General features: G+C 53.7%; 56 protein-coding genes, 7 tRNA genes and 1 pseudogene. 17 read left to right on the top strand and 47 right to left on the bottom strand.

The window, feature by feature from the left end; all coding sequences use genetic code 11:
* The 5 genes from GTGU_RS16445 to GTGU_RS16465 form a co-directional block, all read left to right on the top strand.
* The coding region (locus GTGU_RS16445) for an isochorismatase (protein WP_038159417.1) at positions 1-715 on the top strand (715 nt) is incomplete at its 5' end.
* Positions 715-1470, top strand: coding sequence for a 2,3-dihydro-2,3-dihydroxybenzoate dehydrogenase EntA (gene entA / locus GTGU_RS16450; RefSeq protein ID WP_038159421.1), 756 nt, complete (start codon positions 715-717; stop codon positions 1468-1470). The genes GTGU_RS16445 and entA, both read left to right, overlap by 1 nt.
* Positions 1471-1884, top strand: a complete 414-nt coding sequence (gene entH / locus GTGU_RS16455; protein WP_038159424.1) for a proofreading thioesterase EntH — start codon at positions 1471-1473, stop codon at positions 1882-1884.
* A gap of 146 nt (positions 1885-2030) precedes the next feature.
* Positions 2031-4136, top strand: a complete 2106-nt coding sequence (gene cstA / locus GTGU_RS16460) for a pyruvate/proton symporter CstA (protein ID WP_038159425.1) — start codon at positions 2031-2033, stop codon at positions 4134-4136.
* A gap of 54 nt (positions 4137-4190) precedes the next feature.
* Complete coding sequence (locus GTGU_RS16465) at positions 4191-4388, top strand: YbdD/YjiX family protein (protein WP_038159427.1); 198 nt, start codon at positions 4191-4193, stop codon at positions 4386-4388.
* Between the two features lie 10 nt (positions 4389-4398).
* Here the strand turns inward: GTGU_RS16465 and GTGU_RS16470 are convergent, their stop codons facing one another.
* From GTGU_RS16470 to dsbG, 4 genes are all read right to left on the bottom strand, one after another.
* On the bottom strand, positions 4399-5025 hold the full coding sequence (locus tag GTGU_RS16470) for a ParB N-terminal domain-containing protein (RefSeq protein WP_038159429.1): 627 nt from the start codon (positions 5023-5025) through the stop codon (positions 4399-4401).
* Entirely contained in the window at positions 5010-6230 is a 1221-nt protein-coding gene (locus GTGU_RS16475; protein ID WP_038159432.1) for a phosphoadenosine phosphosulfate reductase, read from the bottom strand. Before GTGU_RS16475 ends, GTGU_RS16470 begins: the two co-directional genes overlap by 16 nt.
* Positions 6231-6381: 151 nt before the next feature.
* A complete protein-coding gene (gene citR, locus GTGU_RS16480) occupies positions 6382-7278 on the bottom strand; it encodes a DNA-binding transcriptional repressor CitR (protein ID WP_038159435.1) in 897 nt (298 codons plus the stop codon).
* Between the two features lie 195 nt (positions 7279-7473).
* Positions 7474-8223 carry a thiol:disulfide interchange protein DsbG gene (dsbG, locus tag GTGU_RS16485; protein WP_038159438.1) on the bottom strand — a complete coding sequence of 250 codons (750 nt, stop codon included), beginning with the start codon at positions 8221-8223 and terminating at the stop codon, positions 7474-7476.
* Between the two features lie 168 nt (positions 8224-8391).
* On the opposite strand from dsbG, the gene ahpC reads away from it, so the two are divergent.
* The 4 genes from ahpC (at position 8392) to GTGU_RS16505 (ending at position 12295) form a co-directional block, all read left to right on the top strand.
* Positions 8392-8955, top strand: coding sequence for an alkyl hydroperoxide reductase subunit C (gene ahpC, locus GTGU_RS16490; protein WP_038159440.1), 564 nt, complete (start codon positions 8392-8394; stop codon positions 8953-8955).
* A 151-nt stretch (positions 8956-9106) separates the two neighbouring features.
* Positions 9107-10672, top strand: a complete 1566-nt coding sequence (ahpF, locus tag GTGU_RS16495; RefSeq protein ID WP_038159444.1) for an alkyl hydroperoxide reductase subunit F — start codon at positions 9107-9109, stop codon at positions 10670-10672.
* 126 nt (positions 10673-10798) lie between these two features.
* Positions 10799-11587 carry an AraC family transcriptional regulator gene (locus GTGU_RS16500; RefSeq protein ID WP_038159629.1) on the top strand — a complete coding sequence of 263 codons (789 nt, stop codon included), beginning with the start codon at positions 10799-10801 and terminating at the stop codon, positions 11585-11587.
* A gap of 87 nt (positions 11588-11674) precedes the next feature.
* A complete protein-coding gene (locus tag GTGU_RS16505; RefSeq protein ID WP_156964198.1) occupies positions 11675-12295 on the top strand; it encodes a LysE family translocator in 621 nt (206 codons plus the stop codon).
* Between the two features lie 38 nt (positions 12296-12333).
* Here GTGU_RS16505 and uspG read toward each other — a convergent pair whose 3' ends face one another.
* Both uspG and rnk read right to left on the bottom strand, forming a co-directional pair.
* Positions 12334-12762, bottom strand: coding sequence for a universal stress protein UspG (gene uspG / locus GTGU_RS16510; RefSeq protein ID WP_038159447.1), 429 nt, complete (start codon positions 12760-12762; stop codon positions 12334-12336).
* Positions 12763-12933: 171 nt separating this feature from the next.
* Entirely contained in the window at positions 12934-13344 is a 411-nt protein-coding gene (gene rnk / locus GTGU_RS16515) for a nucleoside diphosphate kinase regulator (RefSeq protein WP_038159450.1), read from the bottom strand.
* A 245-nt stretch (positions 13345-13589) separates the two neighbouring features.
* On the opposite strand from rnk, the gene GTGU_RS16520 reads away from it, so the two are divergent.
* Entirely contained in the window at positions 13590-14420 is an 831-nt protein-coding gene (locus tag GTGU_RS16520; protein ID WP_038159453.1) for an alpha/beta fold hydrolase, read from the top strand.
* Between the two features lie 35 nt (positions 14421-14455).
* Here the strand turns inward: GTGU_RS16520 and rna are convergent, their stop codons facing one another.
* Both rna and dcuC read right to left on the bottom strand, forming a co-directional pair.
* Positions 14456-15265: a ribonuclease I gene (gene rna, locus GTGU_RS16525; RefSeq protein WP_038159455.1), complete on the bottom strand. Its 810-nt coding sequence runs from the start codon at positions 15263-15265 to the stop codon at positions 14456-14458.
* 92 nt (positions 15266-15357) lie between these two features.
* Complete coding sequence (gene dcuC / locus GTGU_RS16530; protein WP_425427481.1) at positions 15358-16728, bottom strand: anaerobic C4-dicarboxylate transporter DcuC; 1371 nt, start codon at positions 16726-16728, stop codon at positions 15358-15360.
* 342 nt (positions 16729-17070) lie between these two features.
* Here dcuC and pagP point away from each other — a divergent pair, with 342 nt between their 5' ends.
* Both pagP and cspE read left to right on the top strand, forming a co-directional pair.
* The gene (gene pagP, locus GTGU_RS16535) at positions 17071-17610 is read left to right on the top strand and encodes a lipid IV(A) palmitoyltransferase PagP (protein WP_038159461.1); all 540 of its coding nucleotides are present in this window, start codon (positions 17071-17073) and stop codon (positions 17608-17610) included.
* Positions 17611-17804: 194 nt separating this feature from the next.
* Positions 17805-18014, top strand: coding sequence for a transcription antiterminator/RNA stability regulator CspE (gene cspE / locus GTGU_RS16540; protein ID WP_000034826.1), 210 nt, complete (start codon positions 17805-17807; stop codon positions 18012-18014).
* Between the two features lie 57 nt (positions 18015-18071).
* On the opposite strand, the gene crcB is transcribed toward cspE, so the two are convergent.
* The gene (gene crcB, locus GTGU_RS16545) at positions 18072-18446 is read right to left on the bottom strand and encodes a fluoride efflux transporter CrcB (RefSeq protein WP_038159469.1); all 375 of its coding nucleotides are present in this window, start codon (positions 18444-18446) and stop codon (positions 18072-18074) included.
* Positions 18447-18535: 89 nt separating this feature from the next.
* On the opposite strand from crcB, the gene GTGU_RS16550 reads away from it, so the two are divergent.
* Entirely contained in the window at positions 18536-19324 is a 789-nt protein-coding gene (locus tag GTGU_RS16550; protein WP_038159472.1) for a deaminated glutathione amidase, read from the top strand.
* Positions 19325-19449: 125 nt separating this feature from the next.
* Positions 19450-19653 carry a twin-arginine translocase subunit TatE gene (gene tatE / locus GTGU_RS16555; RefSeq protein ID WP_038159475.1) on the top strand — a complete coding sequence of 68 codons (204 nt, stop codon included), beginning with the start codon at positions 19450-19452 and terminating at the stop codon, positions 19651-19653.
* A gap of 87 nt (positions 19654-19740) precedes the next feature.
* Here tatE and lipA read toward each other — a convergent pair whose 3' ends face one another.
* The 15 genes from lipA to leuS all read right to left on the bottom strand — a co-directional run bounded on the left by lipA (position 19741) and on the right by leuS (position 35330).
* Positions 19741-20706, bottom strand: a complete 966-nt coding sequence (lipA, locus tag GTGU_RS16560; protein ID WP_038159478.1) for a lipoyl synthase — start codon at positions 20704-20706, stop codon at positions 19741-19743.
* A gap of 210 nt (positions 20707-20916) precedes the next feature.
* Positions 20917-21873, bottom strand: coding sequence for a YbeF family transcriptional regulator (locus GTGU_RS16565; protein ID WP_038159481.1), 957 nt, complete (start codon positions 21871-21873; stop codon positions 20917-20919).
* Between the two features lie 295 nt (positions 21874-22168).
* Positions 22169-22810: a lipoyl(octanoyl) transferase LipB gene (gene lipB / locus GTGU_RS16570; RefSeq protein WP_038159484.1), complete on the bottom strand. Its 642-nt coding sequence runs from the start codon at positions 22808-22810 to the stop codon at positions 22169-22171.
* Positions 22811-22901: 91 nt separating this feature from the next.
* Positions 22902-23165 (bottom strand): DUF493 family protein YbeD, encoded by a 264-nt coding sequence (gene ybeD / locus GTGU_RS16575; protein ID WP_038159486.1) that lies wholly within the window; start codon positions 23163-23165, stop codon positions 22902-22904.
* A 120-nt stretch (positions 23166-23285) separates the two neighbouring features.
* Complete coding sequence (gene dacA, locus GTGU_RS16580; RefSeq protein ID WP_038159489.1) at positions 23286-24485, bottom strand: D-alanyl-D-alanine carboxypeptidase DacA; 1200 nt, start codon at positions 24483-24485, stop codon at positions 23286-23288.
* 143 nt (positions 24486-24628) lie between these two features.
* Positions 24629-25750, bottom strand: coding sequence for an endolytic peptidoglycan transglycosylase RlpA (gene rlpA / locus GTGU_RS16585; RefSeq protein ID WP_038159492.1), 1122 nt, complete (start codon positions 25748-25750; stop codon positions 24629-24631).
* Between the two features lie 10 nt (positions 25751-25760).
* Entirely contained in the window at positions 25761-26873 is a 1113-nt protein-coding gene (gene mrdB, locus GTGU_RS16590; protein WP_038159495.1) for a peptidoglycan glycosyltransferase MrdB, read from the bottom strand.
* A gap of 2 nt (positions 26874-26875) precedes the next feature.
* Positions 26876-28777, bottom strand: coding sequence for a peptidoglycan DD-transpeptidase MrdA (gene mrdA, locus GTGU_RS16595; protein ID WP_038159498.1), 1902 nt, complete (start codon positions 28775-28777; stop codon positions 26876-26878).
* A gap of 27 nt (positions 28778-28804) precedes the next feature.
* Positions 28805-29272 (bottom strand): 23S rRNA (pseudouridine(1915)-N(3))-methyltransferase RlmH, encoded by a 468-nt coding sequence (rlmH, locus tag GTGU_RS16600; protein WP_038159501.1) that lies wholly within the window; start codon positions 29270-29272, stop codon positions 28805-28807.
* Between the two features lie 3 nt (positions 29273-29275).
* Positions 29276-29593: a ribosome silencing factor gene (gene rsfS, locus GTGU_RS16605; protein ID WP_038159504.1), complete on the bottom strand. Its 318-nt coding sequence runs from the start codon at positions 29591-29593 to the stop codon at positions 29276-29278.
* A 255-nt stretch (positions 29594-29848) separates the two neighbouring features.
* The gene (locus tag GTGU_RS16610) at positions 29849-30463 is read right to left on the bottom strand and encodes an adenosylcobalamin/alpha-ribazole phosphatase (protein ID WP_038159506.1); all 615 of its coding nucleotides are present in this window, start codon (positions 30461-30463) and stop codon (positions 29849-29851) included.
* A 2-nt stretch (positions 30464-30465) separates the two neighbouring features.
* Complete coding sequence (nadD, locus tag GTGU_RS16615) at positions 30466-31122, bottom strand: nicotinate-nucleotide adenylyltransferase (RefSeq protein ID WP_038159508.1); 657 nt, start codon at positions 31120-31122, stop codon at positions 30466-30468.
* Complete coding sequence (gene holA, locus GTGU_RS16620; protein ID WP_038159510.1) at positions 31115-32146, bottom strand: DNA polymerase III subunit delta; 1032 nt, start codon at positions 32144-32146, stop codon at positions 31115-31117. Before holA ends, nadD begins: the two co-directional genes overlap by 8 nt.
* Positions 32146-32733: an LPS assembly lipoprotein LptE gene (lptE, locus tag GTGU_RS16625; protein WP_038159513.1), complete on the bottom strand. Its 588-nt coding sequence runs from the start codon at positions 32731-32733 to the stop codon at positions 32146-32148. The genes holA and lptE overlap by 1 nt, the downstream gene beginning before the upstream one ends.
* A gap of 14 nt (positions 32734-32747) precedes the next feature.
* Positions 32748-35330 carry a leucine--tRNA ligase gene (leuS, locus tag GTGU_RS16630; RefSeq protein WP_156964200.1) on the bottom strand — a complete coding sequence of 861 codons (2583 nt, stop codon included), beginning with the start codon at positions 35328-35330 and terminating at the stop codon, positions 32748-32750.
* A 214-nt stretch (positions 35331-35544) separates the two neighbouring features.
* Here leuS and GTGU_RS16635 point away from each other — a divergent pair, with 214 nt between their 5' ends.
* The gene (locus GTGU_RS16635) at positions 35545-36027 is read left to right on the top strand and encodes a zinc ribbon-containing protein (protein ID WP_038159519.1); all 483 of its coding nucleotides are present in this window, start codon (positions 35545-35547) and stop codon (positions 36025-36027) included.
* Here GTGU_RS16635 and rihA read toward each other — a convergent pair.
* From rihA to miaB, 10 genes and pseudogenes are all read right to left on the bottom strand, one after another.
* Positions 36024-36959, bottom strand: coding sequence for a pyrimidine-specific ribonucleoside hydrolase RihA (gene rihA / locus GTGU_RS16640; protein ID WP_038159522.1), 936 nt, complete (start codon positions 36957-36959; stop codon positions 36024-36026). The two genes, GTGU_RS16635 and rihA, sit on opposite strands and share 4 nt — an antisense overlap.
* Before the next feature lie 120 nt (positions 36960-37079).
* Positions 37080-37804, bottom strand: a pseudogene (locus tag GTGU_RS16645) (amino acid ABC transporter ATP-binding protein).
* Positions 37804-38478 carry a glutamate/aspartate ABC transporter permease GltK gene (gene gltK / locus GTGU_RS16650; protein WP_038159525.1) on the bottom strand — a complete coding sequence of 225 codons (675 nt, stop codon included), beginning with the start codon at positions 38476-38478 and terminating at the stop codon, positions 37804-37806. Before gltK ends, GTGU_RS16645 begins: the two are co-directional and overlap by 1 nt.
* Entirely contained in the window at positions 38478-39218 is a 741-nt protein-coding gene (locus GTGU_RS16655) for an amino acid ABC transporter permease (protein ID WP_038159528.1), read from the bottom strand. Before GTGU_RS16655 ends, gltK begins: the two co-directional genes overlap by 1 nt.
* A gap of 155 nt (positions 39219-39373) precedes the next feature.
* Complete coding sequence (locus GTGU_RS16660; protein WP_038159530.1) at positions 39374-40279, bottom strand: amino acid ABC transporter substrate-binding protein; 906 nt, start codon at positions 40277-40279, stop codon at positions 39374-39376.
* Between the two features lie 357 nt (positions 40280-40636).
* Positions 40637-42175 (bottom strand): apolipoprotein N-acyltransferase, encoded by a 1539-nt coding sequence (gene lnt, locus GTGU_RS16665; protein WP_038159532.1) that lies wholly within the window; start codon positions 42173-42175, stop codon positions 40637-40639.
* A 22-nt stretch (positions 42176-42197) separates the two neighbouring features.
* Positions 42198-43076 carry a CNNM family magnesium/cobalt transport protein CorC gene (gene corC, locus GTGU_RS16670; protein ID WP_038159534.1) on the bottom strand — a complete coding sequence of 293 codons (879 nt, stop codon included), beginning with the start codon at positions 43074-43076 and terminating at the stop codon, positions 42198-42200.
* A gap of 73 nt (positions 43077-43149) precedes the next feature.
* Positions 43150-43617 (bottom strand): rRNA maturation RNase YbeY, encoded by a 468-nt coding sequence (gene ybeY / locus GTGU_RS16675; protein WP_038159537.1) that lies wholly within the window; start codon positions 43615-43617, stop codon positions 43150-43152.
* Positions 43614-44663, bottom strand: a complete 1050-nt coding sequence (locus GTGU_RS16680; protein ID WP_038159540.1) for a PhoH family protein — start codon at positions 44661-44663, stop codon at positions 43614-43616. The genes ybeY and GTGU_RS16680 overlap by 4 nt, the downstream gene beginning before the upstream one ends.
* Positions 44664-44835: 172 nt before the next feature.
* Entirely contained in the window at positions 44836-46260 is a 1425-nt protein-coding gene (gene miaB, locus GTGU_RS16685; protein WP_038159543.1) for a tRNA (N6-isopentenyl adenosine(37)-C2)-methylthiotransferase MiaB, read from the bottom strand.
* A gap of 137 nt (positions 46261-46397) precedes the next feature.
* Here miaB and ubiF point away from each other — a divergent pair, with 137 nt between their 5' ends.
* Positions 46398-47573, top strand: coding sequence for a 3-demethoxyubiquinol 3-hydroxylase (gene ubiF / locus GTGU_RS16690; RefSeq protein ID WP_038159545.1), 1176 nt, complete (start codon positions 46398-46400; stop codon positions 47571-47573).
* A 10-nt stretch (positions 47574-47583) separates the two neighbouring features.
* Here the strand turns inward: ubiF and GTGU_RS16695 are convergent, their stop codons facing one another.
* The 13 genes from GTGU_RS16695 to nagB form a co-directional block, all read right to left on the bottom strand.
* Positions 47584-48171, bottom strand: coding sequence for a hypothetical protein (locus GTGU_RS16695; RefSeq protein ID WP_051857380.1), 588 nt, complete (start codon positions 48169-48171; stop codon positions 47584-47586).
* A 127-nt stretch (positions 48172-48298) separates the two neighbouring features.
* Positions 48299-48373, bottom strand: a tRNA-Gln gene (locus tag GTGU_RS16700).
* A 100-nt stretch (positions 48374-48473) separates the two neighbouring features.
* A tRNA-Gln gene (locus GTGU_RS16705) sits at positions 48474-48548 on the bottom strand.
* A 41-nt stretch (positions 48549-48589) separates the two neighbouring features.
* A tRNA-Met gene (locus tag GTGU_RS16710) sits at positions 48590-48666 on the bottom strand.
* A 20-nt stretch (positions 48667-48686) separates the two neighbouring features.
* A tRNA-Gln gene (locus GTGU_RS16715) sits at positions 48687-48761 on the bottom strand.
* Between the two features lie 31 nt (positions 48762-48792).
* Positions 48793-48867, bottom strand: a tRNA-Gln gene (locus GTGU_RS16720).
* A gap of 23 nt (positions 48868-48890) precedes the next feature.
* A tRNA-Leu gene (locus tag GTGU_RS16725) sits at positions 48891-48975 on the bottom strand.
* 7 nt (positions 48976-48982) lie between these two features.
* Positions 48983-49059, bottom strand: a tRNA-Met gene (locus GTGU_RS16730).
* 219 nt (positions 49060-49278) lie between these two features.
* Entirely contained in the window at positions 49279-50943 is a 1665-nt protein-coding gene (gene asnB, locus GTGU_RS16735; protein WP_038159547.1) for an asparagine synthase B, read from the bottom strand.
* A gap of 249 nt (positions 50944-51192) precedes the next feature.
* The gene (nagD, locus tag GTGU_RS16740; protein WP_038159550.1) at positions 51193-51945 is read right to left on the bottom strand and encodes a ribonucleotide monophosphatase NagD; all 753 of its coding nucleotides are present in this window, start codon (positions 51943-51945) and stop codon (positions 51193-51195) included.
* 48 nt (positions 51946-51993) lie between these two features.
* Positions 51994-53214, bottom strand: coding sequence for a DNA-binding transcriptional regulator NagC (nagC, locus tag GTGU_RS16745; protein ID WP_038159553.1), 1221 nt, complete (start codon positions 53212-53214; stop codon positions 51994-51996).
* An 8-nt stretch (positions 53215-53222) separates the two neighbouring features.
* Positions 53223-54371, bottom strand: coding sequence for an N-acetylglucosamine-6-phosphate deacetylase (gene nagA, locus GTGU_RS16750; protein ID WP_038159556.1), 1149 nt, complete (start codon positions 54369-54371; stop codon positions 53223-53225).
* A gap of 57 nt (positions 54372-54428) precedes the next feature.
* A complete protein-coding gene (nagB, locus tag GTGU_RS16755; RefSeq protein WP_038159559.1) occupies positions 54429-55229 on the bottom strand; it encodes a glucosamine-6-phosphate deaminase in 801 nt (266 codons plus the stop codon).
* A 325-nt stretch (positions 55230-55554) separates the two neighbouring features.
* On the opposite strand from nagB, the gene nagE reads away from it, so the two are divergent.
* A complete protein-coding gene (gene nagE, locus GTGU_RS16760) occupies positions 55555-57576 on the top strand; it encodes an N-acetylglucosamine-specific PTS transporter subunit IIBC (RefSeq protein WP_038159562.1) in 2022 nt (673 codons plus the stop codon).
* The last annotated feature ends 95 nt before the right edge of the window (positions 57577-57671 follow it).

Here is a 57671-nt window from a genome sequence, read left to right on the forward strand (position 1 = left end):
GGGCAAGAACAGCCCGATGATGGAAACCGTGGTCGCCAACATTGCCGCGCTGCGCCAGTACTGCAGGCAGCACCATATTCCGGTCTATTACACCGCGCAGCCGAAAGATCAGAGCGATGATGATCGCGCGCTGCTCAATGACATGTGGGGGCCGGGGCTGACCCGCTCGCCGGAACAGCAACAAATCATCGCCGCGCTGACGCCAGATGAAGCCGACACCGTGCTGGTGAAATGGCGCTATAGCGCATTTCATCGCTCCCCGCTGGAGCAGATGTTGAAAGAAACCGGACGTAACCAGCTGATCATCACCGGGGTTTATGCTCACATCGGTTGTATGACCACCGCAACGGATGCCTTCATGCGAGACATCAAACCGTTTTTTGTTGCAGACGCGCTGGCGGATTTCAGCCGCGAAGAACATCTGATGTCACTCAACTATGTCGCCGGGCGTTCCGGACGGGTGGTGATGACTGACATGCTGTTGCCGGCTCCGACATCAAAAGCCGCGCTACGGGCGCTGATCCTGCCGCTGCTGGACGAGTCCGACGAGCCGCTGGATGACGACAACCTGATCGACTACGGTCTGGACTCGGTACGCATGATGGCGCTGGCGGCGCGCTGGCGCAAAGCGTATGGCGATATCGATTTTGTCATGCTGGCGAAGAACCCGACTATTAATGCCTGGTGGGCGCTGCTCTCCCGCGAGGTGAAGTGATGTCCGGGTTTGATTTTCGCGATAAGACGGTCTGGGTGACCGGGGCAGGAAAAGGTATCGGCTATGTCGCCGCGCTGGCGTTCGCGGATGCGGGCGCGATGGTGACCGGATTTGATCTGGCATTCGATGGCGACCATTACCCATTTACCACGGAAGTGCTGGATGTGGCCGACGCACAGCAGGTGGCGCAGGTATGTCGCCGTCTGCTTGAACGTCAGTCGCGTCTGGATGTGCTGGTTAACGCAGCGGGCATTTTGCGTATGGGCGCGACGGATGCGCTGAGTGTGGCGGACTGGCAACAGACTTTTGCGGTAAACGTTGGCGGCGCGTTTAACCTGTTCCAGCAGACAATGGCGCAGTTTCGTCAGCAACAGGGCGGGGCGATCGTGACTGTCGCCTCGGATGCCGCCCACACGCCGCGCCTCGGGATGAGCGCTTATGGCGCCTCAAAAGCGGCACTGAAAAGCCTGGCGTTGACCGTCGGCCTGGAACTGGCCGCCAGTGGCGTGCGCTGTAACCTCGTCTCACCAGGTTCAACCGATACTGATATGCAGAGAACATTGTGGCTCAGCGATGACGCTAAACAGCAGCGTATTCGTGGCTTCGGTGAGCAGTTTAAACTCGGCATCCCGCTGGGGAAAATCGCCCGCCCGCAAGAGATTGCCAGCACGATTCTGTTTCTCGCCTCCGACCATGCCAGCCACATTACGCTGCAGGATATTGTGGTGGATGGCGGCTCAACGCTGGGGGCGTAGATGATCTGGAAACGTCATTTGTCTCTTGATGAGCTAAACGCCACCAGTCAGCACACCATGGTGGCGCACCTTGGCATTCATTACACCCGTCTTGGCGATGATCTGCTGGAAGCCGAAATGCCAGTGGATGCGCGCACGCATCAGCCATTCGGGCTGCTGCATGGTGGGGCGTCGGCAGCGCTGGCAGAAACGCTGGGGTCGATGGCCGCTTTCCTGATGACGCGTGACGGGGAGTGTGTGGTCGGGACTGAACTTAACGTTACCCATCATCGCCCGGTATCTCAGGGGAAAGTGCGCGGCGTTTGTCAGCCGCTGCACCTCGGACGACAAAGCCAGAGCTGGGAAATTGTGCTGTTTGATGAACAGGGGCGGCGCTGCTGTACATGCCGGTTGAGCACGCGGGTATTGGGGTGAAATGACCGAAAGTGATCGGCTTAACAATGTGATGTAAAAAATCGGTGATATGTCCGCTTTCTTGAGTTATTGGATTGTTAATTTCCATTCGAGTGTTATAGATACAAAATGTAACAACTTACTTCAGCGCTAATGGAACCTACACAATGAATAACGCAGGGAAATACCTCATATGGGCTGTGCTTGCCGTGTTGGGAGCCTTTGCCCTGGGCTATATCGCCCTCAACCGTGGTGAACAGATAAATGCGTTGTGGATCGTCGTGGCGTCGGTCTGTCTTTATCTTATTGCCTATCGTTTTTACGGTCGCTATATCGCGAATAATGTCCTCGCGGTTGACCCGACACGCATGACGCCAGCCGTCCGCCATAACGACGGGCTGGATTATGTGCCAACCGATAAGAAAGTATTGTTCGGGCACCATTTTGCGGCGATAGCCGGTGCAGGGCCGCTGGTCGGGCCGGTGCTGGCCGCGCAGATGGGCTATCTCCCGGGCATGATCTGGATCCTCGCGGGTGTGGTACTCGCCGGGGCGGTTCAGGACTTTATGGTGTTGTTTGTCTCCACCCGCCGTGATGGCCGTTCGCTGGGCGAGCTGGTGAAAGAAGAAATGGGGCCGACGGCGGGTGTTATCGCGCTGATCGCGACCTTTATGATCATGGTCATCATCCTTGCGGTGCTGGCGATGATCGTGGTGAAAGCCCTGACTCACAGCCCGTGGGGAACCTATACCGTCGCCTTTACCATTCCGCTGGCGCTGTTCATGGGGATCTATATTCGCTACCTGCGCCCGGGGCGGATAGGTGAAGTGTCGGTCATCGGTCTCGTGCTGCTGGTGTTCGCCATTATTTCTGGCGGTTGGGTGGCAGAGAGCGAAACCTGGGCGCCGTGGTTTGACTTTACCGGTGTGCAGCTGACCTGGATGCTGGTGGGGTACGGTTTCGTGGCGGCGGTATTGCCGGTGTGGCTGCTGCTGGCCCCGCGTGATTACCTCTCTACTTTCCTGAAAATCGGTACTATTGTCGGGCTGGCGATCGGTATTTTGATCATGCGTCCGACGCTGACCATGCCGTCGCTGACGAAGTTTGTTGATGGCACTGGCCCGGTATGGACGGGTGACCTGTTCCCGTTCCTGTTCATTACCATCGCCTGTGGCGCTGTCTCAGGCTTCCATGCGTTGATCTCATCCGGCACCACCCCGAAAATGCTGGCGAACGAAAATCAGGCTTGCCTGATTGGCTATGGCGGCATGCTGATGGAATCCTTCGTGGCGATCATGGCGCTGGTGGCGGCGTGCATCATCGACCCGGGCGTCTATTTTGCGATGAACAGCCCGATGGCGGTACTGGCACCCGCCGGGACAACCGACGTGGTGGCCTCTGCTGCGCAGGTGGTCAGTAGCTGGGGCTTCACCGTTACGCCGGATACGCTGAAGCAAATCGCCAGCGAAGTGGGCGAACAGTCGATTATCTCGCGTGCGGGTGGAGCGCCGACGCTGGCGGTAGGCATGGCCTACATTCTGCACGGTTCGCTGGGCGGCCTGATGGACGTCTCATTCTGGTACCACTTCGCCATTCTGTTTGAAGCATTGTTTATTCTGACCGCGGTGGATGCCGGTACCCGTGCGGCGCGCTTTATGCTGCAGGATTTGCTCGGTGTCATCAGCCCGAATCTCAAGCGTACTGATTCCCTACCGGCAAACCTGCTGGCCACCGCGCTTTGCGTACTGGCCTGGGGTTACTTCCTGCATCAGGGCGTGGTGGATCCGCTGGGTGGCATCAACACCCTGTGGCCACTGTTTGGTATCGCCAACCAGATGCTGGCAGGCATGGCCCTGATGCTCTGCGCCGTGGTGCTGTTTAAGATGAAGCGCCAGCGCTACGCATGGGTGGCGTTGCTGCCAACCGCATGGCTGCTGATTTGTACGCTCACCGCTGGCTGGCAGAAAGCCTTTAGCCCGGATGTGAAAGTGGGCTTCTTGGCTATCGCCAACCGCTTCCAGGGGATGATCGACAGCGGCAACATTCCGTCGCAGTACACCGAATCGCAACTGGCTCAACTGGTGTTCAACAACCGACTGGATGCCGGGTTGACCATCTTCTTTATGGTGGTGGTCGTGGTGCTGGCGTTGTATTCTGTGAAGACGGCGCTGGCAGCGTTGAAAGTCGATGAGCCGACGGATAAAGAGCTGCCTTATGAACCGATGCCTGAAAATCTCGACCAGATCGTGACGCAGGCAAAAGGCGCACATTAATCACAACAGGCCGGGTAACGAGCGTGTTACCCGGCAAACCTGAGTGGAGCAGTTATGTTCGACACGCTTTCGAAAGCCGGAAAATATCTGGGTCAGGCGGCGAAGATGATGGTCGGTGTGCCTGATTATGATAATTACGTCGAGCATATGCGCGTGAATCATCCCGACCAGACACCCATGACCTATGAAGCCTTTTTCCGCGACAGACAAGATGCGCGTTATGGCGGTAAGGGCGGTGCCCGCTGCTGTTAAATTCGCAGGCTTACTTGACGGTCCAGGCCCCGGAAAAATGACGGTCGGCAAATAACTCCAGCAGACCGCTCATTTGTTTTAGACGCAGTACTTCGTCGCTGTCCATACCCAGTTCTTTGCCAATTTTTTCCTCACTCCATCCTTGTTGGGCAAGCTCGCGGATAATGTCAGACATGGCGTTGATCTGGTGCCTTCCCCTGGCCCGATTATGACGGATGGTCGAGGCCATGCCAGAGGCCGAGGGTGGGCCATTATCCTGTAGACAGGTGACCGGGAGATATCCCTTAAGCTGCGCTTTTAGCACGTTTTTCGTTTTAACCAGCTCCTGACGATGAAAACCATCGATAATCTCGAAACGGTGTTTTCCACGCGATACCACGACAACAGGCTGGGTAAAACCATCTGCTTCCAGCGATTTTTGCAGCAGCCGCCGTTCGGGAGGTGCCACGTTATTGGGGTTGTAGTTATTAGGGACTACATTTTCCTGCTTCACCCATAACACACAATCCACCGGTTGATCCTGAAAGGGACTGTGACGATGAAGTGCCAGACGAAACTGATTAATGGCCTCGATACGTTCTTCTTCGCCCAGCGAATCCAGGTAGTGCTCGAGCTGGTGAGTTAGCTGTTGTTGCATAAGATGTTCCATTCCTTGCGTTTTTTTGCCATGTGGTTGCTGTAGCGTTGATAGTGCTCAGGTTTGGTTGGACTGAAAGAGAGCATCCGGCACCAGTAGTCATTGTTGAGCAGTACCTTGCAGATGCGTCGCCATGAAGGAATGTCTTTCGAGCCAGTATCACCGTGCTGGGTATCCGGGATCTCTTCGCCCCTTTTCTGATACCAGTGCAGGTAAATTGCAATTTTGTTTCGGTAATGTTCGGCTGTTTTCTGTGGCATGCTTTCCAGCAAAAACAGGGCATAGCTTTGCCAGCTATGGTTTGTGGGTTTGTCGAGTTTGCGATGACCGTAGAATTGATTATCCTGGCCGGCATAAAGCCCGCCGCTTTGCGTGCCGCTGACTCGCTGACACATGGCGGCCCAGCGCTCAGGCTCAATCACATGATACAGCCACAGCCCCTGACGCTGCTCGGGGCCGTACGGTTCGCAAATACGCATATAGCGCAAGGGGACGCCTGCCTGATACATCAGGTCATACAAGGGGTTGTAACTCAGTTGCGTTTTAGCAAACCAGGTCCAGATATCTGCTGTTTTCCAGTCATAGATCGGATAGACATACCAGGTATGCCCGCCCGGAGCAATAGTGGTCCAGGGCTTGTCATCGGCGAAGCGCTGTTTACGGGCTGAGGCGATGGTTAAAAACCGGTTGTAGGATTCGTCAGCACGGATCCCGACCAGCATAGCCGCAGGGCGATGGCCGGCGAACCAGTCGGCAAAGTGACGCACAAATGCTTCGAAAGTCATCCCCGGCTGGTAGAAGGGAAAATCATCGGGCCGGGTAATGGTATCCTGCGGCGGCTCGCGAACCCAGGCGGTGCCGGGTTGCCAGCATTGCCATTCTGGTTCGAACTGCGACAGAGAATTTTGGGTGGTTAATGGCAACGCAACCCACCAGAAATGTTCAATAACATCCTGATACTGTGTGCGCATGGCTTCAATGTGCGTAATCGTCGCCGAAAATTGCGCTTCCCAGTCGATAAATAACACGTAGATTTTTTTATTGAGCTTGCGAGCTTGCTGTGCTGCGATATGCAACATGACAGTGGAGTCTTTTCCCCCTGAAAAGGAGATGCATACTTTTGGTAAATTAGTGAGTGCCCATGAAATACGTTCGGTGGCAGCCTCCAGCACATTCTGGTTAAGTGGGTATTTGTAAATGGACATGGTCAGTTTCCGTACAAGTGTGAATCCAGAGTTCCTTATAATATAATGAGTTTTTATTATGACAAATATGCGTTGGAATTTTTTATTTAATATTATTTGTACGAATAAAAAGAAAGTAAAGCATTCAGAAACCGAATGCTTTATGGAATGGTTATTTTTTAATTTGATTAATGAATGTTGCAAATGAGTCGTTGGAGAGAGATATCCGGTTATACATGAGGTAGAGGTTAATTTCAGGTAGTGTCAATGATGTTTTTATTTCCCTCAACTGCAAAGCATCTTTATAATAATCAAAAGCGATTTTTGGGATTAACCCAAGAATATCGGTGTTTGCCACCATATTAATAATCGAAATCAGAGAATCGCTGCGAAAAGTACACTTTCGTTCCGGGAATTGCATATCAGTGAAATCACGCATCTGTTTTGCGCCAGGCTCATCGGTCAGGTAATAGGTAAACTCCTCTTTATGCAGGGCAGCAAGGTCTGCGTAGTCTCCCATTCGCGGGTGGTTTTTGCGGCAGGCGAGGATCACTGGCGTACTCATGTAGTGTTCAGAAATCACCGAGCGGTTAGTGGTCGGGAAAATAGAGATGATCAAATCTGCTTTACGCCAGGCGAGTAAATCTTCGGCTGATTCGGGAGTGACAAAAATATCATGATGCTCGATTTCATAATTGTTCTGCTTACGTAAAGTCGTAATAAGATCCAGCATTCCGCCTGCCAGTAAAAGCGAAGAGCAGTAGATCACAAACTGTTTTTTCAACACTGAACTATGCATTATATTGATAGTTTGCTCGATTTGATTGAGGTTATTCTCAAGGTATCGATGCAGATTTATGCCGACGGTAGTGGGCGTAATACCTTTACCAGAACGAATAAACAGAGGATCGTTAAACTGGTTGCGCAGTCGCTGCAGTGACTGGCTAACCGCAGAAGGGGTGATGAACAGCGTTTCCGCCGCTTTACTGATGCTAAGATGCTGGTAAATGCATTCAAAAATCACTAAAAGATTGAGGTCGAATTTTTTGAGATCGTAGAGATTAGCCATGTTTTATCCTTCAGCGGGCAATCGCATCAGCGGGACGACGATATATCACCGATCCTGGTGAGTTCTATTTAATCGTTACGTCAGCAATAATGATTAATAGATCATTATATTCGATAAGTAAAATTTTGCTAAGGAACATTTGTAGTAGTTTTCACAGACCGGGAATATTGCCTGTGAAAACTATCGCGTTGTTGGTTATGGTTTTTCACCCAGCATGGCTTTTAACTGGTTGTTGTCAGGCAGTCCGACAACCTGCTGAAGCTCATTTTCGCTATTCATATAATAAATAGCGGGGGTGGCGTTAGCGCCGAGATCATCCATCAGCTTCTGGTTCTCGTTCAATACTTTCATCTGCGCTGGCGGAATAGATTTCGGCACATCAAGCGTCAGCTTACCTGCCGACTGCTCGTAATCATGCCAGGTTTTGGCCGGATCACTGGCGCTGAGAATGGCGGCGGCTGTTGCGGGACTTTCCGGTTTAATCACGCCCACCATCAGCGTACGGAGCTGAATCTTTCCGGATTCTACCCAGGGCCGTGCCTGGTTCCAGAACTGCTTACAGTAAGGACAGAAGGGATCAGCAAAGACATAAATAACCTTCGGGGCCGTTTTCTTGCCATCGGGGATCCAGCTGGCGTTCTCCATGCGATGCCACATTTCGCGGCCAGCGGGTGCATAGATCTCTTTCTGGATGATCTGTTCGCTCAGGTTAGCCCCTTTATCGTCGTACATATAACCCGAGATAGCGTGTTTGCCATCCGGTGTGACGTAGATAGTCACGCCCATATCCTGATATTTACCGAGATAGCCTTTCATACCGCCTGGCACCTCAAACGGTTTGACGATGGTAATACCCTGTTTTTCGATGGTTTTTACCGCTTCCGGTAGTTCCTGGGCGGAGACAAAGCAGGGGATCATGGCGATAAGAAGGGGACGTTTAATCATGAAAATCCTTATGAATCAATGGGTAGTATGCTGTCAGCGTTGCGCAGGGTCAGTGAGACGGTGGCGCGTTGTTAGCTAACACTTATTGATTTGATAATGGAAACGCATTAGCCGAATGCGGAAAAGTTCGTTACCTTACCACTCAACGAAAACACGGAGGAAGTATAGATGTCCTTAATTAATACCAAAATCAAACCTTTCAAAAACCAGGCGTTCAAAAACGGTGAATTCATCGAAGTTACCGAGAAAGATACCGAAGGCCGCTGGAGCGTCTTCTTCTTCTACCCGGCTGACTTCACTTTCGTTTGCCCGACCGAACTGGGCGACGTTGCAGATCACTACGACGAACTGCAGAAACTGGGCGTAGACGTTTACTCTGTTTCTACCGATACCCACTTTACCCATAAAGCATGGCACAGCAGCTCTGAGACTATCGCTAAAATCAAATACGCGATGATCGGTGACCCGACTGGCGCCCTGACCCGTAACTTTGACAACATGCGTGAAGATGAAGGCCTGGCGGATCGTGCCACTTTCGTTGTTGACCCGCAGGGTATTATCCAGGCTATCGAAGTTACCGCTGAAGGTATCGGCCGCGACGCGTCTGACCTGCTGCGTAAAGTGAAAGCCGCGCAGTATGTTGCTTCTCACCCAGGCGAAGTTTGCCCGGCGAAATGGAAAGAAGGCGATGCTACTCTGGCTCCGTCCTTAGACCTCGTAGGTAAAATCTAAGTCTGACAGGACCTGCTGCAGGCCTCAGAAGATTGCTTTCATCATGGGCGCACCCGCGCCCATTTTATTCCAGCACCATGATGCAAGTTGTATTCAGGCAGCCTGTACGAGGCAGCTTGCATGATGATGTTTTTCAAGCAGGAGATTGGACATGCTCGACACTACGATGAAAACCCAGCTCAAGGCCTACCTTGAGAAACTGACAAAACCTGTTGAGCTGATTGCCACGCTGGATGACAGCGAAAAATCGGCCGAAATCAAGGAACTGCTGACCGAGATCGCTGAACTGTCGCCGCAGGTGACCTTTAAAGAAGACCACAGTCTGCCGGTGCGCAAACCCTCGTTTTTGATTACCAACCCGGGGTCAACGCAGGGGCCGCGTTTCGCTGGTTCGCCGCTGGGTCATGAATTTACTTCACTGGTGCTGGCACTGCTGTGGACCGGTGGTCACCCGTCGAAAGAAGCGCAGACGTTGCTGGAGCAGATCCGCGATATCGATGGCGATTTCGAATTTGAAACCTATTACTCGCTCTCCTGCCATAACTGCCCGGACGTGGTTCAGGCGCTGAACCTGATGGCGGTACTGAACCCGCGCATTAAGCACACAGCGATTGATGGCGGTACGTTCCAGAATGAAGTTACCGACCGCAACGTGATGGGCGTTCCGGCGGTGTTCGTGAATGGTAAAGAGTTTGGTCAGGGGCGCATGACGCTCGCTGAAATTGTCGCCAAAGTGGATACCGGTGCGGAAAAACGCGCGGCGGAAGAGCTGAACAAACGTGACGCCTACGATGTGCTGATTGTCGGCTCCGGCCCGGCGGGTGCCGCCGCGGCGGTCTATTCCGCACGTAAAGGGATCCGTACTGGCCTGATGGGGGAACGCTTCGGCGGCCAGGTGCTGGATACTGTCGATATCGAAAACTATATTTCTGTGCCGAAAACCGAAGGCCAGAAACTGGCAGGTGCGCTGAAAGCCCACGTGTCAGATTATGAGGTCGATGTGATCGACAGCCAGAGCGCCAGCAAGCTGGTACCGGCGGCGCAGGAAGGCGGTTTGCATCAGATTGAAACGGCGTCTGGCGCGACCCTGAAAGCGCGCAGCATCATCATCGCGACCGGCGCTAAATGGCGCAACATGAATGTGCCGGGTGAAGATCAGTATCGTACCAAAGGCGTGACCTACTGCCCGCACTGTGATGGTCCGCTGTTTAAAGGCAAGCGCGTGGCGGTCATCGGCGGCGGTAACTCCGGCGTGGAAGCGGCGATTGACCTTGCCGGTATCGTTGAACACGTCACGCTGCTCGAATTTGCGCCGGAAATGAAAGCAGACCAGGTATTGCAGGATAAAGTCCGCAGCCTGAACAATGTCGATATCATCCTTAATGCCCAGACCACCGAAGTGAAAGGCGATGGCAGTAAAGTGACGGGGCTTGAGTATCGCGACCGCGTCAGCGGCGACTCGCACCACGTCGCGCTGTCAGGGATTTTTGTCCAGATTGGTCTGCTGCCGAATACCACCTGGCTGGAAGGCGCTGTCGAACGCAACCGTATGGGCGAAATCATCATTGATGCGAAATGCGAAACCAGCGTGAAGGGCGTTTTTGCAGCGGGCGACTGCACCACAGTACCGTATAAGCAGATTATCATCGCGACCGGCGAAGGCGCTAAAGCCTCTCTGAGTTCGTTCGATTATCTGATTCGCACCAAAACAGCATAAAAAAAGTAAGACCACACCTGCAATACAACCCGGCCGCGAAAGCGCCGGGTTTTTTTGTTTTTGGTGACACCGGACGTGCGTTTTTGCTACACCTAAGGTTTCAGGTCAATGCGCGCGGGAATGTTGATGAAAGCAGCCATCCATCAGGTCAGGCAGTATCGCCAGTTAATGCCAGGTGTGGAAGCGGTTTCGCTGCTGACGGCGCATACTTTTCCGCGTCACTCGCATGATCAGTTCGGTATTGGCGTGTTTGTCGAAGGGGCGCAACGCTCGCAAAGTTGTATCGGTAGCGTGGAGGCGTCGGCGGGAAATATCATCATGGTGAATCCTGGAGAGATCCATGATGGCGTACCGCTGGCCGGGCCGCGTGGCTGGCATATGCTCTACATCGAACCTGATGTGGTGGCGCAAGAACTGCACGGGCAGGTTGATATGAAACCGATAGCCACTGATGCGGCACTTAGTAGGCACATGCAGCAGCTCTTTTTGATGCTGAATAGCCCGGTGCCTGACCACGCCGCCATTGAAGAAGCCGTCATGCTGAGCCTGATGCAGGTGAAAAAACAGCACTTGCTGTCGGCGATGCCGCGCAGCGTCTGTTCTCCCTCTATTGCGCTCGCCAGAGAGTATCTTGATGATTCACCTGCGGAACCCATTACCCTCGCGGCCCTTGCTGACGCCTGCGGCATGAGCCGTTTTCAGTTGATAAGAGGGTTTTCCCGCGAAACCGGAACCACTCCACATGCGTGGCTCCTTCAGTCTCGCGTGCGGCTGGCAAAACGGTTGTTGCAACAGGGAGCGCGGCCCATTGATGCTGCACTGCAGGCAGGCTTTGCTGATCAGAGCCACCTGACTCGCGCATTCCGGCGGCAATTTGGTGTAACACCGGGTCAGTACATCCTTTCGCTTTCGTGAAACGGTTTCTGCAATTTTGTTCAAGACAGGGTGGCGATGGGTCAGGAATAGTTTGCGTTATTCCTCACTTCAACGAGATGTTACGCCATGCAAATCAGCACCGAATTCCTGATAACCTCTTTTATTGTCGTTGTGTCGCCCGGCACCGGCACTCTGTATACCGTTGCCACCGGGTTATCGCAGGGCGTTAAAAAAAGCCTTATTGCCGCCTTTGGTTGCACGCTTGGGATCATTCCCCACATGATCGCTGCGATAACCGGTCTGGCGGCGATTTTCCATACCAGTCAACTGGCGTTTGAAGGCATTAAAATACTGGGTGTGATCTGGCTGTTGTATATGGCATGGAACACTCTTAAAGAGACGGGAACAATGCAGCTCAACCCGCAAGGGAAGGGCAAATCGCCGATCGAAATCATACTTCACGCGATACTGATTAACCTGCTGAACCCCAAGCTGCCGCTCTTTTTTCTCGCCTTTCTGCCGCAGTTTATTCGCACTAACGCCATGTCGCCAGTCACTGAACTGTTAATACTCAGTGGCATTTTCATGTTGATGACGCTGTGTATATTCTCGCTTTACGGCGTTTTTTCCGCTTTCGCGCGCGGACAGGTATTGTCAAAGCCGGGAATCCTCAAAGCGCTGCGTATCGGTTTTGCGACGGGGTTTGTCGGGTTAGGGATCAGGTTGCTACTCACCCGGCAGCAGTAGAACATGGAGAGGCTACCTGTCGGTAGCCTCCGGAAAAGTCAGCGGACCACCAGAACCGGGATATGGGCGTGACGAATCACGCTTGAGGCGTTCGAGCCGAGCAGATGGGTCGTGATGGAGGGGTTGCGGGAGCCGATAACCACCACGTCGGCATCCAGGTCTTCGGCAAGCTCGTTCACCACATCGCGAACGGTACCGATGCGAACATGCATTTTTATCCGGGATGGGGCGATGCTGAAATGCCCGATCATCGTCTGCAGGCGGGTTTCCGCTTCATGTTGCAGATGCTCCTCAAAGCGGCGTAAATCTGCGGCGAAGCGGCTCATCGTAAAGCTGGCGGAACCCGGCAGTACGTGAAGTAAATGAATAACGCCATCCTGTTGTGCCATAAACTCCGCATGGCGGATAGCCTTGTCACTTAGCTCCATTTCAAAGACATCAACCGGCATAATGATCGTTTTGTACATATGCGTAGCTCCTTGTCCTTATGAGATACATATATTGAAACATATTCGGCGACATTTTTGTGTCAATCAGGTCGCAAATTTGTCAATGAGCGGGGGAATATGGCGTAAAGTTTTGCTGGTGGGGGAAACGGAAAGAGGATGTTTCAACATCCTCCATGAAAAGCAGCAGAATCAGCGGTGAAAATCTCCCGCCGCTTCAGGCTGATACAGCAGTTCAATCACTTCGAGGTGCGTTGAGGTGCCGCCCGGCAATTGCCAGTGAATGGTATTGCCCACGCGTAAACCCAGCAGCGCCGCCCCGACGGGCGCCATGACAGAAAGCTGCGTATTGCTGTCGGTCACTTGTGCAGGGAAGACCAGGGTGCGCACACGTTCTTCACCGGTCGTTAAATCACGAAAGCGTACCTGGCTGTTCATGCTGACGACGTCATGAGGCATCTCTTCAGGCGCACACATCTTTGCACGATCCAGTTCGGCGTTTAGAGCTTCAGCCACCGGTAAGTTGGCAAAAGCGGGTTGTTCAAGCAGGCGGTCGATGCGTTCAGCATCGAACTCATTAATAATGATGGCGGGTCTGGTCATTATTTACTCCATGTCTTTCCAGGTACCTGTATCCAAAAGAAAACCCTCACCGTCAGCGGCAAGGGTTGTCCTCTCGCCATCATACTGAGAGTTGGCGCCAGTTTGAAGTGATAAAGAGCACAATAAAGAATGTTTATCCGGGTGCTCACAGGATTTTTATGCGAAACCCGTCACCTTTCTGGATTCTGGCTTATCCTTTTCAGGCGGTGTTGCGTGGGGCGACACCCTCCGCTTCAGGAGTAACTATGAGCAGCTTCGACAAACTTACACTCAACGATGGCAGCTACCTGTATTTTAAAGACTGGGGAAGCGGTCAACCGGTCGTGTTCAGCCATGGCTGGCCGCTGACAGCGGATGCGTTTGAAGATCAAATGTTGTTTCTGGCATCGAAGGGATATCGTGTGATTGCTCATGACCGTCGCGGTCATGGTCGCTCGGCGCAGCCCTGGGACGGGCATAATATGGATCAGTATGCGGATGACCTGGCGCAACTGACCGCGCATCTGAATCTGAAAGAGGCGGTGCACGTCGGTCACTCGACGGGCGGCGGCGAAGTGGCGCGCTACATTGGTCGCCACGGCACGGAGCGTGTGGCGAAAGCGGTGCTGATTGGGGCGGTGACGCCGATTATGATCAAGACCGATTTCAACCCGAACGGCGTACCGAAAGAGGTCTTCGACGGTATTCGCGAAGGCGTGATTAATGATCGCGGCGCCTTTTTCTATGAGCTGACGCAGGCGTTCTATGGGTATAACCGTGACGGTGCGAAGGCGTCCGAAGCCGTGCGCCAGGGGTTTGTCTCACAAGGATTGCAGGGCTCAATCAAAGCGCTTTATGACTGCATTAAAGCATTTTCGGAAACTGACCTGCGCGAAGATCTGCGCCGGATGACGATCCCGACGCTGGTGATCCACGGTGATGATGATCAGATTGTTCCCTTTGAAACCTGCGGCAAAGTGGCGGCGGAAATACTACCGGATGCAGAGCTGAAGGTTTACAAAGGGGGCTCTCATGGGATCTGTACCACCCATAAGCAGCAGATTAACGAGGACCTGCTGGCGTTTCTCCAGCGCTAATAACGTTGCCCGACACCTGTGGCGTCGGGCAATACTTAGTAACCCGCTTTATCGATGATAAACTGCTTGCCGCAGTTGCCTGGGTGCGGTTGTCGCAGCAACCCGTCGCGGCTCAGCGGGGCGTTGATGGCACTGGCTTTGATGGAGATTTGCACTTCCGTGAGCCAGGCGGGGTTGCCGTCACAGGTTAATTTAAACGCACTGACGCTCTCTTTACCCCAGCTTTTCGCTACCGCTGCGTTAAAATCGTTGCGACTGACCGTTTTGCCATAGTTGTCGGCAAGGAACTGACCCACCGCGCTCTGCCGGACTTCTCCGTTCAGCCGTACCATGGTGCCGAAGTAGGCATCCGGATCGAAGCCAAAACAGACGCCGTGTTTGGCATATTCATAACGTTCAAGGCAGGAATTTCCGCCCGCGCCTGGCATCACGTTGTTGAGTTGATTGGCCATCTCCAGCGACAGGCCGGTTTCCGCTGCCGCGCATTTTCGGCTGGCGCGGGCTTCCGGCATGTTGGGGATCGGGCGCGTCGCGCAACCAAAACGCATCCAGCGACGTTCGTCGACGCCACGCGAGGCAATGGATTTGGGCAGGCCAGGCCACAATCCGTGAACCGTGAGATGGCGGGTTTTATCTTTTTGTTCTCGTTGCGACTGGCATTCGGCGGGCGCATCACGATTCATGTTATGTTGGCTCTGACAAAAGCCGGTTTGCCAGGAGAGTGCCAGAACGTAGCGATCGAAATCAGCGTAACGGGTGGCAGTAAGCGGGGCGGCAGTCGCGCTGAGCGCACAGAGAACCGCAGCGACGGTCGCGGCGCAGGCAACAATATCCTTCCTGAACATTTGTATTCCTGATGATTTTGTGTTGATTGATTTCTGCAACTAATTAAAGCATAAAAAAGACGCCCACAGGCGCCTTTTCATCAATCCCCGCGTTACAGGACTCTGGCGGAAGGTACCAGAATTTCTGTTGCGATAATCACCACCATCAGACCAACCAGCACCGGCACCGAGGTGCGCTTGACCACTTCAAACGGCGAGATTTTCGCCATACCGGCGACCGCAACCACGACGCCCGAAACCGGGGAAATGGTGCGACCAAGATTTGACGCCTGCAGCATCGGAATGGACAGGTAAGCCGGGTTGATACCGGACGACTGCGCCAGTTTCGGGATCATCTCGACAAATGCATAGAAAGGCGCGTTACCCGAACCGGTGGTGACAGCGGCCAGCATGGTCAGAATGACCAGCACCAGCATCAGAATGATACTTGCCGAGCCAAAGGAGGTGGCGATGGCGATCAGACTGTCGATGAAGCCGATTGTGCTCAGACCCTGAGCAAAGACGCCCGCCGCGACCAGCAGCATCACTACGTTGGCGAAAGCATCTGCCATGCCGCGGTACGCCACGTCCAGACCAGCAAACACCTTCTGCGTGTCGAAACCGCGAACAAATTCCAGCACCGCCGCCAGCAGCATGCAGATGACCAGAATCGTGATGATGTGCAGTTCCGGACCCCATTTGCCGTCAAAAATCAGCACGCCGATGATGGGCGTAAACGGCAGAATGGCGTAAAACGCCGGGGCGGTGGTGGTGATTTCATTCACGTCCAGCATTTCATGTGCAGCGTTTTCTTTTTTATCCAGATAGCGCTGCCAGAAAAAGTGAGCGATCGCCATGCAGATAATCGCTGCAATGGAGATGGGCAGGGTGGTTTTGAAGGCAAAATCAATTAACGGCATTTCTGCCGCCTGTGCAGCCAGCACCACGTCGCCAGAGGTCGGGGCAAGAATAATCGCTGCCGGCGAGGCACAGATAGCCGCTGCCGCGCCGCGGCTGATACCCACATTGACCATCACCGGGAACAGCGTTGCCATTAACAACACACCGAGGCCGGTAGCGGAAGAGACCGCCAGCGACATCAGGCAGGCCACGAAGTACGCCGCAATCATCAGCAGGTAAGGTGAGTTGATATAGCGAAGGGGTTTTGAGGCCAGCTTAACGACGATGTCATTGGCGCCGATATGCGTCATATAGGCGGCAAAACCACACAGCATCATAATCATCATGCCGAGATCGCCGCCGCGGCTCATCAGCAGGATTTTAACGTATTCAACGATGTCCGTTGCTGAGTAACCGGTGCTGGTGTTACTTGACGGTAAAATCTTATGCCCCATTAAGGCACTGACGATCAGTAATAACAAACCGCCAACAAACAGGACCCCTGTGGCGGAATATCCTTTGATGATATAACGGGCCACACCCGCTACCACCAGAACCCCGATCAGGAGTTCAACCATTATCATTAACATTATTATCACCGTTCCCAAAGAATGTTCTGCAAGAGAAGTTGTTCAAGAAATGAAGAGATGCAATCTGCCGAAAATATGGGCAAAACGTGCTGACGAAAATCAAGAAAATGGAAGATTGGTTCGCTGGCGTGTGTATTAAAACTGAGGTGTCACACCTTTCTTAGGCGAGAACTTAAAATGTAATCAGCGATTTACCCGATTTTTCGGCGAAATTGGGATAAAATCTGATGTTGTTAAGGCGCTATTAATATTATCTTCGCTATCGTAACCAGCTCAGTAAATGGAAGTGGTAATAATAACGTGGTTAGTATTAAACGAGTTTTTTCATTCTTTCTGATGCTGTCGGGTGCTGTGCTGTTTTCATCGGTTGCGCATGCCTCGTTTACAGCAACGGTCCGCGATGGATATAACACCCTTAGCGATAACATTGCGCAAACGTGGAACGACCCGCAGCATTACGAACTTTATGTTCCCGCGATTACCTGGCATGCCCGCTTTGCGTACGATAAAGAAAAGACGGACAGGTATAACGAGCGTCCCTGGGGAGCGGGTTTTGGTCAGTCCCGCTGGGATGAGAAAGGTAACTGGCACGGCCTGTACCTGATGGCGTTCAAAGACTCCTACAACAAATGGGAACCGATTGGCGGCTACGGCTGGGAAAAAACCTGGCGACCGCTGAGTGATGATAATTTCCACCTCGGTCTGGGCTATACCATCGGCGTCACCGCACGCGATAACTGGCATTACATCCCGGTGCCCTTAGTTCTCCCGTTAGCTTCCGTGGGCTATGGCCCGGCGACATTCCAGATGACCTATATTCCTGGAACCTATAATAACGGCAACGTGTACTTTGCCTGGGTGCGCTTTCAGTTTTAAATTTTGCATACGGATATTCAGAAACGTCATAAGTCATTTCTGACGTTGCAAAACAAGGAGTAATGTCTGCTCAAGTGAAAAGTTAGAGACTTTTATCACTTTTTAGCAAACTTACGCTGGACAAAAGCCACCACAATTGTTGTACTGGTACCCGACACAGCATTTGTGTCTATTTTCATGTAAAGGTAATATTGATGTCTAAGATTAAAGGTAACGTTAAGTGGTTTAATGAGTCCAAAGGATTCGGTTTCATTACTCCTGAAGATGGTAGCAAAGACGTGTTCGTACACTTCTCTGCAATCCAGACCAACGGCTTCAAAACTCTGGCTGAAGGTCAGCGTGTAGAGTTCGAAATCACTAACGGTGCCAAAGGTCCTTCTGCTGCAAACGTAACTGCTCTGTAAGCATTACGATAGCTGAATTCCAAAACCCGCTCCCTGAGCGGGTTTTTTTATGTCTGCTCATCGGCTGGAGAAGAGCCAGAACGCCGCAGCGGTCATGGCGAACGAGCCCAACAGGTTTACGGCAACGTTAATCATCGCCCAGCCAAAGCGTCCCTCCTGCAGCAGGAAAACCACCTCCGCAGAAAAGGTGGAGAACGTCGTTAAGCCTCCACAAAAGCCAGTAGTGATCAATAATTTCCACATTGGATCAATTCCCGTCGCCCGGTTAAACCACGCGAGTCCGGCGCCAATGATAAATGCCCCCAACAGGTTTGCCGTCAGCGTTCCGACCGGAACCGCAGAGTGCAGGGGATTTAAACGCATTCCTAACAACCAGCGCATCACACTTCCCGTACCACCACCAATAAATACTGCGAAAAGGATTTGTAACACTGCGATTTCCTGCTATCAAAAGAGAAAGGGTTAAGTTTACCGTCAGAGTTCAGTCTCTGGCTACGGGATAACACAATGAGAGTCAGAACATGATAGTCGCTGCGGGACAATTCATCGTCACTCCTGACTGGGAGCGAAATGCCGAAAGCTGTGTGGCCTTGATGCAGGAAGCGGCGCAACATAACGCTGCCTTGCTGGTTTTGCCAGAGGCGCTGCTGGCCAGGGCGGATGACGATCCTGATTTATCGGTAAAATCCGCGCAAACCCTGGATGGGGGTTTTCTGTCGCTGCTTAGAGCGGAGAGCCGTCGTAACGCCATGACCACGGTTCTGACTCTTCATGTGCCGTCATCAGCAGGGCGCGCGGTTAATACGCTGGTGGCGCTGCGTGGTGGCGAGGTGATTGCTCACTATGAGAAGCTCCATCTCTACGATGCGTTTAATATTCAGGAGTCGCGTCTGGTCGATGCCGGCCATCAGCTCCCGCCACTGATTGAGGTGGAAGACCTGCGGGTCGGTCTGATGACCTGTTATGACTTACGTTTCCCGGAACTGGCGCTCGCGCTGGCCTTGCAGGGCGCTGAACTGCTGGCGCTGCCGGCTGCCTGGGTGCGGGGACCGCTAAAAGAACATCACTGGTCGACGCTGATTGCAGCCCGGGCGCTGGATACCACCTGCTTCATGGTGGCATCGGGCGAATGCGGAAGCCGTAATATTGGTCTGAGCCGGATCGTTGACCCTCTGGGAGTGACGCTTGCCGGGGCATCTGACCATCAACAGGTCATTTACGCTGAGGTCAACCACGAGCATTTGTTGCAGATACGGAGCAAATTGCCGGTGCTACAGAACCGCCGTTTTGCGCCACCGCAACTATTGTGATGTTATTTTAAACAACGCTTGATTCACCTTGTTACAGATTGCTATTGTGTGTATGCGTCAAATGACCGTTAATAGGTTATGGGTTAATGGCGCGTTATGCAGCCTGTTTATTGAAGAAGGTATCTATGGGTGAGATTAGTATTACCAAACTGCTGGTTGTGGCGGCACTGATTATCCTGGTGTTTGGTACTAAAAAATTACGTACGCTGGGCGGAGACCTTGGGTCTGCCATTAAAGGCTTCAAAAAAGCCATGAATGACGATGAAACCACGGCGAAACAGAGCACAGAGCAAGCGGCTCCGGCGGAAAAGATTGCTCATAAAGAGTAACCACAACCCATTGAGCGGCTCGCAGAGACAGAAAAACCGGCACATGTGCCGGTTTTTTTATAAGATCTGTAAACAGATGTAACGAGGTTACTTCACTTCTTCGCCTTTCGCCTGCAGGTCGGCGTGGTAGGACGAACGCACAAACGGGCCGCAGGCCGCATGGGTAAAGCCCATCGCCAGCGCTTCCGCTTTCATTTCATCGAACTCGTCCGGGCTGACGTAGCGTTGCACCGGCAGGTGGTGACGGCTCGGCTGCAGATACTGGCCCAGCGTCAGCATAGTGACGCCATGACGGCGCAGATCACGCATCACGTCAATGATCTCTTCATTGGTTTCACCCAGACCGACCATCAGACCGGATTTGGTCGGGATCTCCGGGTGCGCTTCTTTAAAGCGTTCCAGCAGCTTCAGCGACCAGGCGTAATCCGCTCCCGGACGAACCTGACGGTACAGGCGTGGCACGTTCTCCAGGTTGTGGTTGAAGACGTCTGGTGGGGTCGCGGTGAGGATTTCCAGCGCACGATCCATACGGCCACGGAAGTCCGGGACCAGTGTCTCGATTTTAATCGACGGGTTTTTCTCGCGGATGGCCGTGATGCAGTCAGCGAAATGTTGCGCGCCGCCATCACGTAAATCATCACGGTCAACAGAGGTTACCACCACATAACGCAGTGCCATATCGGCGATGGTCTGCGCCAGTTTCTGCGGTTCGTTAGCGTCCGGCGCAACAGGGCGGCCATGGGCGACATCGCAGAACGGGCAACGACGGGTGCAGATTGCCCCGAGGATCATAAAGGTGGCTGTACCGTGATTGAAACATTCAGCAAGGTTAGGGCAGGAGGCCTCTTCGCAGACGGAGTGCAGGCCGTTTTTGCGCATTGCTGCTTTGATACCCTGGATACGGGAAGAGTCCGCCGGAAGCTTAATTTTCATCCATTCCGGTTTGCGCAGCAGAGCTTCTCGTTCAGTGACCACGTTTTTAACCGGGATAAGGGCCATTTTATCGGCATCGCGGTATTTAACACCGCGTTCCATCACAATGGGTTTACTCATAGCGTGCGTGTTCCAGTTGCGAGTAACAGAAGGAAAGCGTTTCAATTCAAGGAAATGTTGTATTTATCAACTATTTTTGAATTAATGACAGGCAGTATATCATTGAAACGGGTAATAAAGCAGCCTGAGCGCGCACCAAATTGTAAAATAATTGTTGATTAATGCTATTTAGCCTGCCGGTCTCAGGCTGGCTCGCCCCGGAATGACCTGTTACGAAAATGCCTGGCGAATCACGCTGATTAAATTTTGCAGTATCGGATCGCGTAAGCTGAGTTTGTTGTAATGCAATGAAAATTCAATTTGTTCTTCCTGAAGCGGGGCGTAGTCGAGGGCTTTTAAATGCCAGCAAAGTGCCGCAATGCTGAAAAACCGCCCTGGCATCAGTCCAAGTAAATCGCTGCTGCCGATCAGCGCCGCTGTGGTGAATAAATTGTAACTGCTGAAGTTGATCTGTCGGTTGGGGAACATGTCATACAGCCGCTTCTGAAGATGGGCAAGCGCATGCCCTTCAGTCATTAGCATCGTATATTCCCAGTCGCCAAGGGTTTCGGCCGTGATCGGGCTTTTCATCAATGGATGGTTGTCCCGGCAGGCCAGAACGATGTTGTCGCGGAACAGCACGTGGTGGCTGAGTGTCCGGGCGGTATGGACATGACTGTCGATGATCAAATCCGTCTGAAACTGACCCAGTTGACTGGATGCATCAACCACCGGAATGTTACGGATCAGCAATTGGGGAAAGTGCTGCTTTACCACCTGGTAGATGCGGGGCATGATGACGGAACCAATTGACGGCGGTGTGCCGATGGTAATGGTGCGTTGTTTGTCGTAGCAGCCGGTTAAATCAAGCGCGCCCAGAATGGATTCCAGTCCCTGGCTGATATATTCGTGAAGATGCGAGGCATAGGCCGTTGGCGTCACGCCCTGGCCCTTACGGATAAAAAGAGGGTCAGGAAATATCGTACGTAGTTTCTGGATCGACTGGCTAATTGCTGAAGGGGTAAGATTCAGAATTTTCGCAGCGTTGACAATACCCTTGTGGACATATACGGCCTCAAAAATCGTCAATAAATTAAGGTCAATATTGCGCAATGTCCGAAAGATTTGTGGCGTGTCGTTTTCGCGTTGCTGACTAATTTGGCTTGCCGGTAAATCGTTATATTCCACGCTCTTGCTCCATATTCACTCACAATATGAATGATAGTTTAGGATCCCTGTTTGTTATTTTCTTTTTTCAGATGAAGCTATCAGCCATTAGCTGTTTTTTGTTGTTTGTCAATGCATTATGTATATGAATATATACACGATACAGGTGATTAACGGACAGCAAAAAAAACAAAAACGCACGTTTAGCGAAACTATCGCAGAAAGGAAAAATATAGAAACTCTGACAGGAAGTAAAGAGGTGACATGTTAAACAAGGCCCGGTACGGAAAATTACCGGGCCTTGTGGAGTTATATATTAAGCAAGGATATATTCATGCGCCGGATTGTTTAGCAAGGCTAACAAATTAGAAACCAATACGGGTGCAATATTCTCAACAGTGGCTTCAGGATACCACTGTTGCAATTGCGTCATCTCCATTCCGGCATACCCGCACGGGTTGATACGCAAAAATGGCGATAAATCCATGGCGATATTTAGCGCCAGGCCGTGAAATGAACACCCTTTACGGATCCGCAATCCCAACGAGCAGATTTTCTTTTCACCCACGTAAACCCCAGGTGCATCAGCGCGAGGATGGGCGTCTACGCCGTATTCAGCCAGGGTATGGACCACGGTTTGCTCGAGCAGAGTCACCAGTTCGCGAACACCCAGTTTGCGACGTTTGAGGTTCAGTAAGACATACATCACCTGCTGTCCGGGGCCGTGGTAGGTGACCTGACCTCCTCGATCGCTTTGAATTACCGGGATATCGCCCGGGGTGAGGACATGCTCTGCTTTACCTGCCTGTCCTTGCGTAAAGACCGGAAGATGTTCCACCAGCCAGATTTCATCCAGTGTGGTTTCATCGCGACGATCGGTGAAATCATGCATCGCCTGAGAAACGGGTTCATAAGGTTGCAGGCCGAGTTGGCGGATGAGAATTTTAGAGTGATCCACTACAGCATCTCCGCAGAGAAGGAAAATCAGATGGCGGGGAGTATAACACAGCGGGGAGGGCGGTTACCCGGCGGACCGGGTAACAGAGGCATTACAGCACCATACGAACAATGTCGATATTGCCTAACTCTTCGTACAGCGCTTCGACCTGCTCAATATGTGTTGCCGTGATGGTGATGGAGACCGAGTGGTAATTGCCTTTGCTGCTGGGTTTTACCTGCGGGGAGTAATCACCTGGCGCATGGCGCTGCACCACTTCCACCACCTGATCAACCAGCTCAGGCAACGCCTGCCCCATCACTTTGTAAGTAAATGGAGTAGGGAATTCAAGCAGTTCGTTAAGTTTGGTTTTCATGTCAGCTCCGGGTGGTATAAAAAACGACTCCCTGCTTTCGCGCACTGCGCAAAAACAGGGAGTAGTGATATTGATAGTTAGTATATGGGGACGTAAATCACACTTTCAAGTGTGCAATTATTAGCCAAACCAGTGGTGGAACATTAACTTAATGTAATCAATGATTTTGCCGAAGAAGTTTCCTTCCGGGATTTCCTGCAACACCACCAGTGGACGCTGATCGATGGTTTTACCATCCAACTGGAAGTTGATGGTACCAACGACCTGGTTTTTCTGCAGCGGCGCGTGCAGCTCAGCTGTGTTCAGTACATAGCTGGCTTTGAGATCTTTCATCCGTCCGCGCGGTATCGTCAGATACAGATCTTTATCGACGCCAAGGGAAGCGCGATCGCTGTCGCCAAACCAGGCGGGCTCGGAGGCGAACTCTTTACCGGCTTTCAGCGGACTCACAGTTTCAAAGAAACGGAAGCCCCAGGTCAGCAGTTTTTTGCTTTCTGTTTCACGGCCTTTAAAGGTATGACCGCCCATCACGGCGGAAATCAGACGCATCTGGCCTTCTGTCGCGGAGGCGACCAGGTTAAAACCGGCTTTGTCTGTGTGGCCGGTTTTAATGCCATCCACTTTCAGACTGTTATCCCACAGCAGACCATTACGGTTCAGCTGGCGGATGCCGTTAAAGGTGAACTCTTTCTCTTTGTAGATGGCGTATTCGTTCGGTACATCACGGATCAGCGCCTGACCAATGGTCGCCATATCACGCGCCGAACTGTATTGCCCGTCAGCATCGAGGCCGTGAACAGTCTGGAAATGGGTGTTCTTCAGACCCAGCGCGTTCACATAGCTGTTCATCAGCCCAACGAACGCGTCCTGGCTGCCTGCTACGTAGTCTGCCATCGCCACGCAGGCATCGTTGCCGGATTGCAGGTTAATACCGCGCACCAATTGTGATACCGGCACCTGCATGCCTGGTTTCAGGAACATCAGGGAAGAACCTTTGAATACCGGGTTACCCGTAGCCCAGGCGTCAGTGCCGACGGTTACCAGATCGGTATCTTTGAACTTACCGGCTTTCATGGCCTGACCAATAACGTAGCTGGTCATCATTTTGGTGAGGCTGGCAGGGTCGCGACGGGCATCCGCATTCTGCTCGGCCAGCACTTTACCTGAGTTGTAATCGATGAGGATGTAGGATTCCGCGTCAATCTGCGGAACGCCCGGGATCATAGTTTTAATATTCAGGTCATCAGCGCGGGCAGCGGAAGAGAGTGCTGCGACGGAGAGCGCCGTAATGAGTAAACGAGCAGAAAAAGTGGTCTTCATGGTCTGAACAACGACATCCGTGATGGAGTTAAAAAAGTGCCTAACTATAACAAATACACCAGGGGCAAACATCTGACATTACGCATGACTTTGTTAACGACATTTACATGCATTGACAATGAGATACTTGCCTTCACTGGGGTTTAGTTGGCCCGCGTGATAAACGATTGCAGCTGAGCTTCATTTTGCAGGCGCTGCTGAAGCGTGGTGGCTTCCGCTTTGCTGCTGAAGGGCCCGAGCTGTATACGCCAGACCGCGCCATTTTGCGTGACGCGGCCAGGCGCAGAAAATTGCTGGCTGAGACGCTGCTGGTACTGCTGCGCACGGGTCTGATCGCTCACGGCGCCCACCTGTACCACAAAATCGCCGCTGGCTGTGCTGGCAGCCGGTGCTGTTGCAGGCGCGGGCGTGGCGGCAATGCTACCCTGGACGGAGCCGGGTGCTGTCACTGGGGCATTCTGCATGGCGGGTTGCGCGGGCGTTGCAGGTTCGCTGCTCTCCAGCACGCCATTGTTAAGGGGCGTGGCTGCGCCTAAAAATCCGCCACTACTCACGGGTGCGCCGGTGGCATCTTCCGGTTTCAGTGTATTGTTGCTGATGGCGCGCACGTCGGTATCGGGCGTTTGCATCTGCGGCGCGGAGGTCGCGCTTCCCATACCACCGCTCAGGTCAGGGCGGGAGGGAAGGGCATAAGTCTGTTTAGCGACTGTCGTACAGGCCATGCCTGGACCGGAAAGCGATCCATCCTGCGCCACGATAATCGGGTCGATCCGCACTTTGGTGTTATTGGAAGTATTCAGGCGATCGGCGGCGGCACGGGACAGCGAAATCACGCGATCATTGCCGTACGGGCCGCGATCATTGATGCGTACCACCAGCATACGACCGTTTGCCAGGTTGGTAATACGGGCATAGCTCGGGATCGGTAGTGTCGGATGCGCCGCTGTCAGTTGCATCGGATCAAACGCTTCACCGCTCGCGGTCAGATTGCTGCCAGGCTCAGCATCATAAATCGCGGCGAAACCCGCCTGACTGAAGCGGGACGGATCCTGAACGATTTTGTAGCGCTTGCCGTCGCGCTCGTAATCCTGATTCGCGGTGGCGTTCAGCGGTTCAAAACGGGGGTCGGCGCCGCCGATTTCTACGACCGGGCCATTACACACAGCCGGTTGCGGCGTAGTGACGGTCTGTTGCTGACCATCATCGCTCGTACAACCCGCCAGCACACCTGCGGCGATGCAGACTCCAATCCAAAGCTTACGCATTGCGCACCCCTTACACGCTTTTCGACAACATTTTCCTGTGGGTATGGATCGACATTACGATACCAAACCCGGCCATGAGCACTATCAGGGCAGACCCCCCGTAGCTCACCAGCGGCAGCGGAACGCCAACCACTGGCAGGATACCACTCACCATACCAATATTTACGAAGACATAAACGAATAAAATCAACATCAAGCCACCTGCCATTACCCGGCCAAAGGTGGTTTGCGCCTGCGCGGCGACCCACAGCCCGCGCATGATAAGCAGGACATACAGCGCCAGCAGGATCAGAATGCCAATCAACCCCAGCTCTTCTGCAAGGACAGCGAAAATAAAGTCGGTATGTCGTTCAGGTAAAAATTCCAGCTGCGACTGTGTCCCATGCAGCCAGCCTTTGCCGCGCAGACCGCCAGAGCCGATAGCGATTTTCGACTGAATAATATGATAGCCCGCGCCGAGCGGATCGGTTTCCGGGTCGAGGAGCATCATCACACGCTGACGCTGGTAATCATGCATCAGGAAGAACCACAGGATCGGGATGAATGCCGCTATAAGCACCACCGCGATGGCAATCAGTCGCCAGCTCAACCCGGAAAGAAACAGCACAAACAGGCCGGAGAGCGCGATGAGGATTGACGTTCCGAGGTCTGGCTGCGCCGCCACCAGCAGCGTTGGCAGGAAAATCAGCACCAGTGCGATACCGGTATTTTTCAGCGACGGCGGGCAGACATCACGGTTGATAAAGCGCGCCACCATCAGCGGCACGGCGATTTTGGCAATTTCCGAAGGCTGGAAGCGAACAATGCCCAGATCCAGCCAGCGCTGTGCGCCTTTTGAGATAGCGCCAAACGCATCCACGGCGACCAGCAGAATAATACAGACGATATACAGCCACGGTGCCCAACCCTCATACACGCGCGGCGGGATTTGCGCCATCACCACCATGATCACCAGACCCATGGTGATCTGGCCTATCTTACGCTCCGTCATCCCGATGTCCTGGCCGCTGGCGCTCCAGATCACCAGCGCGCTGTAGACCAGCAGCGCCAGCAGGATCAGCAGCATTGCCAGATCGAGATGGACTTTATCCCAGAACGATTTTTTGTTCGGGTTATCCGTCATGATTATTGGTCCTCCGCTGCCGATACTGCCGGATTTTCCGCAGGCAGAACCGTGTTGTTATCGCCAAGCATGATGTGATCGAGGATCTGACGCATAATCGTCCCAACCGCCGGACCTGCACCGCCGTTCTCCAGAATCATCGCTACCGCGACCTGCGGGTTATCGTAGGGTGCGAAAGCGGTCATCAGTTTGTGGTCACGCAGTCGTTCAGCAATCTTGTGCGCGTTATAGGTTTCGTTTGCCTTCAGGCCGAAGACTTGCGCAGTCCCGGATTTTGCCGCCACTTTGTAGGGCGCGCCAGCAAAGTATTTGTGCGCCGTTCCGTTCCCCCTGTTAGCCACGCCGAACATGCCGTCTTTGGCGATCTCCCAGAAACCGGAGTGGATATCACCCACCGGCGTTTCGTGCGGCTGCGACCATGGCACTTTTTTGCCTTCTTCCACGGTGCTCATCAGCAGATGCGGTACTTTCACTACCCCATCATTAATGAGGATCATCAGCGCCTTGTTCATCTGAACTGGTGTGGCGGTCCAGTAGCCCTGGCCGATCCCGACCGGAATGGTATCACCCTGGTACCACGGCTTTTTAAAACGTTTTTGTTTCCATTCGCGGGTTGGCATGTTCCCGGAACGCTCTTCGGAGAGATCGATGCCAGTGTAATGACCGTAGCCAAACTTGCCCATCCACTGCGAGAGCCGGTCGATGCCCATATCATAGGCCACCTGATAGAAGAAGGTATCTGCCGATTCTTCTAATGATTTGGTGATGTTCAGGTGACCATGGCCCCATTTTTTCCAGTCGCGGTAGCGTTTCTCTGAGCCCGGCAACTGCCACCAGCCGGGATCGAACAAACTGGTGTTGCGGGTGATCACACCGGCGCTCAGCGCTGAAACGGCGACAAATGGTTTCACGGTAGATGCCGGCGGATAGACCCCCTGCGTTGCACGGTTCACCAGTGGGGTATTCGGGTCATTCAGCAGGCCGGAATAATCCTTGCTGGAGATGCCGTCAACGAACAGGTTCGGGTCATAGCTGGGCATAGAAACCAGCGCCAGGATCCCACCGGTACGCGGATCCGTCACGACCACGGCCGCACGACTGCCTGCCAGCAGGGTTTCAATGTATTGCTGTAATTTTAGATCGAGCGTCAGATAAATATCATGCCCGGCCTGCGGCGGTACTTCTTTGAGCTGGCGAATGACGCGCCCGCGGTTGTTAACTTCAACTTCTTCGTAGCCGGTCTGTCCGTGCAGCACATCTTCGTAATAGCGTTCGATGCCCAGTTTCCCGATGTCGTGCGTCGCCGCATAGTTGGCCAGTTTGCCGTCTTTATCCAGACGTTCGACGTCTTTATCATTAATTTTAGAGACGTAGCCAATGACATGGGTAAGGGCGGAGCCATACGGATAAAAGCGGCGTTTATAACCTTTCACTTCCACGCCCGGGAAACGGTATTGATTGACCGCAAAACGCGCCACCTGCACTTCCGTCAGGTTGGTTTTCACCGGGATCGAGGTAAAACGATGTGAACGTGCGCGCTCTTTTTTGAACGCGGCGATGTCATCATCGCTCAGCTCTACGACGCTGCGTAGTGCATCTAGGGTGTCCTGCACGTTATCGACTTTTTCCGGCATCATCTCCAGCTGATAGATGGTGCGGTTGAGTGCCAGCGGCGTGCCGTTACGATCGTAAATAATGCCGCGACTTGGCGCGATGGGAACCAGTTTTATGCGGTTTTCGTTCGAACGGGTCTGGTAATCAGTGAAACGGACAATCTGCAGATTATAGAGGTTGGCAATCAGCACGCCAGTAAGCAGCAAAATCCCCGTAAAGGCGACCAGCGCCCTGCGCACAAACAGCGCGGACTCAGCCGTATAGTCGCGAAAAGAATTCTGTAGTTTCATCCGCTGCTTAATCTACCCTGGTCATCATTACTCGCGGTGGTAAGGGTGGTTGGTGGTAATGCTCCACGCCCGGTAAAGGCTTTCCGCGACCAGAACCCGAACCAGCGGGTGTGGCAGCGTCAGGGCGGAGAGAGACCAACTTTGTTCTGCCGCGGCTTTACAGGCGGGAGATAGCCCTTCAGGACCGCCAATCAGCAGACTGACGTCGCGGCCATCCTGTTTCCAGCGCTCCAGCTCCAGCGCCAGCTGCGGCGTATCCCAGGGTTTGCCTGGAATATCGAGGGTGACGATGCGGTTTTTGCCTGCGGCGGCCAGCATCAGTTCGCCCTCTTTATCAAGAATGCGTTTGATATCTGCGTTCTTGCCGCGTTTACCGGCGGGGATCTCCACCAGTTCAAATGGCATATCTTTAGGGAAACGCCGCAGATATTCAGTAAATCCTGTCTGGACCCAGTCCGGCATTTTGGTGCCAACCGCCACCAGTTGCAGTTTCACGCATTAACCCCAGAGTTTTTCCAGTTCATACAGGCGACGGCTTTCTTCCTGCATAACATGGACAATCACATCGCCTAAATCGACTACAATCCAGTCGGCGGCATTTTCGCCTTCCACACCGAGCGGCAGCATGCCCGCAGCGCGGGATTCCTGAACAACATGATCGGCAATAGACATCACGTGGCGTGAAGACGTGCCGGTGCAGATAATCATACAGTCAGTGATGCTGGATTTGCCGTGAACGTCTAAGGCGATGATGTCCTGACCTTTCAGGTCATCAATTTTGTCGATTACAAAATCCTGGAGTGCTTTACCCTGCAAGTGTTCCCCCTGGGTGCGTGAAAATTAATAACGATAAACAGCCAGATAGTATACCCGAACTGACGATGATGTCGGGACAAATGTCACCAGACAGGTTTAAGGCGCGCTATCATCCCATTCATCGTCGGGGATTGCATCGCCATTTTTGTAAAACAATTTCTGTAAACCTGCCGGGAAGCGCTGTCTGGCTGCGGAGAATAGCAGCCTGTCCCGGCGTGTCAATGGTCTGAGGGCGGGTGAGGAAAGAAAATAGAGTTATCCCGATGCTTTCTCGTAAATTGCACGACTATTAAGCACCTGAAGCGAGATAAAATCATCCCTTACATCAAACAAACTCCAGGCGCCCTGGTCGACAGGAAAGTGCCACATCCCTGCTGCCGGAAGCCCGAGCAGCAGGGCTGTCATCAGGCTTAACACGCCCTGATGGCTAACGACCAGAATGTGCTGATGGTGGTGATGCTCGTGAAGCAGCGTAAGGCATTCCTGCACGCGATGAGAAAAAGCCTGAAACCCTTCGCCATTGGTAGGCGTGGCATGTTGCCAGTCGGCGCACCACGCGGCGTAATTCTCGCTATCTTCGACGGTGAGATCGCGATGGTGACGCAGTTCCCAGTCGCCAAAAAACATTTCATTCAGTAGTGGCGTGGTGAGCATCGGTACCTCGCGCCCGACGAGTACCAGCCTGGCGGTATGTTGCGCGCGCTCCAGCTCGCTGCATAACACGATGTCAAAAGGCACTTGCCGGAGCAACGTGGCGAGCGTTTCCGCCTGTCGGATGCCACGTGGTGTCAGCGACGTGGGAGCATGGCCGCTGTATACGCCAGCGACGTTGGCCTCCGTTTCACCGTGTCGAACCAGCCAGAGTTTCATCGTTACCCGGCCTGATACAGACCTTGCTGGTGAATGTACTCCAGCACTGCTTCAGGCAGCAGATCGTCGCAGGGCTCCCCACGCTCCAGGCGTTCACGGATGATGGTGGCGGAGATATCAAACCACGGCGTTTCCGCCAGATAGATTTTACCGGCAGGAAGCGAGTGCAGGTTTTCGATATCCCACGTCAGGTGATTTTCCAGCCACCGCTGATGCTGTTCTTCTGCCATCTCTAACGGATAGCCGGGACGACGAGTGACGATCAGGTGCGCGTTGTCGAGGATGGTGTCGTACTGGTGCCATGTGGGGAAGTTCAACAGCGAATCCTGGCCGATGATAAATGCCAGCGGTTTTTGCGGCCCGACTTCCGCTCGCATCTCTTTTAATGTCAGCGCGGTCCAGGAAGGCGCATCGCGTTTCAGTTCGCGTTCATCGAGGACAAACAAGGGCTTATCGGCAATCGCCAGTTCGACCATTCGCTTGCGCTGTTCGCTGCTCGCTTCCGGCTGTGGGCGGTGTGGCGGTACATTGTTGGGGATAATGATCACTTTCGACAGACCGATCTGGTTTGCCAGAATTTCGACGGGTTTCAGATGCCCGTAATGCACCGGATCAAAGGTGCCACCATAAATTGCCTGCAACGATGTCATATCATCCATCAATAAATACGTCAGCCAGTGCCTTATGACAGAGTAGCAGAGAAAGGCTTTCCAGCTCAGCCCAGACGGACTGACCGTAGTCTTTTTTCAGCATTAACTCGGTACGGCTCAGCAGTGTCACGGCTTGTCGCAGTTGAGCCGCACTCAGACGATTCAGCGCCTCGGTGATGAGCGGTCGTCGATTCTGCCAGACGCGATGCTTGTCGAGCAGGGTGCGCAACGGCATCTGTGCGGACTGGCGTTTGATCGTAACCAGCATCAGCAGTTCCCGCTGCAGCGTGCGTAACAGAATCACCGGCTCGCTGCCTTCCAGACGAAGCTGTTGAAGAATATGCAGCGCCCGTTTGCTTTTCCCGGCGAGCAACGCATCAAGCCAGTGGAAGGGGGTGAAATGTGCGGCGTCGTTTACTGCCTTTTCGACGCGCGGCAGTGTCAGCTTGCCGTCAGGCCACAGCAGTGCCAGCCGTTCCAGCGCCTGCGACAGCGCCAGCAGGTTGCCTTCATAGCAGTAACACAACAACTGACTGGCCGCGTCATCAAGTTGTAGATTGAGCTGACGGGCGCGTGCAGCCAGCCATTTTGGCAGTTGCGCCTGCTCTGGCGTCTGGCAGGTAATCATTACCGAGCGGTTAGCCAGTTGCGTCACCCATGCGGCATTTTCCTGCGCTTTCGTGAACTTGTTGCCGCGACAGATCAGCAGCAGATCGTCATGCAGCAGACCGGTCAGCGTGGCGAGTTGTTCATTGATGGCGGCGTTAGTGCCGTTTTCCGGTAGCAGCAGCAGGATGGTTTGTCGGCTGGCGAACAGGCTCATTGCCTGGCAGAGCGAGAAAAGGGCGCTCCAGTCGGTGCTGGCATCAATGCTGACGGTGTGATGTTCTTCGAACCCCTGCGCCGCAGCCGCCTGACGGACCGCGTCCTGACTTTCCTGCAACAGTAGCGGATCATTGCCCAACAGCAGATACGCCGCGCGCAGCCCTTCGGTGAGCTGCGCGCGGAGTTGTTCCGGGTACAACCGAATCATCAGTTACCCAGCGTTGTGGAGACACGGGAGTCGGATGACGTTTCTTCGGTAGTCGTCACCGGCGTGGTGTCGTTTTTCGTTTCCTGAACATCAGCAACCCGTACGCTTGGTAGCTTACGAATTAATTGCTCAGCGGCCTTGTCGTACATTTCCTGAATGATCAGGCTCTGTTCGGCGTCTTTTGCCAGCGCTGTTTGCGGGTTATCGAAGAAAGAACGATAAACCTTGGTGTTGATCGGGTAGATGTCATGACCCGGGATGAGTACGCTGGCGTTGACCGTCAGCACCATCTGATATTCCGCCGTACGACCATCCTGGAAAATGGACGCAGTATCTTTGCTGATGGTGGATCCGAGCAGACGCAGGGACGGAATGTCCTTGCGCAGGGTGCTGCCATCCACCAGTTCTACGCCATTCAGACGCAGCTGGTTACGCACCGAACGGCTTAACGGGCCATTGGGGTCGCCAGACTGGAAAATCATGGTTTTCATCGTCTCCGGTACCTGCGTGGTACTACGCAGGTGCCAGCCACACCCGGCGGTGACCAGCACCGTCAGGGATAACAATAATGTTGCCAGATATCGCACGCTTCCTCCCGCGCTTAGCCAACGACCAGGTTGAGCAGTTTACCCGGTACGTAAATCACTTTACGCACGGTAACACCGTCAAGATATTTCGCGACCAGATGTTCCTGGCCCGCACGTTCACGAACCTGTTCTTCGGTGGCATCCACCGGAACGGTAATTTTACCACGTACTTTACCGTTCACCTGGACGACGACCAGCGTGCTGTCTTCCACCATCGCTTTTTCATCAGCAACCGGCCACGGTGCGTGGTCGATATCGCCTTCACCACCCAGTTCCTGCCACAGCGTAAAGCTGACGTGCGGGGTGAACGGGTTGAGCATGCGAACCACCGCCAGTAACGCTTCGCGGATCAAAGCACGATCCTGCTCACCTTCCTGAGGTGCTTTCGCCAGCTTGTTCATCAGCTCCATGATCGCCGCAATCGCGGTGTTGAAGGTCTGACGGCGGCCGATATCATCGGTCACTTTGGCAATCGTTTTATGGACGTCACGACGCAGCGCTTTTTGGTCTTCCGTCAGCGCGGCAACATTCAGTGGCGCGACCGGACCGAGCGCGGTGTGCTCGTAGACCAGTTTCCAGACGCGTTTCAGGAAGCGGTTTGCGCCTTCCACACCGGATTCCTGCCATTCCAGCGTCATATCTGCCGGCGAGGCGAACATCATGAACAGACGCACGGTATCCGCGCCGTAACGCTCAACCATTACCTGCGGGTCGATGCCGTTGTTTTTCGACTTCGACATTTTGCTCATGCCGGTATAAACCAGCTCGTGACCTGCGGCATCTTTCGCTTTCACGATGCGGCCTTTGTCGTCGCGCTCAATGATGGCATCCACCGGGGAAACCCAGTTACGCTCGCCGCTTTCGCCGACGTAATAAAACGCGTCCGCCAGCACCATGCCCTGACAGAGCAGCTGTTTCGCCGGCTCGTCAGAGTTCACCATGCCGGCATCGCGCATCAACTTGTGGAAGAAGCGGAAATAGAGCAGGTGCATGATGGCGTGTTCGATACCGCCGATGTAAATATCGACCGGCAGCCAGTAGTTGGCGGCGTCGGAATCGAGCATCCCTTCGTTGTACTGTGGGCAGGTGTAGCGCGCATAGTACCAGGAGGACTCCATAAAGGTGTCGAAGGTGTCAGTTTCACGCAGGGCAGGCTTGCCGTTAACAGTGGTTTTTGCCCACTGCGGATCCGCTTTGATCGGGCTGGTAATGCCGTCCATCACCACGTCTTCCGGCAGGATCACCGGCAGTTGATCTTCCGGTGTTGGCATCACGGTGCCATCTTCCAGGGTGACCATCGGGATTGGCGCGCCCCAGTAACGCTGACGGGACACGCCCCAGTCACGCAGACGGAAGTTGACTTTGCGCTCACCGACGCCCATTGACGCCAGTTTATCGGCAATAGCGTTGAAACCGTCTTCATAAGACAGACCGCTGAACTCGCCGGAATTAAACAGCGTGCCTTTGTCGGTCAGCGCCTGTTCGGAGAGATCCGGTTCAGAGCCGTCTGCCGCCAGAATGACCGGTTTGATGGACAGACCGTATTTGCTGGCAAATTCGTAGTCGCGCTGATCATGGCCTGGAACGGCCATCACTGCGCCAGTGCCGTATTCCATCAGCACGAAGTTAGCGGCCCATACCGGAATGGCTTCGCCGGTCAGCGGATGAATCGCTTTAAACCCGGTGTCGATGCCTTTCTTCTCCATAGTCGCCATATCGGCTTCGGCCACTTTAGTGTTACGGCATTCGTCGATAAATGCCGCCAGCTCAGGATTGTTCGCTGCCGCCTGTTGCGCCAGCGGATGACCCGCGGCAACCGCCAGGTAGGTACAACCCATGAAGGTGTCCGGACGGGTGGTGTAGACGGTGAGCTTGTCGGCATAACCGGTCACGTCAAACGAGATTTCAACCCCTTCAGAACGGCCGATCCAGTTGCGCTGCATGGTTTTAACGGTGTCTGGCCAGTGATCCAGGTTATCCAGATCATTGAGCAGTTCGTCCGCGTAAGCGGTGATTTTGATAAACCACTGCGGGATCTCTTTACGCTCGACTTTGGTGTCGCAGCGCCAGCAGCAGCCGTCGATAACCTGTTCGTTCGCAAGAACAGTCTGGTCGTTCGGGCACCAGTTCACCGCCGAGGTTTTTTTGTAGACCAGGCCTTTCTTATACAGCTCGGTAAAGAATTTCTGTTCCCAACGGTAATATTCCGGGGTACAGGTTGCCAGCTCGCGGCTCCAGTCATAACCGAAGCCCAGCATTTTGAGCTGGTTTTTCATGTAGGCGATATTGTCGTAGGTCCACGGCGCTGGCGCGGTGTTGTTCTTCACCGCAGCACCTTCTGCCGGCAGACCGAACGCATCCCAGCCGATAGGCTGCAGAACGTTTTTTCCCAGCATGCGCTGATAACGCGCGATCACATCACCGATGGTGTAGTTACGCACGTGGCCCATGTGTAGTCGACCAGAAGGATAGGGGAGCATCGACAGGCAATAGTATTTCTCTTTGCTGTTGTCTTCAGTAACTTCAAATGTGCGCTTCTCATCCCAGTGTTGCTGGACTTTCGATTCTATCTCTTCCGGGCGGTATTGCTCTTGCATGGCAGCCAGTGGTCCTGTTTTCAATACAGCTACAAACGTAGCCAATGGATGTGTTATTTCAGATCCGCATAGCATAGCCCAAACGTCCACGGCAAAACAGCCTTTCACACATTAAGCGCTGGCGTTTATTTACCGGGTCTGTGGTCTGGCTGACACAGCACTGAGCAAATAAGGTCTATCATTAGAGAGAGTTAACGACCCAGGAGACGAAACAATGAACAAGGTTGCTCAATATTATCGCGAACTGGTCACGTCGCTGACCGAGCGTTTACGCAACGGAGAGCGTGACATCGACGCGCTGGTGGAACAGGCGCGCGTACGGGTCAGTCAAACCGGGGAGTTAACGCGTACCGAAATTGAAGAGGTGACGCGCGCTGTGCGCCGTGATCTTGAAGAGTTCGCCCGCAGCTATGAAGAGAGCCAGGACGAACTCAATGACAGCGTGTTTATGCGGGTCATCAAAGAGAGTCTCTGGCAGGAGCTGGCGGACATCACTGACAAAACACAGCTTGAATGGCGCGAGGTTTTCCAGGATCTCAATCATCACGGCGTCTACCATAGCGGCGAAGTCGTTGGACTTGGAAATCTGGTGTGTGAAAAATGCCATTACCATCTGGCGATTTATACCCCGGACGTGCTGCCGTTGTGCCCGAAATGCGGACACGATCAGTTTCAGCGCCGTCCGTTTGAACCTTAATGGTAAAACGCCAGTCGTTCCGCCAGCAGACTGACAAACGCCTGGCGGTCGATGTCAATCATCACCGTGGCGTTGGGGCGGTTTTGGGTGAGGAAGAAGTAATCCACCACTGTCATGCCCTGGGTATATTTCCCCTGGGTTTCAACGCCAACCCAGCGGTCAACGGTGGTGAATATCTCCGGCTTAAGCAGCCAGGCGATGGTGCATGGATCATGCAGCGGCGCGCCAGTGAATCCCCATTTCTCCTGCTTGTGGTACTCCATAAAGAAATCCAGCAGTTCAGCAACGATGGTCGAGACTTTGTTGCCAATGGCGCGAAAACGTTCGATATCTTCCCGGTGGATCTGCGCTTTGTGCGTGACGTCGAGACCTGCCATGACGACAGGGATCCCCGACTGAAAGACGATCTCCGCCGCTTCCGGGTCAACGAAAATATTGAACTCCGCCGCCGGTGTCCAGTTACCGGGCGCTATCGCGCCGCCCATGATCACGATGCGAGCAATGTTGCGGTGTAATTGAGGATGACTATTCAGCAGCAGCGCGACGTTCGTCTGCGGGCCGGTCGCCACGATCGTGACGGGTATCGGGCTTTCACGTAACACCTTTGCCATCAGCTCAACGGCGGTACACTGTTGAGCCGCAAAGCCGGGTTCCGGCAGCGTCGGACCATCAAGACCACTTTCGCCGTGCACATTGTCAGCGATGATCAGTTCGCGCATCAGTGGTTTTACCGCTCCACCAGCTACCGGAATATCCGTACGTTTTAGCAGCGTCAGCATCCGCAGTACGTTGCGCAGGGTTTTATCGGGCGTCTGGTTACCGGCGGATGAGGTAATGGCTTTGACATCAAGTTCTGGCGATGCGAGGGCGAGCACCATGGCGATCGCGTCGTCGTGCCCCGGATCGCAGTCAAGAAGAATGGGCTGCGTCATAGCGGCTCCTTATAGAGGGAATTTGTGACAAGGGTAACGCCAGCGAGTAGGACAGACGAGAAAACAGAACGGAAAGCGTGACGTGGCGCGCACTCTGGAAGTGCGCGCCGACAGGGTGAATTAGTGCAGAATTTTGGCGAGGAAATCTTTTGCGCGCTCCGATTTCGGATTAGCGAAGAAAGCCTCTTTTTCAGAGTCTTCCACGATCTTACCTTCATCCATAAAGATCACGCGGTTTGCCACTTTACGGGCGAAGCCCATTTCGTGCGTTACCACCATCATCGTCATTCCTTCCTGCGCCAGTTCAACCATGACGTCCAGCACTTCGTTGATCATTTCCGGGTCGAGTGCGGAAGTCGGTTCGTCAAACAGCATCGCAACCGGATCCATACACAGCGCACGGGCAATCGCCACACGCTGCTGCTGGCCGCCCGACAACTGTGCCGGGTATTTATTCGCATGTGCTGACAGGCCACGCGCTCCAGCAGTTTTAGCCCTTTTTCACGCGCGGAGGCTTTGTTGCGTTTCAACACTTTTACCTGCGCCAGCGTCAGGTTTTCAATGATCGACAGGTGCGGGAACAACTCGAAGTGCTGAAAAACCATCCCGACGTGGGAACGCAGCTCTGCGAGGTTGGTTTTCTTATCGTTCACTTTGGTGCCGTTGACCACGATTTCGCCTTTTTGCACCGGTTCGAGGCCGTTAACGGTTTTAATCAGGGTCGATTTACCGGAGCCGGAAGGCCCGCAAACCACCACTACTTCACCTTTTTTGACTTCTGTGGAGCAGTCGGTCAGCACCTGAAAGTGACCATACCATTTAGAAACATTTTTCAGGGTAATCATTACACTGTCCTTTTCTTCAACCAGCTGACCAACAGCGATGCGCTTAAACTGATGGCAAAGTACACGGCGCCTGCAAAGAGGATCATTTCGACCTGGGTGCCGTCACGTTCGCCAATGGTGGAGGCGGTACGGAAAAAGTCCGCCAGGCTCAATACATAAACCAGTGAGGTATCCTGGAACAGTACGATGCCCTGCGTGAGCAGCAATGGCACCATGGCGCGGAACGCCTGCGGCAGAATAATGAGTTTCATTGACTGCCAGTGTGTCATCCCCAGCGCCAGTGCCGCGCTCGACTGCCCACGGGAAATGCTCTGGATCCCCGCGCGGATGATTTCGGAATAATAGGCGGCTTCAAACATTGAAAACGCCACCATTGCGGAAATCAGGCGGATATCGGTTTTCGGTGACAGTCCGAGCACGTTTTGCAGGAAACCCGGCACTATCAGGTAAAACCACAGCAATACCATTACCAGAGGGACTGAGCGGAATACGTTAACGTACGCTTTGGCAAACCACGCCAGCGGCAGGAAGGTCGACAGCCGCATGACAGCCAGCAGCGTGCCCCAGACGATGCCGATAATCACTGCCGTCACGGTAATTTTCAGGGTGATCACCAGCCCTGCCAGCAGATACGGCATGGAGGGAACAATGGAACTCCAGTCAAACTCGTACATTATTTGCCTCCCAGATTGCCAGGCAGGCGAACCTTGCGTTCAACCAGATTCATCACCAGCATAATCACAGCGTTAATGAACACATAGGCCAGCGTAATGGCGGTAAACGATTCCCAGGCGTGCGCGGAGTAATCCAGCAGTTTGCCCGCTTGCGCCGCCATATCCACCAGACCGATGGTCGAGGCGATGGCGGAGTTTTTCACCAGGTTCATCATTTCGGACGTCATGGGTGGCACAATCACGCGATAAGCGTTTGGCAGCAGCACATAGCGGTAGGTTTGCGGCAGCGTCAGCCCCATCGCCAGCCCGGCATTTTTTTGCCCGCGTGGCAGCGACTGAATCGCAGCGCGTACCTGTTCACACACACGGGCGGCGGTAAACAGCCCCAGACAGAACAATGAAGAGAGAAAGAACTGAATGTTCGGATCCAGTTCAGATTTGAACCACATCCCAAGATTTTCTGGCAGCAGTTCCGGTACCACCAGATACCAGGTAAAAAACTGCACAATCAGCGGGACGTTACGGAAAAGCTCAACATACAGCGTGCCAATACCAGAAAGAAAACGGTTGGGGACGGTACGCAGAATGCCAAAAAGAGAGCCTACCAGGAAAGCGATAATCCAGGCGGAAACCGACAGGGCGACGGTAACCTGAAAGCCGCTCCACAGCCAGCCCAGATAAGTGGTGTTGCCGAACGGGGCTTGTTGCAGAAATATGCCCCAGTTCCAGTCTATTGACATAATAAACTCCAGAAAAAAAAGGGTAGCAGCGCTACCCTCGAAGATTGGTGAGAAGCTCATTTTTCGCGTTGAGTGGGGAACGACCACTCAACGTATAGTCTGTCCATGCTTCCCGACAATCGAGAGGGCAGGAGATCCCGCCCCTGTAGTTCTAATTAGTTAAGAGCCTTGTCATTTGGTGATTTGAACAGCGCTTTCATGTCGTCCGACAATTCAAAGTTCATGTTCAGGTTTTTCGGTGGGATGGGGTTTTTGAACCATTTATCAAACCACTTTGCGGCTTCACCCGACGTCTGGGCCTGAGCGATGGTGTCATCCATCAGTTTTTTGAAGGCAGGGTCGTCTTTGCGCAACATGCAGCCGTAAGCTTCTTTCGATTGCGGTGTGCCGACGATTTCCCAGTTGTCCGGTTTCTTCGCTTTTGCTCGCTCACCGGCCAGCAGCGCGTCATCCATCATAAATGCCACCGCGCGACCACTTTCCAGCGTACGGAAAGAGTCACCGTGATCTTTCGCGCTGATGATGCGCATGTTCATTTTTTTCTCGTCGTTCAGCTTGTGGAGCAGAATTTCAGAGGTGGTACCGGAGGTGACAACCACCGTTTTGCCTTTCAGATCCGAGAAATCTTTAATCGGACCGCCTTTCTTGACCAGCAAACGGGTGCCGACAACAAAGAAGGTATTAGAGAATGCGGCCTGTTTCTGACGCTCAAGGTTGTTGGTTGTGGAACCGCACTCGAAGTCGAAGGTACCGTTCTGTAACAGTGGAATACGGTTCTGCGAGGTGATAGGGATGAGTTTCACCTGCAGGTCAGGTTTATTAAGCTGTTTTTTAACCGCTTCAATGATGGCGTTGGAGTAATCCTGCGCGTAACCCACCACTTTTTGTTGGTTGTCGTAGTAAGAGAATGGAACGGAAGATTCACGGTGCCCGACGACAATCACGCCATTTTTAGCGATTTTGTCCAGGGTGCTGCCCGCAGCAGGTGCGTCTTCGGCGTGGGCCAGACCGGCCGTCAGCCCCAGTGCCAGCATTGCTGTGGTCAGTTTACGTAATTGCATATCCAACTCCTTTATCGTCAGCGCCAGAGACGCCTGGTGATACTCATTGTGATGTTGTTATGGTCTGCCGCTTAAATGTGCAGTGTTATGCCTGTTTGTTAGCATTTAGTTTGGCTTATTGTAAAGATAATGATGTTTTTTTGTTTATTTTTGCGAGGTGTACCGCACCAGTCTGAAGCAAAAATCGCCGATTGCACCAGACTGGTGCTACCCGTGAACCGCGATGGTGCAACCGGGTTGCACAATAAGCCTAAAAGCGGTTTCCCTGATTTAACAAAGCAATAGACGTGCCAGAAGTGTCGAACGAAGGGGGAGAGGCCTCATCTCCCGTAAAGGGAAATGAGGCAGGGGGGTAAATTACTGACGACGCTGGCGCAGGCTCAGCAGCAACGCGCCAAAGCCGAACAGCGCGGTCAGGATCCATAGCGGCCAGTTGCCGGTACGGGCATAAGGCGTCATACCGCGCGTCGGCGTGACAGTGGTCGTCAGTACATCGCGGGTAAACTGCGGAATGATGGCCTGCACGTCGCCGCGCGGGTCAATCACAGCGGTAACGCCATTGTTAGTGCTGCGCAACAGCGGACGCGCCAGTTCCAGCGCCCGCATACGCGCCATCTGGAAATGCTGCCACGGGCCAATGGATTTCCCGAACCAGGCATCGTTGGAGAGCGTCAGCAAAAAATCGGTGTCCGGGCGGAAGTTATCGCGCACCTGCTCGCCAAGAATGATTTCATAGCAGATGGCCGCCGTCAGCTTCATGTTATGCGCGCTGATCTGAGGCTGAACATACGCGCCGCGGCTAAACGAGGACATCGGCAGATCAAAGAACGGCGCCAGTGGGCGGAGAATCGTTTCCAGTGGTACGAACTCACCAAACGGCACCAGATGGTTTTTGTTGTAACGATCGGTCGAGTTGTAGCTGTACGGATTATCTTTGCCCAGCGTGATGATGCTGTTGTAGGTGTCGTAGCGGTTTTCCTGATTCAGACGCGAATCGACGATCCCGGTTATCAGTGAGCTGTTTTTAGCACGCAGCATATCGTCCATCATGCTCAGCAAACGTTGCTGGTTGATTTCGAGGTCAGGGATCGCTGATTCCGGCCAGATAATCAATTGTGACTGGCCCATCACCTTCTGCGTGGCATCGAGGTAAATTTTCAGCGTGTTGATTAGCTGGTCTTCGTCCCACTTCAGCGCTTGTGGAATATTGCCCTGCACCAGCGACACCCGGGTGGCACGCTCAGGCAGCAACTGATACCACTGGATATAGCGCAGCGGGAAGGGGAGCGCAAACAGGACCAGCGCCACCACCAGCGGACGCCAGTTGCGGCGAACAACGGCGAGCGCCAGCAGGCCGCTGACCATCATCAGCAGGAAGTTAATCGCTTCCACACCCATCACCGGCGCCAGCCCTTTCAGCGGGCCGTCAATCTGGCTGTAGCCAAACTGCAGCCACGGGAAACCAGTCAGCACCCAGCCGCGCAGGAATTCCGTAATCTGCCAGACAACCGGTGCGGCAATCGCTACCCGCAGCCAGCTGGTTTGCGGCCACAAGCGGGAGAGGATGCCCGCGAACAGCCCTGTGTAGAGCGATAAATACGCGGCAAGCAATACCACGAGGAAAACGTTAACCGGGCCGGGCATCCCGCCAAACTGGGCGATACTGACGTAAACCCAGTGCACGCCGCTGCCAAACAGCCCCATGCCCCAGGCATAGCCAATCCATGCGCTTTGCAGCGGACGGCGGTTGAGAGTGAGCGCCTGCAGACCGAACAGCGAAACCAGCGCTGCGGGCCAGAAGTCATAAGGAGAAAAAGCCAGCGTTCCGCTGGCTCCGAAGAGTAGCGCCAGCAGCAAGCGCACGCGCTGGCGTTCAAGAAGAGAGGCAAATGCCATGGAAATTTGTCGTCCCGTTAATTTAGTCTTCCAGGTTCGGTTGTGGTGCGTCGTCCGGAAGTTTGACATGAACCTGAATGATACGTCGGCTGTCGGCCATCGCGACCTTAAACTGGTAACCATCAATGTCAATGGTTTCCCCGCGCGCCGGAAGATGACCAAAGGCCTGCATCACCAGCCCGCCGATAGTATCCACTTCTTCATCGCTGAAATGGGTATCAAAGGCGTCATTGAAATCTTCAATAGAAGCCAGCGCCCGTACCGTCCAGGTGTGCCGGCTTAACTGACGAAAATCGATATCTTCTTCTTCGTCGTATTCATCTTCGATTTCACCGACAATCAGTTCAAGGATGTCTTCAATGGTCACCAGACCAGAGACACCGCCAAACTCATCAATGACGATCGCCATGTGATAACGCTGCGAGCGGAACTCTTTGAGCATGCGGTCAACCCGCTTGCTTTCAGGTACGACAACCGCCTGACGTAACACTTTGTCCATGCTGAAGGCTTCGGCATCACTGCGCATAAACGGCAGCAGATCCTTCGCCATCAGAATCCCTTCAATGTGATCTTTGTCTTCGCTGATGACCGGGAAGCGCGAGTGGGCGGATTCGATGATCACATCGAGGCATTCGTCCAGCGTCTGGTTGCGTTTCAGGGTAATCATTTGCGAGCGGGGGATCATGATATCGCGGACGCGCTGGTCGGCGATGTCCATTACCCCTTCGAGCATATCGCGCGTATCTTCGTCGATAAGGTCGTTCTGCCCGGAATCACGGATCAGCGCCAGCAACTCATCACGATTTTTGGGTTCACCGTGGAAAAGCTGGCTCAGTAACAGGGAGAAAAATCCCTTCTTGCTGTTAATGGTGTCACTACTGTGTGAATTGTCGTCGCTCATGGCGTCGTGTGGGGTCTCATGTTAATGAAAAATTCGCCGTCTCGCGTAAACTCAGCGCAGACGGCATGACGGACTATTCTTTCTCGGCAATGTACGGATCATCATAGTTCAGAGCAAGCATTATCTCTGTTTCCAGACTTTCCATCTCTTCCGCTTCGTCGTCTTCAATGTGGTCGTAGCCGAGCAGATGCAGACTGCCATGAACGACCATATGCGCCCAATGCGCTTCCAGCGGTTTTCCCTGCTCTACGGCCTCACGCTCAACCACCTGACGGCAGATGATGAGATCGCCGAGCAACGGCATTTCGATGCCCGGCGGTGCTTCAAACGGAAAAGAGAGTACGTTAGTGGATTTATCTTTGCCGCGATAGGTCAGGTTTAAATCGTGGCTTTCGGCTTCATCAACCAGACGAATCGTTACTTCTGATTCTTCCTGAAATTGCGGAATAACCGCATCCAGCCAGGTCTGAAAACGTGCTTCGTCCGGCAAACCGGTGGTGTCTTCACAGGCCAACTGTAAATCGAGAATCACCTGACTCATTTCTGCTCCTGCGCCAGCTGGGCTTCGCGTTTACGCTCGGCAGCCAGCTCGGCTTTACGTTTTTGTTCCGCTTCTTCCCAGGCTTCATAGGCATTGACGATACGGGCGACAACCGGGTGGCGGACCACGTCTTCACTGTGGAAGAAGTTAAAGCTGATCTCATCCACTTCCGCCAGTACTTCAATCGCGTGACGCAGGCCGGATTTGGTATTGCGCGGCAGGTCAATCTGCGTTACGTCACCGGTGATCACGGCTTTCGAGTTAAAGCCGATACGGGTCAGGAACATTTTCATCTGTTCGATGGTGGTGTTCTGACTCTCATCAAGAATGATGAACGCGTCATTCAACGTACGACCGCGCATGTAAGCCAACGGCGCGACTTCAATCACGTTACGCTCAATCAGCTTTTCGACTTTTTCAAAGCCCAGCATTTCAAACAGGGCGTCATACAGTGGGCGCAGATAAGGGTCAACCTTCTGGCTCAGGTCACCTGGCAGGAAGCCCAGTTTTTCACCAGCTTCCACCGCCGGGCGGGTCAGCAGAATACGGCGGATCTCCTGACGTTCGAGCGCATCCACCGCCGCTGCGACCGCCAGATACGTTTTACCGGTACCTGCCGGGCCGACGCCAAAGGTGATGTCATGATCAAGAATATTGGCAATATACTGCGCCTGATTCGGCGTACGCGGTTTAATGACGCCGCGTTTGGTCTTGATATTAATGGCCTTGCCGTAATCCGGTACGCTTTCCGCGCTCTGCTCCAGCACGCGCGCTTCTTTGATTGCGAGGTGGATTTGCTCGGGTTCAATGTCCTGAACCTGTCCACGCATCGGGGCGGTATCGACGTACAGGGTTCGCAGGATATCGGCGGCGGCGTTGACGCAGATGGCGCGCCCGGTGAGTTTGAAGTGATTATCGCGGCGGCTGATCTCTATACCAAGACGTCGCTCCAGGTGTTTGATGTTGTCATCAAACGGGCCGCACAGGCCCAGCAGGCGTTCGTTGTCTGCTGGCTCCAGGGTAATTTCTCGGGTTTCTATGTTCAAACTGTTCCTCTTTTACAGTATCGCCGGATGCGTTTCGCTTCTCCGGCCTGGGGCGGCGAGCCTCTTTAAGGGAATTATTCACGGTGCTTGAGAAAGGCGCAAGCGACACACTGTAGATGTGGTCGGGGAGGGGAAAATGCAAGGGCCTGCCCGAGCGGGCAGGCCATCGGGATCAGGGCTGATAGATCCCCACGCCGAGGTCGTTCTCTTTGCGGGTACGGGCGATGACGGACTCCGGGGATTCCACTACGCGCAGGCCCATTTCGTCCTCAGTGCGCACCAGCTTGCCGCGCAACGAGTTCGGGTAGACATCGACGATTTCCACATCCACAAATTTGCCGATCATGTCCGGGGTGCCCTCAAAGTTCACCACGCGGTTATTTTCGGTACGACCAGAGAGCTCCATGATGCTCTTACGCGATGTGCCTTCCACCAGAATACGCTGCGTAGTGCCAAGCATACGACGGCTCCAGGCCATCGCCTGCTGGTTGATGCGCTCCTGCAGAATGTACAGACGCTGCTTTTTCTCCTCTTCCGGGACGTCGTCCACCATGTCGGCGGCAGGCGTGCCAGGACGCGCAGAGAAAATAAAGCTGTAGCTCATATCGAAATTCACATCAGCGATGAGCTTCATGGTTTTCTCGAAGTCTTCGGTGCTCTCACCCGGGAAGCCAACGATAAAATCAGAACTAATCTGGATATCCGGGCGCGCTTCGCGCAGCTTACGGATGATCGCTTTATACTCCAGCGCCGTGTGGGTGCGGCTCATCAGATTGAGGATGCGATCCGACCCGCTCTGCACAGGAAGATGCAGGAAGCTCACCAGTTCCGGCGTGTCGCGATACACATCGATAATATCATCGGTAAACTCAATCGGGTGGCTGGTGGTAAAACGAATGCGGTCGATACCGTCGATTGCTGCCACCAGACGCAGCAGCTCCGCGAAAGTGCCGGTGGTGCCGTCGTAGTTTTCACCGCGCCAGGCGTTAACGTTTTGACCGAGCAGATTCACTTCACGCACGCCCTGCGCTGCCAGTTGGGCGATTTCAAACAGGATATCGTCACACGGACGGCTCACCTCTTCACCACGGGTGTACGGCACCACGCAGTATGTACAGTATTTATTGCAGCCTTCCATAATGGAGACAAACGCGGTCGGGCCATCAGCTCGCGGTTCCGGCAGACGGTCAAACTTCTCGATTTCCGGGAAGCTGATATCCACCACCGGGCTGCGGGTACCACGCACGGAATTGATCATTTCCGGCAGGCGATGCAGCGTTTGTGGGCCAAAAATAATATCAACGTAGTGCGCGCGCTGGCGAATGTGATCGCCTTCTTGCGAGGCCACGCAGCCACCGACGCCGATAATCAAATCGGGGTTCTTTTCCTTAAGCAGCTTCCAGCGACCTAATTGATGGAAGACTTTTTCCTGTGCCTTCTCGCGGATTGAGCAGGTATTAAGCAGCAGCACATCCGCTTCTTCCGCCACGTCGGTCAGTTGATACCCGTGAGTGGCATCCAGCAGATCGGCCATCTTGGATGAATCGTATTCGTTCATCTGACAGCCCCAGGTTTTAATATGGAGTTTTTTCGTCATCGACTTGCTCATGCTCAGTGTAAAGCCAGGATTGCAGGGCGCGTATTGTAATGCTTTGCCGTCGTTGTGACCAGCCTGGCCTCAAGGCGTAAAAAATCCGGTAAACTTAGGGTATTCAGGTTTAAGGATAAGTGACCATGAACAATCTAACCACTGATGTTGCCATTGTCGGCGGCGGAATGGTCGGCAGCGCACTGGCATTGGGCCTGGCGCAGCAGGGCTTTACGGTAACAGTGATTGAACAGGCGGAACCGCCGGTGTTCGATGCGCAATCACAGCCGGACGTACGTATTTCGGCGATCAGCGCCGCGTCTGTCTCACTGCTGCGCGGGCTTGGCGTCTGGGATACCGTACGGGAGATGCGCTGTCATCCCTGGCGTCGGCTGGAAACCTGGGAGTGGGAAAACGCCCATGTGGTTTTTGATGCCGCAGAGCTGAAACTCCCTCAGCTAGGGTTTATGGTTGAAAACCCGGTGTTGCAGCGCGCGCTCTGGCAGGCGCTGGAGGCCCATCCGCAGGTGACGTTGCAGGTTGCCAACGGGCTTGTCTCGATGTTGCGTCAGGAAGAAGGTTACAGGCTGCTGTTTGCCGATGACAGTGAGTTGACTGCAAAATTAGTGGTGGGCGCTGACGGCGCGAATTCGCAGGTACGGCAGATGGCGGGCATTGGCACCCATTCCTGGCAGTATCAGCAGTCATGCATGTTAATTAGTGTTGAATGCGAAGACGATCCGGGCGACAGCACCTGGCAGCAATTTACCCCTGACGGGCCGCGCGCCTTCCTGCCGCTGTTCGACCACTGGGCGTCACTGGTGTGGTATGACCATCCCGCCCGTATTCGCCAGCTACAAACGCTGACGATGGAGCAGTTGCAGCAGGAGATTGCTCGAGTCTTTCCGTCGCGGCTGGGCAAAGTGAAACCGGTGGCCGCAGGCGCATTCCCGCTGACCCGTCGCCATGCATTGCAGTATGTCCAGCCATCGCTGGCGCTGGTCGGCGACGCGGCGCACACCATTCATCCGCTGGCCGGGCAGGGCGTTAACCTCGGCTATCGCGACGTAGATGCGTTGCTGGATGTTTTAGCCAGTGCGCGTAGTCACGGCGAAGCATGGCACAGCTATCATGTTCTGAAACGCTACCAGACGCGCCGTATGGCGGATAACTACATTATGCAGTCGGGGATGGATCTGTTTTATGCCGGATTCAGCAATGACCTGGCGCCTGTACGGGTACTGCGCAATATCGGCCTGATAGCGGCTGAACGGGCGGGTATTCTGAAACGGCAGGCACTGAAATATGCGTTAGGGTTGTAGCTAACGGTATTTATTTTAGTGACAACAACGACTGTAATGCCGGGATGGTCTTTCCATCATGCTCAAACCCGGCCTGATACCAGGTTTGCCCGGTGGTCAGTTGTATCATGGTAAAGTGCAGCTGGTTCAGTTGCCGCAAATGTTTGATCGTATTTGTGGCGACAATGAGAAGTGGTATGAGACAGACCATACCGGCTATCGCTGACACAGGATCCATCGGTGAGGCCAGAAATTGTACGCCCAGCAGATAAAGGCAACCGACCTGGAGCGCGAGTTTAATCAGGAACGAGATGAGGAAGAAACGATGCGTTTTTTCCTCTGAGGCAAAGCCCGGATTGGTCAGCACTGCCCTGTCTTCGCGCACCGGTATTCCGTTAACATAGACGACCCATTCCGAATTCTCATGTGGCGACCAGACTTTTTCCCCTTCCTTCTGGGTGTGGAGATACATGGATATCGCTACTGGCCACACTAAACCGGCTAATAACAAATACCCAAACGCAGCGGAAAAGCCAAAAAAAGCAAGCAGGCCAGCCAGAACGACCGCGAGTAGGGCCACAGGCTGATAAAACCAAAGCGCCGAGGTCTGATAGTTCATCAATAAATACCTGTAATCATAAGATATTACCGAAAACAATATCACTGGCGTTGAGTTTGTACAAAGATGAAATGTCGTCCGAAATAAAACAAAAAAGCCCGCCGAAGCGAGCTTTTTTGCATTGAAGTGGCTGGGGTACGAGGATTCGAACCTCGGAATGCCGGAATCAGAATCCGGTGCCTTACCGCTTGGCGATACCCCAATTGTTTGTGGTTTATCTCTGTCTGTGTGCCGGAACCAGACCGGAGCCTTACAGCCTGGAGATACCCCAACAGGATGCGTTCTAAAACGCCTTTCAAATTTGGCTGGGGTACGAGGATTCGAACCTCGGAATGCCGGAATCAGAATCCGGTGCCTTACCGCTTGGCGATACCCCAATTATCTTTGTTATCCCCACTCAGGGAGATACGTAATAATTTGGTGGCTACGACGGGATTCGAACCTGTGACCCCATCATTATGAGTGATGTGCTCTAACCAACTGAGCTACGTAGCCGATACTTTCTTTTCATCGACTGGCTGGGGTACCTGGATTCGAACCAGGGAATGCCGGTATCAAAAACCGGTGCCTTACCGCTTGGCGATACCCCAACAACAGGTACGTCAGTGAGTCGATGAAATATGGCTGGGGTACCTGGATTCGAACCAGGGAATGCCGGTATCAAAAACCGGTGCCTTACCGCTTGGCGATACCCCATCCGTACAACGCTTACCTGGGAATGGTGCGGGAGGCGAGACTTGAACTCGCACACCTTGCGGCGCCAGAACCTAAATCTGGTGCGTCTACCAATTTCGCCACTCCCGCAAAAAGATGGTGGCTACGACGGGATTCGAACCTGTGACCCCATCATTATGAGTGATGTGCTCTAACCAACTGAGCTACGTAGCCATCTTTTTTCGCGTTACCTTATCGGCGTTGCGGGGCGCATTATGCGTATTGAGCCTTGTAGCGTCAACCTCTTTTTGACGTAAAATTGCCGGAATGTGACTGTTTGGTTAGGTTGCGAACAGCGTGGTGCATTATTCGGCAATTATTGGTTATTTCTCAAATTTGCTGAGGAAAAACAACAAAGGGCCCCGCAGGGCCCAGTGCAAATTTTCATCACTTTTACTGGTAAGCAGACTGGTGCACGCCGACCGCACGACCTGAAGGATCGTTCATGGTTTTGAAGGCTTCATCCCACTCGATCGCTTTGGCGGAAGAGCAGGCGACGGACGGGCCGCCTGGCACACATTCTGCGGCGCTAGGCACCGGGAACAGCTCTTCGAAAATCTCACGATACAGATACGCCTCTTTGGATGTTGGCGTGTTGTATGGGAAACGGAAGCTTGCGGTTTCCAGTTGTTGATCAGAAATCTGTTTTGCCGCGACCTCTTTCAGTGTGTCGATCCAGCTGTAACCGACGCCGTCGGAGAACTGCTCTTTCTGACGCCATGCGACGCTTGCCGGCAGATACGCCTCAAAACACTCACGCAGGACGTGTTTCTCCATTTTGCCGTTGCCGCACATTTTGTCCTGCGGGTTGATGCGCATCGCCACATCAAGGAATTTCTTGTCGAGGAACGGTACGCGGGCTTCAACACCCCAGGCAGACATCGCTTTGTTGGCGCGGGCGCAGTCAAACATATGCAGTGCCTGCAGTTTACGCACAGTCTCTTCATGCAGTTCTTTCGCGTCCGGCGCTTTATGGAAATAAAGATAGCCGCCGAATACTTCATCAGAACCTTCGCCGGAGAGCACCATTTTGATGCCCATCGCTTTGATTTTGCGCGACATCAGGTACATCGGCGTTGAGGCACGGATTGTGGTCACATCGTAGGTTTCAATGTGATAAATCACGTCGCGGATCGCGTCGAGCCCTTCCTGCACCGTGAAGTGGATTTCATGGTGAACAGTGCCGAGATGGTTCGCGACTTCCTGCGCGGCTTTCAGATCCGGCGAACCCACCAGACCGACGGCGAAGGAGTGCAGTTGCGGCCACCAGGCTTCAGAGCGCTCCTGATCTTCTACGCGGCGTGCCGCATATTTTTTGGTGATCGCGGAGATAATTGACGAATCCAGCCCGCCGGAGAGCAGTACGCCGTACGGCACGTCAGACATCAAATGGCTTTTAACCGAATCTTCCAGCGCCTGGCGCAACTCTGCTTTGTCCGTCACGTTGTCTTTGACGGCGTCGTAGTCAAACCAGTCGCGCCGATAATAAGAACGGATCTCGCCGTCCTTGCTCCACAGGTAGCTTCCTGGAGGGAATTCTTTGATGGTGCGGCATACCGGCACCAGCGCTTTCATTTCAGAGGCGACATAAAAGTTGCCATGCTCGTCGTAGCCCATGTACAGCGGAATAATGCCGATATGGTCGCGGCCAATCAGATACGCGTCTTTTTCGCTGTCATACAGTGCGAAGGCAAACATACCCTGCAGTTCGTCGAGAAATTCCGGCCCTTTTTCCTGATACAGGGCGAGGATCACTTCGCAGTCAGAACCCGTCTGGAATGCGTAGCGATCACCATATTCTGCGCGCAGCGCCTGGTGGTTGTAGATCTCACCGTTAACCGCCAGCGCGTGCGTTTTCTTTTCGTTATACAGCGGCTGGGCACCAGCGTTGACGTCGACAATAGACAGACGTTCGTGGGCGAGAATCGCTTTATCGCAGGCATAAATACCGGACCAGTCCGGGCCGCGATGGCGCATCAGGCGGGAAAGCTCCAGTGCTTTTTTGCGCAGCTCTCCCGCGTCAGTTTTAATATCCAGTACACCAAAAATAGAACACATAAACGTCTCCGTTACCCTGTTGCGTAATGCTGTTGTGTCATTTGCTCTGAGAGAGACAATGCCGCAAAGCGCGAGGCTGGCGCAAGGGGTTTACGGGCTTATCAGAAAATAATGCAATGAGAGTTGTTGAATGATGAAAAAGACGCGATGTTGCTGTGCATCTGTTGATGAATTATCAATAAAACGCATTTTTTATTAGATGAATGATAATTGCAGGCCGGATGCGTTATGCATCATCCGGCGCCGTGATTAAAAAACGTCAATTTCCGCAACGGACGGGTAAATCCAGGAAGGGCGGAACGGCATGCTGTCGATGTCATCGACCGTTGAAACGCCGGAGAGTACCAGCACCGTCTCCAGACCGGCCTGGAAGCCCGCCAGGATATCGGTGCGCAGATTGTCGCCGACGATGACCGTTTGCTCTGAATGCGCCTGCATTTTATTGAGCGCGGCACGAATAATCCACGGGCTGGGTTTACCGACGTAAAACGGTTTGCGACCGGAGATTTTTTCGATACCCGCGCAAAGTGCGCCGCAGGCCGGATAATAACCACGGCCATGGGTGTCCGGGTTAGTGGCGATGAAGCGTGCGCCGTTGGCGACGAAGAACGCCGCTTTATGCATCATATCCCAGTTATAAGAGCGCGTTTCACCGACGATCACGAAATCCGGGTTGACGTCCGTGATAGTGAATCCGGCTTTATACAATTCATGAATTAACGCGCCTTCGCCAACGACATACGCTTTTTTGCCTTCCTGACGACGCAGGAAATCTGCGGTCGCCATGGCCGAGGTGTAAAAGACGCTGTCCGGGACATTGACACCGGCAGTGGCGAAACGGTTTGCCAGATCCTGCCCGGTCTGGGAAGGGTAGTTGGTCAGCAGGACCAGCGGCAGCCCTTTCTCCAGGATGCGGGTGACGAACTCCGCAGCACCGGGAACGGCGACGTTATCGTGCATCAGCACGCCGTCGATATCACAAATTACATTCTTAATGGTCATGGATACCCAGGCTCAACAGCTTAAAGAGAGGCGTACTATAAAACCGCTTTAGCTTTCCAGCAAACGCTGTAGTAGGATGCCGTTAAGCATAGCGCGTTTTACCAGCGCAAACGCGCCAATGGCGGAGCGGTGATCCAGCGTGGAACGCACGACTGGCAGATTCTTGCGAAACGCCTTCAGCACCTGCGTATTAATGCAGCCTTCAATGGCGGGCAGCAGCACGCGCTCGGCTTCGATGATTTCCCCGGCAATCACCACTTTCTGTGGATTAAACAGGTTAATGGCGATAGCGATGGTTTTGCCGAGCTGGCGGCCAACATGTTCGATAACTTCGCTGGCCAGAGGGTCGCCTTTATTGGCGGCTTTGCAGATGGCGCTGATCGAACAGTCATCCAGCGTCACACGGCTCTGATAGCCCTGTTCCAGAAGATGGCGAACGCGTTGTTCGATGGCAGCGTTGGCGGCAACGGTTTCCAGACAGCCGAAATTGCCGCAGTGGCAGCGTTCGCCCAGCGGGTCGACCTGAATGTGACCGATTTCGCCGACGTTGCCGTTACGTCCGATAAAAATACGCCCGTTGGAGATGATCCCGGCGCCGGTGCCACGGTGAACACGCACCAGAATGGAGTCTTCGCAGTCCTGACTTGCACCGAAATAGTGCTCCGCCAGCGCTAAACTGCGAATGTCATGACCAATAAAGCAGGTGACGTTAAAGCGTTTTTCCATCGCATCGACCAGCGCCCAGTTTTCCACCGGGATATGCGGCATATAGCGGATCACGCCGCTGTCGGGGTCAACCAGCCCGGGCAGGATCACCGAGATGGCAATCAGCTCGCGAATTTTTCGCTGACAGGCGGTGATGAACAGTGAAATGGTGTTCAGCAACGCGTGTTCGAGCGTTTCTTGCGTGCGTTCTGGTAAAGGGTAATGCTCTTCCGCCAGCACTTTACTGCTCAGATCGTAGAGCGTCAGCGTGGTGTCATGACGACCGAGGCGAATGCCGATGGCGTGGAAATTGCGGGTTTCAGTGACGATGGAAATCGCGCGGCGGCCCCCGGTGGAGGCTTGCTGATCGACTTCTTTAATCAGGCCGCGTTCAATTAACTGACGGGTAATTTTTGTCACGCTGGCAGGAGCAAGCTGGCTTTGTTCTGCGATCTGAATGCGCGAGATGGGGCCGTGCTGATCAATCAGACGGTATACCGCTGCGCTGTTCAGTTGTTTTACGAGATCAACGTTGCCAATTTGAGCTTGTCCGCCAGGTGTCATACATTTACTTACTCAGTGACGACCTCGTTACCATTAACGATGGTCTTGGTTACCTTATAGTCGCGAGTGAATGCGGTCAGGTTGGCGATCATTCCAGGCGCAATGCTGCCCAGTTGCTTATCGACACCTATCGCACGCGCCGGGTAGAGCGTCGCCATGCGCAGGACTTCGTCCAGTGCGATGCCGCAATGCTCAACCAGATTGCGAACCCCTTCAATCATGGTCAGAGAGGAGCCGCTCAGCGTGCCATTCTCATCTACACACAATCCATTCCGGTAGTATATTGTTTTCCCGGCAAAAATGAACTGGTCAATATTTGCGCCTGCCGGTGCGGTCGCATCTGTTACCAGGCACAGCTTGTCGCCTTTCAGGCGTTTTGCGTTACGGACGTTGGCGAAATCAACATGCAGACCGTCGGCGATAATGCCGCAATAAACGTCCGGCTCATCAAAGATCGCGCCCGCCAGGCCCGGTTCACGGCCGGTGATATACGGCATGGCGTTATAAAGGTGCGTCGCGAAAGTAATGCCGGCGCGGAAGCCGATTTTCGCTTCTTTCAGCGTGGCGTTAGAGTGCCCGGCGGAGACTACAATCCCGGCGTTTACCAGCTTGCGGATCACCTCAGGCTCCACCATTTCCGGCGCGAGGGTGACTTTGGTGATGACGTCAGCGTTGGCGCAGAGGAAATTCACCAGTTCAGCGTCCGGCTTGCGCACGTAATCCGGGTTATGGGTGCCTTTCTTGACGATATTCAGCCACGGACCTTCCAGATGCAGACCCAGCGCCTGGTTCGGGTATTTCGCCAGATACTCCCGCATCACGCGAATGCCCTGTATCATCAGCTCGTCGCTGGAGGTGATCAGGGTCGGTAGATAGCTGGTGCAGCCCGATTTTTCATTGGCCTTCTGCATGATTTCCAGTGTCTTCACGCTGACCGCGTCCATGGTGTCGTTAAACTGCACACCGCCGCAGCCGTTCAGCTGAACATCAATAAAACCCGGGGCGAGTATGGCGCCATTGACTGAGCGCTGCTCAATGTCAGTCGGTAAATCCGCCAGCGGGCAGAGACGTTCGATCAGGCCATTGGCGACAACAATCGCATGGTCATCCAGAATTTCGTGGCCGGTATAAATCCGACCATGGGTTAATGCATACATTACAACCCCCGGTTACAAAAATGCGACCGTCTCCCCAGAAAGAGAGACGGTATTGACTCAAAGACCTTTAACGTTTTCTGCTTCTAACTCATTGAAGTATTTTAACGTTTTCACTTTCAGCTCCATGGTGGACGGCTCGTCGCAAACCATGACCGCTTTCGGGTGCAATTGCAGGCAACTGATGGTCCACATATGGTTGACATTACCTTCCACGGCCGCCTGCAGTGCCTGGGCTTTCTGAGAACCCAGCACCAGGATCATCACTTCTTCCGCATCCAGCAGGGTGCCCACGCCAACGGTCAGCGCATATTTCGGCACCAGGTTGACGTCGCCGTCAAAGAAGCGGGAGTTTGCCACGCGGGTGTCATGGGTCAGGGTTTTAATGCGGGTGCGGGACGCCAGTGAAGAGGCTGGTTCGTTGAACGCGATATGACCATCGTTACCTACGCCGCCCATAAACAGGTGGATTTTACCGTAAGAACGGATCTTTTCTTCGTACTGACGGCATTCCGCATCGATGTCCGGCGCGTTACCATTCAGAAGGTTGATGTTTTCTGCCGGGATATCAACATGATCGAAAAAGTTACGGTGCATGAAGCTGTGGTAGCTTTCCGGGTGTTCCTTCGGCAGACCAACGTATTCGTCCATGTTGAAGGTGACAACGTGCTTAAAGCTAACCTGGCCTGCTTTATGCATCTCAACCAGCGCTTTGTACGCGGTGAGCGGCGTACCGCCGGTCGGGAGGCCGAGTACAAACGGACGATCCGCAGTAGGTTTGAACGCATTGATACGATTGACGATATGACGTGCGGCCCATTTACCTACTTGCTCAGCGGTCGCCAGGGGGATCAGTCTCATTGTTCACCTCAATAATGTTAATTTAAAGCGTTGGCGGATTGGTACCGATACTCTGTTAAGGGTAACCTGGTTTGCCAGCGAAAGGGGACAATCCGTCTTGATTTTTTGAATGATAAAATAAGTTTTGGCTGTTAGCCAGCGAATGGGAGGGGTTATTACGATATTTGGTGATTATAATCACAAAAAACGGGTGTTTAATTTGCGAGACGAATTAATTTTCCACACACTCTGAACGTAGGTGATAAATCGCCACGCTTCAAGGTTTGTTACACAATAAAAAAACGGCTTTGAATGAGTCTGAACGGGGTCTCATAGGGGGAAGAAAGTGAGTATTCTAGGTTATTTACAAAAAGTAGGCCGCGCACTCATGGTGCCAGTGGCCACGCTGCCGGCCGCAGCCATCCTGATGGGTGTCGGCTATTGGATCGACCCGGTAGGCTGGGGTGGTGAGAACGCGCTGGCGGCGTTCTTCATCAAATCCGGCTCTGCCATTATCGACAACATGTCCGTACTGTTCGCTATCGGTGTTGCTTACGGTATGTCTAAAGATAAAGACGGTGCAGCAGCACTCACCGGCTTCGTCGGTTTCCTCGTTTTAACGACACTCTGCTCGCCAGCTGCCGTGTCGATGATCCAAAAAATTCCGGCGGACCAGGTTCCGGCGGCGTTTGGTAAAATCAGCAACCAGTTCGTGGGTATCCTGGTGGGTATCATCTCCGCGGAACTGTACAACCGCTTCTCAGGCGTAGAGTTGCCAAAAGCGCTCTCCTTCTTCAGCGGTCGTCGTCTGGTGCCGATCCTCACCTCCTTTGTGATGATCGTTGTGGCGTTCATCATGATGTACATCTGGCCGGTTATCTTCGACGGTCTGGTGAACTTTGGTGAACACATCCAGAAACTGGGTTCCATCGGTGCGGGCGTCTACGCCTTCTTCAACCGTCTGCTGATCCCGGTAGGTCTGCACCATGCGCTGAACTCTGTATTCTGGTTCGATGTTGCGGGTATCAACGACATTCCAAACTTCCTGGGTGGTGCACAGTCCATCGAAGCAGGTAAAGCGGTCGTCGGCATTACTGGTCGTTATCAGGCCGGCTTCTTCCCGATCATGATGTTCGGTCTGCCTGGCGCTGCACTGGCTATCTACCACTGCGCACGTCCGGAAAACAAAGCGAAAGTTCTGGGTATCATGATGGCGGGTGCCTTCGCAGCCTTCTTCACGGGTATCACCGAACCGCTGGAATTCTCCTTCATGTTCGTTGCGCCTGTGCTGTATGTCATTCACGCCATCCTGACAGGTATCTCCGTGTTCATCGCGGCTAGCATGCACTGGATTGCGGGCTTTGGCTTCAGTGCCGGTCTGGTGGATATGGTGCTGTCTTCCCGTAACCCGCTGGCAACACACTGGTACATGCTGATCCCGCAGGGCCTGGTGTTCTTCGTGATCTACTACCTGGTGTTCCGCTTCACCATCACCAAATTCAACCTGATGACCCCGGGTCGCGAACTGGCGGTTGCCGGCAGCGAAGCGGATGGTCAGGATGTGAATCTGAGCAATGGTAAAGATCAGGATGTCGCAGGTCTGGCGCGTCAGTACATCGCCGCTGTTGGTGGTTCTGATAACCTGACTGGCATCGACGCCTGTATCACCCGTCTGCGTCTGTCCGTAAAAGACTCAAGCCTGGTGAACGAAGCACTGGCTAAACGCCTGGGCGCAACCGGTGTTATCCGTCTGAACAAGACCAGTGTGCAGATCATCGTGGGCTTCGTGGCTGAGAAAATCGCTAACGCAATGCACACTACCGGCCCTGTCGCGGCAGCAGAAGCAGCTCCGGCTGCAGCGCCAGCACAGGCGGCGGCAAAACCGCAGGCCGTGCCGAATGCGGTCACTATCGCGGCACTGGTTTCCCCAGTGACAGGTGAAGTGGTGGCGCTGGATCAAGTCCCTGACGAAGCCTTCGCCAGCAAAGCGGTGGGTGACGGTGTGGCAGTGAAACCGACGGAAAGCGTTGTGGTTTCTCCGGCTGCGGGCACGATCGTGAAAATCTTCAACACCAACCATGCGTTCTGCCTGGAAACCGACAAAGGCGCAGAAATCGTTGTCCACATGGGTATCGATACTGTCGCACTGAACGGCGAAGGCTTTAAGCGTCTGGTGGAAGAGGGGGCGGAAGTGACGGCAGGCCAGCCCATCCTGGAGATGGATCTGGACTTCCTGAATGCCAATGCGCGCTCGATGATTAGCCCGGTGGTTTGCAGCAATATCGATGACTTCAGCGGCCTTGTCATTAAGGCACAGGGTCATGTCGTTGCAGGCGAAACCGCGCTGTATGAGATTAAAGGCAAGTAATCGCTCCTGAGCAAGCAACTGCATGCCTTAAGCGGCGGGGATTTCCTCCGCCGCTTTTTTTTGCAGCGATCAGTCCCCAGATAGTTCTTCAGTGA

Origin of the sequence: Trabulsiella guamensis ATCC 49490 (assembly GCF_000734965.1) — a bacterium.
GTDB lineage: Bacteria > Pseudomonadota > Gammaproteobacteria > Enterobacterales > Enterobacteriaceae > Trabulsiella > Trabulsiella guamensis.

Excerpts from the sequence above, each read along its gene's own strand:
- entA (WP_038159421.1), top strand. The coding sequence starts at position 715 with ATGTCCGGGTTTGATTTTCGCGATAAGACGGTCTGGGTGACCGGGGCA.
- entH (WP_038159424.1), top strand. The coding sequence starts at position 1,471 with ATGATCTGGAAACGTCATTTGTCTCTTGATGAGCTAAACGCCACCAGT.
- cstA (WP_038159425.1), top strand. The coding sequence starts at position 2,031 with ATGAATAACGCAGGGAAATACCTCATATGGGCTGTGCTTGCCGTGTTG.
- GTGU_RS16465 (WP_038159427.1), top strand. The coding sequence starts at position 4,191 with ATGTTCGACACGCTTTCGAAAGCCGGAAAATATCTGGGTCAGGCGGCG.
- GTGU_RS16470 (WP_038159429.1), bottom strand. The coding sequence starts at position 5,025 with ATGCAACAACAGCTAACTCACCAGCTCGAGCACTACCTGGATTCGCTG.
- GTGU_RS16475 (WP_038159432.1), bottom strand. The coding sequence starts at position 6,230 with ATGTCCATTTACAAATACCCACTTAACCAGAATGTGCTGGAGGCTGCC.
- citR (WP_038159435.1), bottom strand. The coding sequence starts at position 7,278 with ATGGCTAATCTCTACGATCTCAAAAAATTCGACCTCAATCTTTTAGTG.
- dsbG (WP_038159438.1), bottom strand. The coding sequence starts at position 8,223 with ATGATTAAACGTCCCCTTCTTATCGCCATGATCCCCTGCTTTGTCTCC.
- ahpC (WP_038159440.1), top strand. The coding sequence starts at position 8,392 with ATGTCCTTAATTAATACCAAAATCAAACCTTTCAAAAACCAGGCGTTC.
- ahpF (WP_038159444.1), top strand. The coding sequence starts at position 9,107 with ATGCTCGACACTACGATGAAAACCCAGCTCAAGGCCTACCTTGAGAAA.
- GTGU_RS16500 (WP_038159629.1), top strand. The coding sequence starts at position 10,799 with ATGAAAGCAGCCATCCATCAGGTCAGGCAGTATCGCCAGTTAATGCCA.
- GTGU_RS16505 (WP_156964198.1), top strand. The coding sequence starts at position 11,675 with ATGCAAATCAGCACCGAATTCCTGATAACCTCTTTTATTGTCGTTGTG.
- uspG (WP_038159447.1), bottom strand. The coding sequence starts at position 12,762 with ATGTACAAAACGATCATTATGCCGGTTGATGTCTTTGAAATGGAGCTA.
- rnk (WP_038159450.1), bottom strand. The coding sequence starts at position 13,344 with ATGACCAGACCCGCCATCATTATTAATGAGTTCGATGCTGAACGCATC.
- GTGU_RS16520 (WP_038159453.1), top strand. The coding sequence starts at position 13,590 with ATGAGCAGCTTCGACAAACTTACACTCAACGATGGCAGCTACCTGTAT.
- rna (WP_038159455.1), bottom strand. The coding sequence starts at position 15,265 with ATGTTCAGGAAGGATATTGTTGCCTGCGCCGCGACCGTCGCTGCGGTT.
- dcuC (WP_425427481.1), bottom strand. The coding sequence starts at position 16,728 with ATGATAATGGTTGAACTCCTGATCGGGGTTCTGGTGGTAGCGGGTGTG.
- pagP (WP_038159461.1), top strand. The coding sequence starts at position 17,071 with ATGCTGTCGGGTGCTGTGCTGTTTTCATCGGTTGCGCATGCCTCGTTT.
- cspE (WP_000034826.1), top strand. The coding sequence starts at position 17,805 with ATGTCTAAGATTAAAGGTAACGTTAAGTGGTTTAATGAGTCCAAAGGA.
- GTGU_RS16550 (WP_038159472.1), top strand. The coding sequence starts at position 18,536 with ATGATAGTCGCTGCGGGACAATTCATCGTCACTCCTGACTGGGAGCGA.
- tatE (WP_038159475.1), top strand. The coding sequence starts at position 19,450 with ATGGGTGAGATTAGTATTACCAAACTGCTGGTTGTGGCGGCACTGATT.
- lipA (WP_038159478.1), bottom strand. The coding sequence starts at position 20,706 with ATGAGTAAACCCATTGTGATGGAACGCGGTGTTAAATACCGCGATGCC.
- ybeD (WP_038159486.1), bottom strand. The coding sequence starts at position 23,165 with ATGAAAACCAAACTTAACGAACTGCTTGAATTCCCTACTCCATTTACT.
- dacA (WP_038159489.1), bottom strand. The coding sequence starts at position 24,485 with ATGAAGACCACTTTTTCTGCTCGTTTACTCATTACGGCGCTCTCCGTC.
- rlpA (WP_038159492.1), bottom strand. The coding sequence starts at position 25,750 with ATGCGTAAGCTTTGGATTGGAGTCTGCATCGCCGCAGGTGTGCTGGCG.
- mrdB (WP_038159495.1), bottom strand. The coding sequence starts at position 26,873 with ATGACGGATAACCCGAACAAAAAATCGTTCTGGGATAAAGTCCATCTC.
- mrdA (WP_038159498.1), bottom strand. The coding sequence starts at position 28,777 with ATGAAACTACAGAATTCTTTTCGCGACTATACGGCTGAGTCCGCGCTG.
- GTGU_RS16610 (WP_038159506.1), bottom strand. The coding sequence starts at position 30,463 with ATGAAACTCTGGCTGGTTCGACACGGTGAAACGGAGGCCAACGTCGCT.
- nadD (WP_038159508.1), bottom strand. The coding sequence starts at position 31,122 with ATGGATGATATGACATCGTTGCAGGCAATTTATGGTGGCACCTTTGAT.
- holA (WP_038159510.1), bottom strand. The coding sequence starts at position 32,146 with ATGATTCGGTTGTACCCGGAACAACTCCGCGCGCAGCTCACCGAAGGG.
- leuS (WP_156964200.1), bottom strand. The coding sequence starts at position 35,330 with ATGCAAGAGCAATACCGCCCGGAAGAGATAGAATCGAAAGTCCAGCAA.
- GTGU_RS16635 (WP_038159519.1), top strand. The coding sequence starts at position 35,545 with ATGAACAAGGTTGCTCAATATTATCGCGAACTGGTCACGTCGCTGACC.
- rihA (WP_038159522.1), bottom strand. The coding sequence starts at position 36,959 with ATGACGCAGCCCATTCTTCTTGACTGCGATCCGGGGCACGACGACGCG.
- gltK (WP_038159525.1), bottom strand. The coding sequence starts at position 38,478 with ATGTACGAGTTTGACTGGAGTTCCATTGTTCCCTCCATGCCGTATCTG.
- GTGU_RS16655 (WP_038159528.1), bottom strand. The coding sequence starts at position 39,218 with ATGTCAATAGACTGGAACTGGGGCATATTTCTGCAACAAGCCCCGTTC.
- GTGU_RS16660 (WP_038159530.1), bottom strand. The coding sequence starts at position 40,279 with ATGCAATTACGTAAACTGACCACAGCAATGCTGGCACTGGGGCTGACG.
- lnt (WP_038159532.1), bottom strand. The coding sequence starts at position 42,175 with ATGGCATTTGCCTCTCTTCTTGAACGCCAGCGCGTGCGCTTGCTGCTG.
- corC (WP_038159534.1), bottom strand. The coding sequence starts at position 43,076 with ATGAGCGACGACAATTCACACAGTAGTGACACCATTAACAGCAAGAAG.
- ybeY (WP_038159537.1), bottom strand. The coding sequence starts at position 43,617 with ATGAGTCAGGTGATTCTCGATTTACAGTTGGCCTGTGAAGACACCACC.
- miaB (WP_038159543.1), bottom strand. The coding sequence starts at position 46,260 with ATGACGAAAAAACTCCATATTAAAACCTGGGGCTGTCAGATGAACGAA.
- ubiF (WP_038159545.1), top strand. The coding sequence starts at position 46,398 with ATGAACAATCTAACCACTGATGTTGCCATTGTCGGCGGCGGAATGGTC.
- GTGU_RS16695 (WP_051857380.1), bottom strand. The coding sequence starts at position 48,171 with ATGAACTATCAGACCTCGGCGCTTTGGTTTTATCAGCCTGTGGCCCTA.
- asnB (WP_038159547.1), bottom strand. The coding sequence starts at position 50,943 with ATGTGTTCTATTTTTGGTGTACTGGATATTAAAACTGACGCGGGAGAG.
- nagD (WP_038159550.1), bottom strand. The coding sequence starts at position 51,945 with ATGACCATTAAGAATGTAATTTGTGATATCGACGGCGTGCTGATGCAC.
- nagC (WP_038159553.1), bottom strand. The coding sequence starts at position 53,214 with ATGACACCTGGCGGACAAGCTCAAATTGGCAACGTTGATCTCGTAAAA.
- nagA (WP_038159556.1), bottom strand. The coding sequence starts at position 54,371 with ATGTATGCATTAACCCATGGTCGGATTTATACCGGCCACGAAATTCTG.
- nagB (WP_038159559.1), bottom strand. The coding sequence starts at position 55,229 with ATGAGACTGATCCCCCTGGCGACCGCTGAGCAAGTAGGTAAATGGGCC.